We start from the raw sequence: 57489 nt of genomic DNA, 5'->3' as shown, positions 1-57489 counted from the left end.
AAGAGTGCATCGAGTTGGGAATCAAGAACATTCACGTCCACAAGGGTCCGACGATCCGTCCCCTCGACCGCGACGCGTTCGACGTCTCCGACATCGACAAGGTCGCCACCGACTACCTGGACCTGCGGTTCGTCGTCGAGCACGTGGGCCTGCCACGCCTCGAGGACTTCTGCTGGATCGCCACCCAGGAGTCGAACGTGTACGGCGGCCTGGCGGTTGCCCTTCCGTTCATCCACACCCGGCCCCGCTACTTCGCCCAGATCATCGGCGAGTTGCTCTACTGGATCGGCGAGGACAAGATCCTGTTCGGCAGCGACTATGCGCTGTGGACCCCGAAGTGGCTGATCGAGAAGTTCGTCGACTTCCAGATCCCCGAGGACATGCAGGGCGAGTACGCCCCGATCACCGCCCTGCAGAAAAAGAAGATCCTCGGCCTCAACGCGGCAGCGCTGTACGACATCGACGTTCCCGCGAACCTGCGACTGGCCGAGCCGGCCGGGCAGGAAGGTGTGGAGGTCGCTGCCGGGGCGCGGGAAACCGTGTCGTCATGACCGCCGCCGTCGTCTGCACCGAACAGGACGTCCTGATGGCCCTGTCGACGGTCACCGACCCGGAACTGGACGAGCCGATCACCGATCTCGGCTTCGTCCGGTCGGTCACCCTCGACGACGACGGGGTCACCGTGCACCTGCGGCTGCCCACCGCGTTCTGCTCGCCGAACTTCGCCTACCTCATGGCCTCCGACGCCCTCGACGCCCTGCGTCTGGTCGAGGACATCGGCGAGGTGCGGGTGCTGCTCGACGACCATCACGACAGCGACAAGATCAACGCCGGTCTCGCGGCGGACGCCGGATACGTCGGGACGTTCGGCTCCGAGGCGGAGGAGAGTCTGCACGAGCTGCGCCGAACGTTCCGGTCCAAGGCGCACGCCGCGGCGATGGAGCGGTGTGTCGAGGCGCACCTGAAGACCACCGATGTGGGTGTGAACGAGATCTACCGGCTCACCCTCAGCGACCTCGCTCCCGGGAAGGCCAAGGCCGCGCTGCTGCGTCGCCGGATCGGCATCGGGTTGAGCATCTGCCCGGCCAGCCGGGTGTTCGTCGACGACGACGGCAAGCGCATCGCCCCGGAATCGGTGCCGATGCGGCTGCGCTTCGCCAAGTCGGTGCGCATTTCGATGGAAGGCAACGCGCACTTCTGCCGCGGCCTGCTCGCCACCCGCTACGCCGACAGCGAATCCGTCGGCGCCACACCGCGAATCACCAATCTCAGAACCAGGAGCCCGCGATGAAGGCCGTGCAAGTGGTGGGATACCACACCAAACTGCAGCTCACCGACATTCCCGAACCCACGATCGAGGGCCCGCTCGATGTCATCGTGCGCATCGGCGGCGCGGGGGTGTGCCGCACCGACCTGCACATCCTCGAAGGGCAGTGGGAGGCGAAGACCGGTGTCGCGCTGCCGTACACGATCGGACACGAGAACGCCGGCTGGGTCCACGCCGTGGGCGACGCCGTCACCAATGTCGCGGTCGGCGACAAGGTGATTCTGCACCCGCTCATCACGTGCGGACTGTGCCGGGCGTGCCGATTCGGAGACGACGTCCACTGCCAGAACAGCACATTCCCCGGCATCGACGTCAACGGCGGCTACGCCGAATATCTGCGCACCACCGCCCGCAGCGTGGTCCGGATCGACGACTCGCTCGAACCGGCCGATGTCGCCGCCCTCGCCGACGCGGGCCTGACGGCGTACCACGCCGTTGCCAAGGCCGCGAAGACGACTCGGCCCGGAGACGTGTGCGTAGTGATCGGAGCCGGCGGACTCGGTCACATCGGCATCCAGGTCCTGAAGGCGATCTCCGGTGTCACCGTGGTCGTGCTCGACCGCAACCCCGCGGCCGTCGAACTCGCCGTGAAGATCGGCGCCGACCACGGCATCGTCGCCGACGGCACCCACATCCAGCAGGTGCTCGACCTGACCGGCGGTCACGGCGCCGAAGCCGTCGTCGACTTCGTCGGCGAGGGCGGCGCGACCGCAGAAGGGATCGCGATGCTGCGCCGCGCCGGGAACTACTACGTCGTCGGGTACGGCGAGAACATCGACGTCCCGACGATCGATGTGATCTCCACCGAGATCAACTTCATCGGAAATCTCGTCGGCTCCTACAACGACCTCCAGGAGCTCATGATCCTTGCCGCCCAGGGCAAGGTCACGTTGCACACCACCCGGTACCGGCTCGAGGATTTCCAGCAAGCACTCGACGATCTCGATGCCGGCCGGGTGCGCGGCCGCGCGATTCTCGTCCCGTAGCACGTCGCATCCTCCGCTCGAAGCACGAAAGGACATCAGCCATGGCAAAAGAGCTGCGGTACAACACGGACGCCCGGGCGCGGCTCGAGCACGGCGTCAACGCCCTCGCCGACGCGGTCAAGGTGACCCTCGGCCCCAAGGGGCGCAACGCGGTGCTCGAAAAGCTCACCGGACCACCGACGATCACCAACGACGGCGTGACCATCGCCCGCGAGATACAGCTCCGCGAACCCTTCGCCAACATGGGTGCCCAGCTGGTCAAGGAAGTGGCGATGAAAACCAATGGTGTGGTCGGCGACGGCACCACCACGGCAACCGTGCTCGCCCAGGCGATGGTCCGCGAGGGGCTGCGGTCCGTCGACGCCGGCGCCAACCCCATGCGGGTGCGCCGCGGCATCGAACGGGCCGTGTCCGTGGTCGTCGACTCCCTCCACGAGCAGGCCTCCCAAATCGGGGGGCAGAGCGATCTGCAGCGGATCGCGACCCTCGCCGCCAGCGACGACGAGGTGATCGGGCACGCCATCTCGAAGGCCGTCGACTACGTCGGCAAGTCCGGGGTCGTCACCACCGAGGAGAGCGACATCCTCGGGCTGTCGGTCGACATCGTCGACGGCATCGAGTTCGATCACGGCTACATCTCCGGCTACATGGTCACCGACCCGGAGCGGATGGAAGCGGTGCACACCAATCCGCTGATCCTGCTGACCAACAAGAAGATCACCCAGGTCCAAGACATCATGCCGAGCATCGAGGTGGCCAAGCGCGCCGACCGGCCCCTGGTGGTGCTGGCCGAGGAGGTCGACGGGCCGGCGCTGCAACTACTCGTCGGCGGCAACATGCACAAGACGATGCAGTCGGTGGTCGTCCGGGCCCCCGGTTTCGGGCACCGCCGGGTCGCCGAGCTCGAAGACCTCGCGGTGGCGCTGGGTGGGCACGTGATCGCCAAGGACACCGGCATCGAACTGTCCGAAATCAGTGTCGAGCATCTCGGTTCATGTGATCGCATCACCGTGACCGAGAACGAGACCACGATCGTCGGCGGGCACGGGGACCAGCGACTGCTCGACGCCCGCATCGCCCAGCTCGAGTCCCAGCACGAGCGCGCCAAGATCGAGGCGGACCAGGAGAGCCTCGAACTGCGCATCGCCCGGCTCACCGGTCGGGTTGCCGTCATCCGCGTCGGCGGCGCGACCAGCGTCGAGCTCAAGGAGCGGATGCTGCGCGTCGAGGACGCCCTGGCCGCCACTCGCGCCGCGGTGGAGGCGGGGATCGTCTCCGGTGGTGGCACCGCGCTGGCGCAGTCGCATCGGGCGTTGGCCGATCTCGACCTGACCGGCGACGAGGCCATCGGGTGTGACGTCGTGCGCCGCGCCCTCGCCGAACCGCTGCGCTGGATCGCGATCAACGCCGGGTTCGACGGCGACGAGGTCGTCGAGGTGGTCGCCGGTTTGCCGCTCGGGCACGGGTTCAACGCGCTCACCGGTGAATACGGGGACATGTTCGACGACGGGGTGATCGATCCGTTCAAGGTCACCCGCGCCGCACTCGAGAGCGCGGCCTCGATCGCGGCACTTCTGATCACCACGGAGACCGCTGTCGTGGAAGAGGTGCTGGGCAATCCCGGTGCCATCATGGCACCCGGTTTCGGCGATCTCGCCGAAGGCATGGTCCGCCCGTCGAACATCTACTAGTGCACGCAGTGGGTCACCGCCTCGACGGTCCTGCGAGGCGGTGACCCACTCCCCCGTTCCGGCGGTGAGGAATTCGTCCGAAAGAAAGTGAGTCATCGTGATTTTCATCGTGGTGAAGTTCAAGGTCCTCGACAAGTACCGGAACGACTGGTTACTCGTCACCAAGGAGTTCACCGACGCGACCCGATCCGAGCCGGGCAATCTCTGGTTCGAATGGCATCGCAGTGCAGACGATCCCGCCGAGTTCGTGCTGATCGAGGCGTTCCGGGACGGGCAGGCCGGGTCCGACCACGTCGCTGCCGACCACTTCCGGAAGGGATTGGACGCGATGCGCCCGGCACTGAGCGAGACACCGCGCATCCTCCACACCGACCTACCCGGCACCGACTGGTCCCGCATGGGCGAACTGGAGATCAATCGGTAACCCGGTGCGGTGCACAACCCGACGGAATACAACACTGTGGAAGGACAAGCATGACCGTGGTGACGACCGGTCCCGTCGCGGGTCTGCTCGCGGCGCTGGGCGATGCCGTGGTGACCGACAGCGACACCATGATCGCCTACACCCGCGACCAGTCGATGCTCTCCCCCTCCGGGCATCCGATCGCGGTGGTCCGCGCCCGGACCACCGACCACGTCGTGAGAACCCTGAAAACCGCCCACCGGTACGGCATTCCGGTCGTCACGAGAGGGGCGGGCACCGGACTCGCCGGCGGGGCCAACGCGATCGACGGCTGCATCGTGCTCAGCACCGAGAAACTCGACCGCATCCTCACCATCGACGAACAGTCCCGCACCGCGACGGTCGAGCCGGGAGTGATCAACGGTGATCTCGCTGCCGCGGCGGCGGAGCGCGGACTCTGGTACGTTCCCGACCCCGGCAGTCGCGCCGTCTCCACGATCGGGGGAAACCTCGCGACCAATGCCGGCGGAGCATGCTGCGCGAAATACGGGGTCACCGGCGACCACGTCGCCCGGATCAAGGCGGTGCTCGCCGACGGCCGGATCATCCACACCGGCGCCACCACCCGCAAAAATGTCGCCGGATTGAACCTGACCCAACTGCTGGTCGGGTCCGAGGGCACCCTGGCCGTCATCGTCGAGGCGACCATGCGGCTGCGTCGACCACCGGCACGCACGGCCACCGTCGTCGCCGCCTTCGCCGAGCCCGTCCGGGCGGTCGACGCGGTGATGGCGATTCAGGCGGTGGCCGACCCGAGCCTGGTGGAACTCATGGACCGCACCACTATCTCGGCCGTCAACGACATGACCCGCATGGGTCTCGACCAGACGGCCGGTGCGCTGCTGTTGATCCAGTGCGACGGCGACGCAGCCCCGGCGGAAGCGCAGCGCAGCGCGGACGCGTGCCGTGCCGCCGCGGCCACCGAGCTGTACATGAGCACCGACCCCGCCGAAGGCGACGCCCTCATGCAGGCCCGCAGTGTGGCGCTGACCGCCCTCGAGCGCCGCGGCAGCACTCTGCTCGACGACCTGGCCGTGCCGGTGCCCCGGCTACCGCACATGCTCGACGCCATTACCCGAATCGCCGACCACCACCGCCTCCTCATCGGCACCTTCGGGCACGCCGCCGACGGCAACCTCCACCCCACGATCGTGTTCGACGCCGCAGATCCGGACGCCGCCGAACGGGCCCACCAGGCCTTCGACGAGATGGTGGCGCAATGCTTGGCGCTGGGTGGATCCATCACGGGCGAGCACGGCGTCGGCGACCTCAAACGCCGCTACCTCGAACCCATGATCGGCTCGGTGGAGAGGTCCCTGATGGCAGAAGTCAAGGCAGCGTTCGACCCCACCGGAATTCTCAATCCGGGGCGTGCGATATGACACCCACGAAATCACGCATCCGATCGAAACGGGACGACGACCTCGTCCTGGAGTTCGGCAACCGGTGGGCAGTGTTCGGCGGCGGCAGCGCCGAAGACATCTTCGTCACGTTCGGGTGGACCGAGGCGCAGTACTTCGCGCGCCTGGAGGTCCTGGCCGGACGCCGTTTCCCGCCCCTCGACGACACCCTCCGGCACCGTCTTCTCGACGTGTGCGCCGAGCGGTTACAGCGAACCGATCATCCCCCTTCCTCTGCGGCGAAGGGCCACGTCGATGACAGTGCATCGCGGCCGACGGCGCGGCCGTCCCCGACCTGACCCCGGCCCTCCACCACCCCGTCTCATATTGAGACCCGTCTCACATCGAGACGACGTACTCTCAACTACGTGAGAGGTGGAGGATCGGGGCGTAAATACAGCATGACCAGCAAGGATCTACAGAAGGCGCGAGAGCTGTTCCTCGCCGACGACGACCTCGACAGCTCCGTTCGCCAGCCCATCTCGTACTCGTGGCAGCGATCGAAGTCGCTCAAGGTGCGCCCGGATCAGCTCGACCTCCCGTTCGTGCGAGAGCCGAATCTGGACTGCCCTCTCGTGGCGGCAGCCGAACCCGTCCTGCGGCAGCTCGCGGACGGACTGGTCGACGAACCGGTGAGCGTCATCCTGACCTCGGCTGACGGAGTGATCTTGACCAGGATCACCGCCAGCCGACGACTCGATCGCACACTCGACGACGTCCAACTGATACCCGGTTACAGCTACGCGGAAGAATTCGCCGGCACCAACGGCATCGGCACCACTCTCGAAACCCGTCAACCCACCCTGGTGACGGGCGCCGAGCACTACGCCGACTGTCTCGGGCAACTGGCGTGCGCCGGTGTCCCGATCACCCATCCGATGTCCGGCGCCCTCGTCGGCGCGCTCGATCTCACCGGCTGGGTAGAGGACGGGGGCCCGCTGTTGGCCACCCTCGCCAAATCCGCCACGGCTCAGATCGAAGGCCGCCTCCTCGCACAGGCCAGTGCGGACCAGACCGCATTACTCAACACCTATCTGAAGGCCTGTCGGCGGTCACCCCAAACGGGAGTGTTGGCGCTCGGAGACGATGTCGTTCTCGTCAACCGAAAACTACGCGTGGCACTGGATGCCCAGGATCAGGGTGCGTTGCTCGAACACGCCGTCGACCTGAGCGGCGCGCCCGCCACCCAACGACACATCGTCGCCCTGCCCAGCGGGCAGACGGCCCGGCTGTCATCGGTCGAGGACTTCGGGCTCGGCGCCCGGAGGCAGATGGCCTTGTTCTACGTGCATCTACTCGAGATCCCCACATCGGGATCCCCTGCGCTCGAGAGCATCCGCGTCTTGCCCGGAATCACCGGGAGCAGCGCGTCCTGGCGTCGCAGTTGCCAGCAAATCGCTCGCTGCGCGCGTGAACAACAGTGGGTCACCGTGTCCGGCGAAACCGGAAGCGGCCGCGGATCAGCTCTCAAAGCTGTTGCCATCGAACACATTCCCATCCGCACACGGATCTTCACGGTGGCCGAACTCGCGGGCGACAGCGCCGCCCTGTCGGCACTCGAACAGGAACTCGGGCAAGACCGATTCAGCGTCATCCTGCGCGACATCGACCTCCTCGGCGAGTCACAGCAGCGGATCGTCGCCGACCTCATTCAAGGACGCGAGCACGCCGGATGGATCGGTGCGACCATCGGCGGAACCGATCACAATACCGACCTCGACACACTGATCCTTCCCCACTTCAGCCATACCGTCACCATGCCCGCGCTGCGTCATCGCATCGACGATCTCCACAGCTTGGTACCGCATCTACTGAGGCAGCTCGGTCGCGGCGCGGACTTGTCGCTCTCGCCTGCGGCGATGCGCCAACTCTGCAAGTACAGCTGGCCCGGAAACGTCACCGAGCTCCGCCAGGTTCTGCACGATGTGGTCCAGCGTCAGCGCTCCGGTGTCGTCGAGGTCGAGCAGCTGCCCCCGATGTGCCACGCTCTGAGCCGCCACACACTCACACAGATCGAAGCCCTCGAACGCGACGCCATCGTGCGCAGCCTCGAAGAGAATCACGGCAACAAGAAGGCCGCCGCAACAGCTCTCGGCATCTCACGGGCCACCATCTACCGCAAGATCAAGGAATTCGGCATCGACATCTGACGTCGCCCGCATCAGTTGGTGTCAGGAAATGAGACACTCGTCACACCCTAGCCGGCGGATCATGAGGTCAGACAGAGAATCCCACGCGGATCAGCAACTCGTTGAGGGCCAGCCTCTTTCGAGTGCGGGAACGCGACCGGGACCGACGCGAGGACGACCCATGAATACGAACCCGCTTGGCGCGGATACCCACTCGGTATCCCCCGGCAGCACCACCTCCCGGGTGTGGTTGGTCGCCGCGCTGGCGCACACGTGCGAACCCACCGACCGTCCCGCGGTACGTGACGATCTGATGCGGACCTGGGTTCCGGAGCCGGGCAGCGGTTACCGCACCCGCGACGGCCGTCGCCGGGCCACCTGGGCGCAATTGCACTCCCGGTTCGATCTCGTCGAGGTGACTCCATGACAACCTCCTGCGCGATCCGGCCCGCACCGGCCCGCCACCACTCATCTGGGGTGAGACGGACCTGCGCGACCATGCTCAGTGATCAACTGGCCAGGGAAGACGCCGCTGAGGATGCACGAACCTTGTCCCCCGATGATCGGACGACGTGCCCGCTGCACCGACGGTGGATTCACCAATGCGTCGCGTCGCCGACACACGTCAACGCCGTCACGCGACACAGATGGTGCCGCCAGTGCGCCGTGCCGCTCACCGTCACCGTCGACGAAATCGCACGGACCGTCACGATGGTATGCCCGTCCTGCGGTGACGGCGGCAGCCCCGCCACCACCAGACTGGTGTCCGCGTGTTGCGCCAGCCTCGGCGAGGCGTCGAATCACACTTCGCGGACAGGCGCGTAGTGCTCCACGAGCGGGAAGGGATCGTAGAAGTGGTGCAGCAGGTCCTTCCACTCCTGGTACCGGCACGATTGCCGAAAGCCTTCGGTGTGGTCTTCGAGTTCTTCCCACTCGACCAGCAGGAGATAGACATTCGGTCGCTCGAGGCCGCGTGACAATCGCAGTCGCAGGAATCCCGGCATCGACGAAATGATCGCCTCGGCCTGCCCGAATGCAGATTCGAATTCCTCGACCCTCGCGGGTGTCACGGACAGCAGCGCATGTTCCAAGATCATCGGCACAGTATGCGACGTCGCAAGGTCATGGGTGCGAGCGACGTGATCGCCGCTCGAACGGGTGGCGCAAGTAGTGGCGATTCTCGGCCCTCACTACCCGGCGGCGGCCGGCTTCGAGAACAGCTCGCGGTGTGCGGCGACGTACTGCTCGACCGACTGCGCGGGCCGGCCGGTCACGTCCTCGACGTCGGTGGTCAACCGGTTGTAGCGATCGTCGCGGTGCAGTGTGGCAACGGTGAGGAGGTGTTGCACGGTGTGCGACGAGATGTCGGGAACGGCGCTCAACAACTCCACGAAGTCGTCGTGGGGCAGATCGGATCCCGTCACCGACTGTCCCACGCCACGCGTGTACTGCTCGGCGAGGCCGTCGATGTCCAGGACGGCGGGGCCGGTCAGCTCGAAAACCTGCCCGATTCGCCCTGCTGGATCCTGAAGAATGGCGGCGATCACTCGGGCCACGTCGGTCGCGGCGACGGGCGAGGTCCTGCCGGTACCGAACGGCAAGGCCAAGACGCCGCGTTCGGCGACGGAACGGCTCGCCACGACGGTGAACAGCGGATTGTCCAGGAAGACTGTGGGTCTGACGTGGACGACGGGCAGACCGGACCAGTTCATGATGCGCTCGGCGAGCCAGTGCAGCCGTTGGTGCCGAGACTCGTCGGTGCTGGTCGACGTCATCTGCGACACCGTCATCTGGGACATGTTCACCAACGCCTCGAGATCGCCCCGCTCGTCGGCGATCGCGCACACAACGGCGGCCGCCTCGAGATAGTCCGCGGACACACTCATGTTGAAGAACATCCGCGTCACGCCCGTCAGCGCCGCGGCGACGTCGCCGGGGCGGGTCAGATCGCCCACGACGATGTCCGCTCCCAGCTCCCGTAGTGCGTCGGCGCGGCCGTCATCGCGATGAACCATCGCCCGCACGGGCTCGCCACTGCGCAGCAGCTGCTCGGCGACCAGCCGGCTGATACTGCTGTAACCACCGCCCACACCGGTCATCAGGATCGGGGCCCCGTCACTCATGACCGAATCTCGCTGTCCGCGTCGCGTGAAGACGCCACGACAGCTCTACTGACAATGGAACGCGCACTGGAGCCATGGTGGACCTCCTGGATTTACGCTCTCCTGCGACATTACGACAGGACCGCGCGCGCCGGCCACCCACCGGAAAAGACACTTGGGATCACCGACTGCCGGATCCGTCGCGAACACCCCGACACCGGAACCGTGGGTGCGGGTTCCGGATCGGGGTGCTCGGGTGGATTCTCGCTAGTCGGTGACGCCTTCTGCACGAGCAGCGGCGGCGACTGCCTCCGCGACAGCGGGGGCGACGCGAGGATCGAGCGGGCTGGGAACGATCTTGTCTACAGCCAGCTCGTCACCGACGACCGAGAGGATTGCCTCGGCGGCGGCGAGCTTCATACCTTCGGTGATCCGGCGGGCACCGGCATCGAGCGCACCCCGGAACACCCCGGGGAAGGCCAGTACATTGTTGATCTGGTTCGGGAAATCCGAGCGTCCGGTGGCCACGATCGCCGCATGCTTGCGGGCGATGTCCGGGTGGATCTCCGGGTCCGGGTTCGACAACGCGAACACGATCGAATCCTGCGCCATCGTCGCGATCAGCTCCTCCGGCACGGTGCCCGCGGACACCCCGAGGAACACATCCGCCCCGTCGAGGGCTTCGACGATGCCGCCGCGGCGGCCGGCCGGGTTGGTGCGCGCGGCCAGATCGACCTTGACCGCGTTCAGGTCCTGGCGGTCGGCGGAGACGATGCCCTTCGAATCGAGGACCGTCACGTCGGCGATCCCCGCGGCGAGCAGGATGTTCGCGCAGGCGACACCGGCGGCGCCGGCACCGGAGATGACGACCCGCAGCTGGTGGAGGTCGCGGTCCTGGACCTTGACCGCACCCTCGAGGGCGGCCAGGACGACGATGGCGGTGCCGTGCTGGTCGTCGTGCATGACCGGGCAGTCCAGGGCCTCGATGACGCGCTTTTCGATCTCGAAGCAGCGCGGCGCGGAGATGTCCTCCAAATTGACCGCCCCGAAGCTCGGGCGCAGCCGGATCAGGGTCTCGACGATCTCGTCGGGGTCCTTGGTGTCGAGGACCAGCGGGATCGAGTTCAGGCCCGCGAAGTTCTTGAACAGGGCGGACTTGCCCTCCATCACGGGCAGGGAGGCCCGGGGGCCGATGTCCCCGAGACCGAGCACCGCGGAGCCGTCGGAGACGACGACCACCAGGCGGCTGGTCCAGGTGTACCGGTCGGCGAGGGTTTCGTCGGCGGCGATGGCGCGGGACACCTGCGCGACGCCGGGCGTGTAGGCGATGGACAGGGCGCGCTGCGTATCGAGGGCGGTCGTGGTCTCAACCGAGAGCTTCCCCCCGATGTGGCCGGCGAAGATCTCCTCGTCGGTCAGCTCGACCTTCTGCGGTGTGGTGGGTTCGGACACGATGGTCATTGTCTACTCATTTCTTGGCTATCGACGATCAGCGTGAGCGTGTCGTCGGAATTGATCATTGATTCGGCGCTCATTGCGCGTGGGTCATCTCTCGATCAGGGCGTCGCCGGGGTCGGCGGCGTGTCGGGGGGTGAGTGGTTCGAGGGGGTGGCCGACGGCGACCGCTCCGAGGGGTTGCCAGTCGGCGGGGAGGTCGAGGGTGCTGCGGACGATGTCGGCGGCGAAGATCGTCGACCCGATCCAGCAGCTGCCGATTCCCTTGGCGGCCAACGACACCAGCAGCCCCTGCACCGCGGCGCCGACCGCGACGGTGAACATCGTCGTCTCCGCCGCCTGCCGGCGCTTGTCGGGGTAGGTGTGGGCGCCGTCGGGGACGCAGAACGGGATGATCACCTCCGGTGCGTCGAACAAAATGTTGCCGCGGGCCACCCGCGCCGCCACCGCGTCCGCGCTCATCCCGTCGGATGTCAGGTCGGTGCGCCATTGCTCCCGCATCCGGGTCAGCAGGGCGTCTCGGACGGTGCGGGTGCGGACCCACACGAACCGGACCGGGCGGGTGTGGTGCGGTGCGGGCGCGGTCAGGGCGTCCGCGATCGACGCCCGCACCGCATCCGGGTCGACCGGGTCGGTCGAGAACTGGCGGACCGAGCGGCGCAGCAGCAACGCCTCCGCCCGCCCCAGCTCGACCGATTCGGCGGTGCCGAGCCAGAACAGGTCCTCCGCCCCGGGCCGGATGACGTCCTGCGCTCTCGATCCGTCGTCCTTCGGCCGGAGTCCTCGGATCACGGCGACGGGGACGCTGCCCAGCTTGCCCTTCACGAGATCGCCCGCTGCGGCGATCTCGTCCGCCATCGCCACCTCGGTGACGAACAGTCCATTGCCCCGACGTCCACGCCGTTGGTGCGGATGCGCTCGAATGGCTGGCGGGCGCGCTGAACACGAGTGGGCACGCCGCCGCCGACTTCTACGAGGCGGTCCGGTGACTACTTCGCGACGTGAGCACCTGGTCGTACACGCACTGCTCGGGAGTCATGGCACGACTGTCACCGCGCGCAGGCACGAGTTGACGATCGACGAAGCGCCGCGATACGGCGGGCACGATTCCGGCGCAAATCCGGTCGAGCACATGCTCGCCGGTCTTGCCGCTGCCTCGCTGGTAGTGCTTCGGCTGCTCGGCGAGGTCGCGTTGGCCGAGTCTGCCACGCTCACAGTGTCAGCGAGCGTGAACGTCGGCCGCGTCATGGGAACCGATGACGGCGCCGCCATCGAAATGATTCGTCTGGACTGGCACGTGGCGAACGCCGAACACGCCGAGCGCTTGCGTGCGGCACTTCCCCACCTTGCGAGGCGTCGACCGGGGCAAGCTCTGATTGATGCTGCGTCCATATCCACGGAAGGGGTGTCCATCCGCGAGTTGACGACTGCGGGCGAGTAGCCAGGTGGGCCCCCGTGGCTCTTCAGAGATCGAGAACGAGGTCGGTTTCGGGTTGCGAGCAGCACAGGAGAGCCGTGCCCGGCGTCGGTGGCTCCAGGGGGTCCGGTCGGTATCGAACGGTCCCGGAGTGGATCGGGGTCTGGCAGGTGTGGCACACGCCGGTGCGACACGACCAGCGGGTCGGAACGTCGCAGGCTTCGGCGAAATCGAGGACGGTGCTGTACCCGTCGCTCCATGGCGCGGTGAGTCCGCTGCGGGTGAAGGTGATCCGCGGCCCCATGCCGGCGGGGCCAGGGGGCTGGTGCGGCGGAGCGTGGGCGGCGTCGGTCAGTCCTGGGTTGATGGCCGGGAGTGCTCCGAACAACTCGGTGTGGATACGGTCGGAGCCCACCCCAACACGCGTGAGTGCTTCGCGGACGGCGGCCATGAACGGGATGGGACCGCACAGGTAGGCGGTCGCGTTGGTAGGCAGGGCCAGGACGCCGAGGGCTTCGCGGCCGAGGCGGCCGGAGACGGCCGGCGGATCCACGACCGCTGCCGGGCCAGGGGCTGTGTAGTAAACGTGTTCATGCCCCCGGTCGAGGCCGGCCAACAGCTTGTGCGCTTCGGCCGCGAAAGCGTGTTCGACGGCCGAATGAGCGGTGTGCAGCCACCAGATGTCGCGCTTGCTGTGGGCTGCGGCGAGTGCATGCAGCATCGCCAGAACGGGGGTCACCCCGACGCCGGCCGAGAGCAGAAGCACGGGCGTGGTGTCGTCGCGGTCTTCGGGAAGGACGAAATCGCCACGCGGAGAGGCGACGTCGACGGTGTCGCCGACACGCAACCGCGTGTGGAGATAGGTGCTGACGAGGCCATGGGTCTCGCGTTTGACGCTGATGCGGTACTCGTTGTCCGACGGGGTGGCGGACAGTGAATAGTTGCGCACCGGTGGAGGGTCGGCGGCGCCTGCGACGCGGAGGGTGAGGTACTGGCCGGGTTTCGGCCGGGTCAACGGGGCATCGTCGTGTGGTGCCAGGTAGATCGACGCAACGGTTGTGCTTTCGGCGACGATCCGTGAGACGCGCAGCGGCCGGAAGCCGGCCCAGGCGTTCGATTCGGCGCCGGCGGGCGGCTCGCCGGCGCGCGCCGGGTGCTCTGCGGCGTCGAGCAGATCACGAAACGATCGCTGCCAGCCGGGGCTGAGCGCGGGGATGTCCACTGCTTTGAGGAGTTGGCCGATGTCCCGGTCGGGTAGGTACAGCAGCGCGTCGACGGCGGCGACGCTCATGCGGTGCCGGCCGATCCGGGTGCGGACGATCTCGTCGCCGGCCTGCACCTGCCCTTCGGTGATGACCCGGAAGTAGAACCCGGGCCGATGGTGGGCGACGAGCAGCGCCGGCATCTCGGGTTCACCCAGGCGCATTCCGACCCGATAACAGGTGACGCGGGGCTGAGTGACCTCGAACTCGGCGTCGCCGATGCGATAACGGTCACCGATGTGCACCTCGTCGTCGGGTAGGCCGTCAACGGTGAAGTTCTCACCGAATTGGCCATATTCGAGATCGTCGCGATCGAGATGCCGCCGCCAGAAGTCGTAGGACTGACACTGGTAGACGAGCACGGCACGAATTTCGCCGCCGTGGCCCTCGAGGTCGCCTTGACCGTCGCCGTCGATGTCGAGCGTGCGGGCCATGCGTGGACCGTCGACGGGGTACTTGAAGATGCCCGTGTGGACGGTCCGGCCTTGCCAGGGCACGTCTTTCGGCATACCGACGTTGAGCGACTGCAGGCGTGCCATTGTGCGACCCCTTACTGTTTCGCGCGGAACAGGTTGCCGGAGGTGCCCATCGTTCGCGCCCCGGTCATCGCGATGAGCAGCTTCGTCATGTCGCAGAACATCCTATATCCAACTGTGATCTGCGCCACTCCTGACCGGTCCGATAGTCATGAACCAGCTTTCCGATCGACATCCGCGGCCGCGGAAGGACGCCGGGTCTGAGCGGATCGGTGGATCGGTGTGCGTTGCGGAACGAGCACGGTCAGGATGGCACCGACGGCGGCCGGCGCCGCGAAAGCCGCCAGTTCCCAGTTGGTTCCGGTCCCGATCGCGACGGGAACGCCACCGTAGGTGGGGCCGACGATCGCCCCGATCCGGCCCACACCTAGTCCTGTGGCACGGCTCCACGCAGGGTAGTGACCGCCGATGAACGTACTGAGAAGGATCTGGGTGCCGGTCGTGCCGACTCCGGCGAGCAACACCAACAAGTAGACGACTGCCAGTTTGATCCCGTATCGGTCAGCGAGTACGGCACCGCCGAGGGCACCGACGGCGCCTCCGAGGTTCCGGGTCAGGAGGAAGGACAGGGACGCGCCCAGAGGGTACCCGGCCGATCTCATCAGAGGCGTTTATCTGAACGACGAACGCACTCCTGGAGTGCGTGAACGCCGCGAAACCGGACCCGTTCGCCTCGTCGCGTACGTGGGTTGCCGGCGGGCCGAGGACCTCCTCTTGTGGGCGCTCACCTGACGACGGTGACGCGATGTGCACAGCCCCGTGACCTTCGCGACCAGCTCCGGATCGGTAGAGAACTTGAACGTCTCACTGCGCCAGGGCTTGACACCGCACTGCGGCTGGTACCCAGCGGATCATGTCGGGCGCGACGCGGTACACGGAGCGATGGCCAGGACCCGCAAAGGGCAAATCGCCAACTGCTGAGCCACCTGGTAATACCGTGCCCGTATCGTCTCGGGTGGCTCTGCGGCGGCGACAAGGCAAACGCCGGCTCGGCGGCCCTGCCAGCAGGCAGCAGGCAGCAGGCAGCAGGCAGCAGGCAGCAGGCAAGAGTCCCCTTGGAGTGATGTTAATGGTTGTGCATAGCGCTGTGATTGCGGTGACCTTATCTTCTAAGGGATTTCGGCGTGCCCGGCCGAGGAGGTCTACCCGTTTGCGCGCAGCCCCGCCATCGATTCCGCGGATAGTTTGCAGCGGTTGCCGACAGGCCAAGAGGCCTGTGAAGCTGGCGCATCCGGCCTTCCTGTTGGCGATAGCCACGGCACTCGGCCTCGGGCGCGAATCGCTACGCCATACACACAGCGACCTCGAAGAGCCCGGTTGCGCCCATCCCTCCGCCGACGCACATCGAGAGACGGCGCACCGGACTCTCCGTATCGGCGCGAGTATCCGGCGAGCTTTTCGACTACGACCGTCCTCATTTATCCACGGCGGCGAGCGTATGGTGTCTCACTCCCCCGTCGCGCGTGCGCGCTGCCGGTGATAGAACGCGAGGAGCGAACGCGAGTGGGGAAGTTCGAGAAGCCCTCTCCCGCAGAGAGAGTTTACCTACCATAGCAATGAGCGGCGCCCACTCGTGCACACCGATTCGTAGTCGATCAGACCGCCGGCTGGCCGATCTTCGAGGACCTATCCGAGTCTCGCGGGACGCGGGAGAGTTTGTCTCCGCGCCGCCAAATACCCGCGATCGAGAGAGTAGCTGTGATCTCCTCCGTGGGATCACCCTCGACCAGAAGTAGGTCAGCCTGAAGACCCGGTGCGATTCGGCCTCGGTCACTGAGACCGAACCGTCGGGCGGGCAATGACGTCGCCGCGCGCAGCGCCTGCACTGGCGACAGACCTGCTCGGACGAGAAGCTCGAGCTCGCCGTGCATGCTCACTCCGTGCGCCGTGCCGACCACACCAATGCCTGCCGCATCAGTGCCTGCCAAGATGTCCACTCCGGCTTCGTGCATCCGTCGTGTTGCTTCAATCGCATGGCCTATGGATCCCGGGGAGCCCAGCTGCCAGCATTGGCACAGATTCTCCCGCCACGAAGCCGGGATGAGTGGACGGGCTCTGTCGTCGTTGGCGAGGTGAGTCCCATCGATGTCACTCGCGAGGGAACCAACCGTGCTGAGTGTCGGCGTGATGAAGACTCCAGCATCGAGCGCCTTCGCAATGATCTCGTCTGTGGGCGGGCGATCGAAGAACATGTGCACAAGTCCATCGACACCGGCGCGAAGAGCCTGCTCCGCACCGGCCAGTGAAGTGACGTGCCCAACCGCCATCTTCCCGTGGTCATGTGCCGCGTTTGCGATGGCCCGCGCCACGTCCTCACCGAGGGTGGGGACATCGTGCCCGAGCGCAGTACCGTCATCGATGAGAAGTTTGATGTAGTCCGCGCCCTCCGCCACACGTGCGGCGACAAACGCGGAGGCATCATCGAGGGATTTCACCACCGGATACTGCTCAGCGAAGTAAGTTCCGATCATCATTGACGGATGCCCACCCAACACGGTGGCGCCGATGGATGCGGACCGCACATCGGCGAGGTCGTTGCGTTCCGCGGCGTCACGCCGCTGCCCGTCCATCCATTCCGGGCAGGAGAACATGTCGAGTTCCGTTGTCACGCCGAATAATAGGGCGTCTTTCAATGATGGCGGCTGCGCATGAGTGTGACTGTCGATCAGTCCGGGAAGCAGAGTCTTGCCCCGCCCGTCGACGACCTCGATCTCGTCAGTCGAGTCGAACTCTGCAGTGACCGCCTCGATCAACCCGCTCCTGACGTGGACCGTCGAGCGCTCGACAACCTTCTCTCCGTCAAAGACCCTTACATCCCTGATTACGAATTCTGTGCGAGTCATCGCCCCTGCCATCCTTGGTCGGTACATCTACATTGATGTAAGATATTGAACAAGGACGTAAACGATTGTGTCAAGGGCCACACCCGGGAATCGCGTCCTTTCGGATCCATCGCCCGGACGCGCGGTGCCCACACAGCCAGTGCAATCTCGCCGGCGGAGCCGCACCGGCCGCGCACAACTATCGCGAGGTCGCATTTCGGCATCTGGGCGATACCAGAACGCCACCCGAACAACCACATGCCACAACGAACACGAGCAGAAAGCAGGATGCGATGAACGGGAATCAACGAGCCGCAATCGTCACTGGCGGATCCGCAGGAATCGGGCTGGCGATCGCCGAAGCGCTCGCAGACGAGGGCTACAACCTGACAATCGTCGCGCGAGACCAGAGCAAGCTCACCGAGGCTGCGACCCACCTGCGCGGGCGTGGCGTCGAGGTCCTGCCGGTGTCCGGAAATCTGGCCCATAGCGCCGACTGTGAGGCCGCCGTGGCCTCGCACGTCCAGCAGTACGGCCGCACCGATGTCCTGATCAACAATGCCGGCCTGGGCCTGAGCGGAAATATTGCCGACTTGGCGACGCCGAAGCTTGACCTCCATTTGAATCTGAACCTTCGGTCCGCTTACCTGCTGATGCAGAGCTGCATTCCGACACTGCAAGTGGCGGGAGCCGAACACGGTAAGGCGTTGATCGTCAACGTGAGCTCGATCTTCGGCAAGCTGCCGCGGGCAGGAGTGGCCGCCTATTCGATGACCAAAGCGGCGATGATCGCCCTGAGCCAGTCGGCGCACGGCGAACTCAGCCGTCTCGGCATCCAGGTCACCGCCATCTGCCCGGGACTGGTCGAGACACCCGGATCCTCGTGGATGGAAAAGGACCCCAGTGCCATGCTGCCGCCCTCGGACGTGGCCGAAGCGGTGCGATTTCTTCTGCGCACCTCGCCGCGGTGCGCAGTTCCCGAAATCACGCTGACCACCCCCGGGCCCGACGTCCACTATGTCGACCTCCCGTGGACCTGACAGGCCCTAGCTGCCAGAAGGCTCCTGCACCGTCACCCCGGCTTCGGGGTGACGGTGCAGGAGCAAGATCCGCCGGGCGTGACATTCGAACTCGGCGTCGGCCTCATTTCCCGCACGTAGGGCAAAAGCCCTGCCGGATGGCGGGTTTCAGTTGAATTCGAAGAGTCCGGCTGCGCCCATCCCGCCCCCGACGCACATCGAGATCAGGACATACCGAGCGCCTCGGCGTTTACCTTCGATGAGGGCGTGGCCGACCAGGCGGGCGCCGGTCATCCCGTACGGATGACCGATCGAGATTGCGCCGCCGTTGACATTGAATCGGTCGGGGTCGATGCCGAGATGATCGCGGCAGTAGACGGCTTGGGAGGCGAATGCTTCGTTGAGTTCCCACAGACCGATGTCGTCGACAGCGAGGTTGTGCTGCTCGAGTAGTTTCGGGATCGCGAAGATCGGTCCGATTCCCATCTCGTCCGGTCCGCAGCCGGCCACGGTCATGCCGCGGTACACGCCGAGCGGTTCGAGACCGCGGCGTTCGGCCTCCTTCGCCTCCATCAGAACCGATGCCGAGGCACCATCCGAGAGCTGGGAGGCGTTGCCGGCCGTCACGCTCGACCTGTTCGTCACCTCGCCGTCGAGAAGGACCGGGCGCAGTGCGGCGAGCCCGGCCGCAGTGGTGGAGGGACGGTTCCCTTCGTCCCTGCCCAGCTGGACGGGTACGTTCCCATCCTCGGTGGTCTCGAGGCTGTCGAGGGGAACGATTTCGGCGTCGAAGCGGCCCGCGGCCTGCGCTGCGGCGGTTCGCTGCTGGGACAGCAGCGCGAACTCGTCCTGACGGTCTCTGCTGACCTTGTACCGTTCGGCCACGATTTCGGCCGTGTGCAGCATCGGCAGATAGGTGCTCGGGAGGTTCTCGACCAGCCAGGGGTCGGTGGCGCGGTATCGGTTCTGGTGTTCGTTCTGGACCAGGGAGATCGACTCGACGCCGCCGCCGATCGCGATCTGCATGCCGTCGCCGACGATCTGCTTGGCGGCAGTGGCGATGGCCATCAGCCCGGAGGAGCATTGCCGATCGATGGTCATGCCCGGCACAGAAGTGGGGAGCCCGGCGCGCAACGCGGCCTGGCGGGCGATGTTGGTTCCGGACGAGCCCTCCTGCATGGCGCAACCGAGGACGACGTCCTCGATCTCCTCGCCGTTGATTCCGGCTCTTTGCGCGGCGTGGGCGATCGCGTGTGCGGCGAGCTGCTGGGGCTGGGTGTTGTTGTAGGAGCCTCGATACGCCTTGCCGATCGGCGTGCGTGCGGTCGAGACGAGGACGGCTTCCCTCATGTGGTGCTCATTTCTGGACGAAGTCACACGGTGATGGTTGGTGTGACAGTTGGTGACGCCGGGCTCGCAGGGTCAACGGGCAACTGTGCCGGCTCGGGTGGCGGAGTCGACGAAGTGCTGAATCTGGGCGGTGGTGCTGTCGGTGCCCGACTGCACGCTCGAGTCGCTGATCTGCGGCCAGTGGCGGGCAACATCGTCGGGGGTTCTGGCATCGGCGGGGAGGAAGACGCCTTGGGATTCGAGCATGCGGCTGACCGCGAATGTTCCACCGCCTGCGCCGAGGATCGTCTTGGTCGGCGCGTCCGTGGACACCAGGAACAGTGCGCCGGGTGTGATCGACTCCGGGGTCAAGATTTCGGCGGCCGTGGCGTCGAAGATCGATTCGGTCATGTGGGTCGTCGCGAGCGGTGCCAGAGCATTGACGTGGATGCCCTTGGATCGGCCCTCGATGCCGAGCACGTTCATCAGCCCGACGAGCGCGGATTTTGCTGCAGCGTAGTTGGCCTGCCCGAAATTGCCGTAGATTCCGGAGGCGGAGGTAGTCATCAGGATTCGGCCGTAGTTCTGAGTGATCATGTGTTGCCACACGGCCTTGCTGCAGTTCACGGCGCCCATCACATGGACGTCCAGGACCGTGCGGAAGTCGTCGAGACCAGCGTTGCGGAAACTGGCATCGCGCAGGATCCCGGCATTGTTGATCAGGATGTCGATTCGTCCCCAGGCGGAGAGAGCGCGGTCGATCATCGCAGTGACCTGCGTGTAGTCGGTGACGTCGGCGTGGTCGGCGATCGCCGAGCCGCCGCGGGCGGTGATCTCGGCGACGACACGGCCCGCGGGGGTGTCCGGAGTGTCATCGGCGGAGCTGACCTCGGGGGATCCGCCGATGTCGTTGACGACGACATGGGCGCCGTGGGCCGCGAGGGCGAGGGCGTGAGCGCGGCCGAGTCCACCGCCGGCCCCGGTGACGATGGCGACCTGTCCGGCGAAATCGATGGTCATGACACAGCCTTCCGGTCGGCGGGCTCGGCCGCAGGGGTGAGGGTGGTGGTCGTATCGCCCGTGGCGCGGCGCGGTACCAGGAGGGTCACGACGGCTCCGACGACGGCTGGCAGCGCGAAGGCGAACAGCTGCCAGGTGGTATCGGCGCCGAGTGCAACGAAGAGTCCGCCGTACGTGGGGCCGATAATGGCACCGATCCGCCCGACTCCCAGTGCCATTCCGAGTCCGGTGGCCCGGCAGGATGCGGGGTAATAGGTACCGATGTAGGTGTTGAGCAGGATTTGGGTGCCCGTGGTGCCGAGCCCGGCCAGCATCACCAGCAGGTAGATCACCGCAAGTGGTGGGGCGGTCGCTATGGCCAGCAGCGACAGTGCGGCGCTGAGGAAGAAGGCGACTGTGACGGGTTTGATGCCGTACCGGTCGGCGAGCGTGGCACCGATGAGTGCTCCTGCCGCACCGCCGACGTTCAAGGCGAGCAGGAAGGACAGGGCCGCTCCCAGCGGGTAGCCGGCAGATTTCATGAGCGCGGGAAGCCAGGTCGCGACGCCGAACAACACGAGAAGGCAGACCAGGGTCATCGCCCAGAACAGCAATGTCGCGAGGGTGCGCTCGGTGCCGAGGAGTGCGCGCAGCCCACGTTCGGGTGTGGCAGTGGGGTCCGGCCCGGAGATGGAGTTGAGGTCGGCGGAGAGGCCGAGGTGATATCGGTGAGCGATCGCTGTGGCAGCGTCGTGCCGGCCCCGGGAGGCGAGATAGGCCGGTGATTCCGGGAGGTACCGGAGCATCACGGGCAGGAACATGACTGCAGGCACCATACCGGCCAGGAACATAGCCCGGAACCCGTACTCGGGCACGAGCCACAGCGAGAGCACCCCGGCAAGTATCCCGCCGATGCTGGTGCCGACGAACCCGAGCGCCACCGACCTGGCCCGGGCGCCCGGGGCGGCGAACTCGATCAACGTCGCTGCCGCGGTGGGCATGAGGACGCCGGCACCGAGACCCACGACAACCCGCCCGATTCCGAAGACCGCGGGGGTGGGCGCGATCGCACACACGCCCATCGCGGCGGAGAACACAACGACGGCGGCGAGAAGTGTGCGGCGGCGGCCCCATCGGTCGGCGACGGCTGCGGCGAGCAGAGCGCCGACCAGCATGCCGACGCCGACGAGTGAGCCGAGCATTCCCACGTCGGTTGCGTCCAGATTCCAGGGGGCGTAACTCAGCAGTGACGGAACCACAGTTCCGAACATCAGAAGGTCATAGCCCTCGAGGACCAGTGCCATGAGGCAGAGCCCGACGACGGGCGCTGAGGGAGGGATACGAACAGACATTGTTGTCTCCGCTCGGAGAGGGAGTGGCCCCGCCTGCGCCGCTGAATGTGGGCCAGGCGGGGCCACCGGGGGGGCTGGGGAATGTCTAGGCGAACCGGGTCGCCAACCAGGTACCGATGTCGGCGGCGGCCAGGCTGGCGCCGGTGGGGGCGCCGTCGTGGATCGGGCCGCCGAAGTGGGTGCCGGCGACGCGGACGTGGGTCTTGTCCGCCGATCCGAGGGCATCGACCATGGATGTGGCGTCCTCAGGGAAACAGGCCTGGTCGCCAGTGAGTTCGACGAACAGGGACGGCGCGGTGAGAGCAGGGGCGCAGCGGAGGAAGTCGGCGTTGCTGCTCAGTCCCGACCAGGTGGACAGCCAGGCGTCCGGGGTGACGAAGCGTCCGAAGCCGACGAGTCCGTAGTTGGTCAGGTCCGGCCTTCGGCCGAACAGTGACCCGTAGGGCCGCTCGTTCGGGCTCAGGGACAGGTCGGTGAACCGCAAATCCGCGTCGGTGCGGTACACGGTGAGGACGCGGGGTGCGAGCGCGGCGCGGTGATCCGCCGGGTCGGAAGTGCTCTTGTAGCGGCGACGCGCGTCGGCGGCTTCGTCGACGCGTCGCCGGGCGAGTGCGTCGATGCGGGCAATGCGCTCACGCTGCGCCGCCCGGTAGCGGGTGATGAACTCGGGCGAGTACGAGGAGCTGTGCGGCGGTTCGGCGAATCCGTTGGCGGGATCGAACGGGTTCAACCGCGGATCAACGGACAGGGGGTCGGCCTCGTCGACGACCGAGGGGTCGATCAACCGCTGCAACAGCGCACCCTGCCCTGGGTGCGGCGCCATGAATACTGCTGCATCGGGCAGCGGCATCTGCGCGCCCGCCAGGTCGATGGGCCGGCCGGCGGGGGTGCGGGTCAGCCGCTCCCCCGCCGGTAGTCCGGCCTGCTGGTGGTAGAACGCGAACAGCGTGCCGCCTCCGGAATGCCCCAGGGTGACGACGTGGTCGAAACCCCTCTCCCGCAGGAACACTTGCCCGGCCGCAGCATCGAGCAGGGCCTGCTCGTGCACCAGGGAGATGTCGTTGTTGACCGATCGGGTGCCCTGCGTCCACACCCCGAACCCGCGGGCGAGTAGTTCGGGCACCAGCACGTGGTGGGCCAGGTCCTGGCGCGGGTGCATCAGTGCGACGACGGTGCGGGCTCCGGGGACCACGCGCAGGACCCCGGAGATCTTCGCTCCGTCCGCGGTGGTGAGTTCGTGCACCGAAGTGACGGTTGTGTCGGGGGCTCGGGCGGCGTCGATGTACCGTCCCGCGCCGAGCCGCTGAGTTTGTTCGGTCATCGCGGCTCGATTCGCATGGCGTCCTTGTCCCACTGGGTTATTCGGGACCGGTGCAGTCCGGCGACGCTGCTGTACCACACCGCGTGGCGGGCTTTGGTCGCCCGTCGGTCGATCACGATGGGGGCGTCGGAGACGATTCGGTAGTACGGTCCGACGCGATCGATCATCACGGCCGGGTCTTGTCCCGCGACTGCGGCGATCGGAGTGTTCTCGGGGACATCGAGGACGAACAGCGTGGTCATCGGTTGCTCACCATTTCTTTCTCGTCCTGCTTCTGCTGCCAGGCCTCGGCGCGCTCGACGATCAGCTCTGCCTTGCGGGTGAGTAGTGCGGCCATGCTCGGTTCGGGGCCGGACACGACGTCGACGAGGGCGTCGATGGTGATGTTGGCGTCGAGGTCCTCCTGTGGGGTGACCGGGCGCAGCGCCCGGGTGATTTCGATCATGTAGCCGTTGGGGTCGTGGGTGTAGATCGACTCGATCGTCTCGTGCTGGATCTGCATCTCGACGGGCCATTCGCTGCCATCGAGGCGCCGCCGGTATTCCATCAGGTCGTCTTCACTGTCGACGTGGATGGCCAGGTGGCGGGAGCGGATGAAGAAGATGGGTACGTCCTCGGTGAAGCGAGAGTACGAGTCGCCCTGCGGGCCTCCGTCGAACGGTTCGAGGCCGAAGTAGTAGAAGAAGGCGAGCCGGTCGTCGTTGCCGATGTCGAAGAAGAAGTGGATGAAGTCGGGGTGCTTTTCCGGGCCCCAGCCGGCCGCGCAGATCGAGTGCACGACGGGGAACCCGAGAACGTCGCGGTAGAACTTGACGGTCGCGGCGGGGTCGAATGTGGGGTAGGCGACGTGGTCGACGCCTTTGACCGTGTGTTTCTGTTCGGACATGTTGAACTCCAATGGATTCAGGGCTACCGAAGGGCAGCGGCCGGAGCATCGGCACGCAGGAGACCACCGGCTCCCGGGATGTCGACCGGAAGGCCGAGGGCTCGCAGCAGGCTGTAGACGCCGGCGGTGGCGGCCGAGAGCACCGGCAGTTCGAACTCGTCTTCGGCGGCCTGGACGAGGTCGAGCGAGGGCATCTGGACGCACGCGGAGATCACCAGCGCGTCGACTCCGGCGCGGTCGAGTGATCGAGCGGCGTCCATGACCCGGTCACCGGGGATGCAGCCGACCTCGGCGTTGTCGGCGACCTCGAGGGCGCGCCAATCCGATACCTGAATTCCTTCGGCCTCGATGTAGGCGACGACCTGCTCGGCGAGGGGACGCATGTAGGGGGTGACCAGGACGATTCGCTTCGCGTCGATCGCGTGGAGTGCCTCGACGAGGGCGCCCGCGCTGGAGCGGACTACCGCGTCGGAACCGCCGGCCGCCAGTTGCTCGGCGACCAGGCCTTCCACGCGCTGGTGCTCCCCGGGACCCACTGACATCAGGGCGACCAGGCACGCATAGAGGATGGCGTCGACGCCCGCGTCACCGAGCTCGAGGATGCACCGCTCCCGTTGAGCGTTCATCGCCCGCAACTGTTCCGGCGACACGGCCTGCATCCGCATCCGGCTCGAGTGGAACGAGAACTGTTCGTCCGCATGCCGGTTGAGCAGTGTCGGCATTTCCGTCTCGACCGTCACATTCGAACTCGGCACGACGAGCCCGATGCGGTGAATGCCCATGAGGTAGCCCTTCTGATCTGGAATGCCCGGGCGGTGGTTGCGAGAACACCACCCCGACTGACGTAGATTTACGTTCACGACGAGTATTCGACGCTAATGATGATTCGTCAAGCCCCGCCGGACGGCGGACGCGATCTCGATGCCAGAACAACGTGCACACACCGTCGGCCGCCAGCATGAACGCGCGCGAGGAAGGATGATCCGATGACCACATGAGCGGGCATTCGCATGGGATGGGTGGGCGGCGGCCCCTGGTCCGCGCACATTCCGCGACGAGGTCCGGTCCTCCGGTTGCACGCCACCGTCTTCGTCGACGACACAGGACACCCGCAACCGGTCTGCACTCCGCCCGAAGATCGCCCCACCGCACACCTGAACCGACTGGTCAGTCCACTCACTTTCGTGTCGCTACTCACATTCGACACTTGACATGTCACCAGACACGTCGAATACTCGACATTGACGTAAGGAGTGTTCGAGGATGACCTCACCCCCCGTCGCATTCCCCCAGGACGAAGGAGCACAGCGGCAATGGCATATGTAATCGGAGTGGACGTCGGTGGCACGTTCACAGACGCGGTATTGGACGACAGTGCCGGCACTGTTCTCGCCGCCAAGGCTCCCTCGACCCCGCCCGACTACTCCCGCGGCGTCATCGATGTTCTCGAGGCACTCGCCGAACAACTGGGACGCCCCGTCGAGGAGATGCTGGCCGACACGCACCACATCGCGCACGGCACCACCTCGTCACTCAATGCCCTCGTCATGGGCAACGTGCCCCCAGTCGGCTTCCTCACCACAAAGGGGCACCGCGACTCGATCTACATCATGAACGTGGAGGGCCGGTATCTGGGAAGCTCACCGGAGCAGCTGCAAAATGTCATGGGGCAGAGCAAATCTCACGGTCTCATCCCGAAGAAGCACGCCCTCGAGGTGACCGAACGACTCGACCGTGACGGCAATGTCGTCGTCGCCCTCGACGAGGAGTCTGCCCGAGAGTCCATCCGTGTGCTCCTCGCCGAGGGAGTGTCGGGGATCGCGGTCTCACTGTTGTGGTCGTTCCGCAATCCCGCGCACGAACAGCGCATTCGCGAACTCGTCCACGAGATCGACCCGACGATGTTCGTCTCCCTGTCGAGCGAGGTGAGCCCCCGGATCCGCGAGTTCGCCCGCAACGCGACCACCATCATGAGCACCCAGATCGGCCCCGGGCTCCGGGACTACCTCGGCGAACTGGAATCGAAGCTGCGCGAGCGAAACCTCGCCGGACCGCTGCTGGTGATGCAAAGCAACGGCGGAGCGGTCGCCGCCGCGGAGGCACCGAAGAACGCGATCAGCACCGTCGGATCGGTGCTGACCGGTGGCGTGGTCGGGGCGGTATCCCTCGGCGGGCAACTCGGCCATCGCAATATCATCGCGACCGACGTCGGCGGCACCACCTTCCTCGTCGGCCTCGTCGTCGACGGCGATCCCGTCCGCTCCTCCAGCACGATCATCAACCACCATCCGATCAACGTGCCCACCCTCGAGGTACACGCCATCGGATCCGGGGGCGGCGCCATCGCCTGGATCGACGCCGGCGGCAACCTGCAAATCGGCCCCCACAGCGCCCAGGCCGTCCCCGGGCCCGCCTGCTACGGCCAGGGCGGCACCGAACCCACCAACGCCGACGCCAACCTGGTGCTCGGGATCCTGCCCGAACGGGGCCTGCTCGGCGGCCGCAAGCCGCTCGACAAGAACCTCGCGCGGGAGGCGATCCGCGCCCGAATCGCCGAACCCCTCGGACTGTCGATCGAGGACGCTGCCGCAGCCATCTACGCAGTCCAGAACGCCCAGACCGGCGACCTGTTGCGCAAGACCGTCGTCGAGGCCGGACATGACCCGCGTGACTTCGTCCTCTACGCCTTCGGCGGGTCCGGCCCCGCCCACTGCGCGGCCTACGCCGCCGAGGTCGGCGTCCGTGAGGTCATCGTCCCGCTCGGCCAGGTCGCCTCCGCGTTCTCGGCATACGGTCTCGCCTCGTCCAACATCGTCCTCGCCGCCGAATTGTCCGACCCGGCGGCCATGCCCCTCGATCCCACCCGCGCCGATCGAAACTTCACCCAGTTGGAGAACCAGGTGCTCGAACAACTGAACCGGCAGGGTTTGACCTTCACGCGCGTCGAGATCGAGCGTGAGATCGACATGCGCTACAGCATGCAGCTCGCCGAGGTCGCCACCCCGATTCCGGCCGGAAACCTCGACGCAGAGGAGATCGCGCGGGCGTCGGATCTGTTCGAGCAGCGGTACGCCGAACTCTATGGAGAGGACAGCGGATTCCGGGAGGCCGGCATCCAAGCGATCACCTACCGGGTGCGCGCCACCGGCATCCTGCCGTTCTCCCCCACCCTGCCGGAACTGAAGTCCGCGGACTCCGCTGATGCCTCCGCCGCGAGGATCAGCACCCGCAAGGTCTGCCTCGACGGCAAGCTCGGCTACGTCGACACCGACGTCTACGACTACAGCAAGCTACTCGCCGGACACGTCCTGCCCGGCCCGGCCATCGTCGAGGTCCCCACGACCACCGTCGTCGTCCCCCACGGCACCACCGGCACCGTCGACCGCCTCGGCAATCTCACCATCGTCGCCCAGTAGGAGCACCACTCATGACCGCACAGATTCCCGGCTCCGAAGTCTTCTCGAGCCGACCGATCGACCCCGACGCCCTCTCGCGATCACTTCCCCCGGCACTGGAAGTCCATACCGTCACCCAAGAGCAGATCGACGACCTCGACCCGTTGACCTACGAGGTCATCCGGCACCGGCTGTGGTCGGTCACCGACGAGATGGGTGAGGCACTCAAGCGGATGTCCGGTTCCCCCATCGTCACCGACGCCAACGACTTCGACTTCGCCATCAGTGACGAAATCGGCCAGGAAGTGCAGGTCGGCCTGTACAACACCATGCTCGTCGGTGCCGTCGACCTCGCCATCTACTGGACCCTCCAGCACCGCTCGACCAACCCGGGTATCACCGAGGGCGACATGTTCCTGTGCAACGACCCCTGGGTCGGCGGTGGACTGCACCAGAGCGACGTGATGGTCTACCAGCCAATCTTCCACGAGGGCGAGCTGTTCGGGTGGACCAGCGCCATCTGTCACGAACCCGACCTGGGCGGATCCGGGCTCGGCTCGTTCGACCCCTCCGCCCAGGACGTGTTCTCCGAGTCCCTGCCCACCCCACCGATCAAGGTCGTCCGCGACTACGAACTCCAGCGCGACGTCGCCGACGCCTGGGTGCGGCGCTCGCGCGTGCCGATGCTCGTCGGACTCGATCTGCGCGCGAAGATCGGCGCCAACACCGTGGGCCGCAACCGACTGCTCGCGGTGATCGAGCAGTACGGTGCCGACACCGTCAAGGCCGTGATGAAGCGGATGATGGCCGACGCCGAAGGGCGCCTGCGCGGCAAGCTCGCATCACTGCCGGACGGCACCTGGAAGGCCACCGGCTACCAGGACCAGTCGCAAGTCGGCGACCGCGGAATCCACAAGATCACCGTGGCCATGACCAAGACCGCCGATCACCTCACCTTCGACTTCACCGGCACCGACCCGCAGACCGGCGTCATCAACTGCACGTACGCCGGCATGCGAGGCGGTGTGATGCTCGCGATCCTGCCGATCCTCGCCGGCGACATCCCCTGGTCCGCAGGCGGATTGATGCGCTGCTTCGATCTGGTCGCCGAGGAGGGCACCATCAACAACGCGACGTTCCCGGCGGCGGTGAGCCGTGGCCCGATCGGACCGGCGTGGCTCACTGGCACCCTGATCGCCGAATGCCTGTCGCAGATGCTCGACCGGTCGGTCGATCTCGGCAAGAGCGTGCAGGCCGCGTGCTGCGGCACGTGGGATACCGCGGTGATCGCCGGACTCGACGAGCGACCCGAACAGTCGGTGCCGTTCCTCAACATCATGATGGAGCCGATGGCCGGCGGCTACGGGGCACGCCCCACCGCCGATGGCATGGACACCGGTGGCCTCTTCTGCATCCCGATGGGCCGCATCCCGGACACCGAGATGACCGAATTCCTCTACCCTCTGCTCACCCTGTGGCGCCGCGAGGAACCCGACTCCGGCGGACCCGGACGCCAGCGCGGCGGTGTCAGTGCCTCCATCGCCATCACCCCATACGGCACCAGCCTGCCGATGGGCCTGGTGCTGGCGTCGGCGGGCAAGGCCGTCGCCCAGAACAACGGTCTCGCGGGCGGATACCCGGGCAACACCGGCGTCGAGGTCCTCGCCCGCGGCACCGACATCGTCGAACAGTTCGCAGCCGGCCGTATCCCCGACGCGCTGGACGATCTCGGCGGTGGCCGCGAGTTGGGCGCCTGCTACGCGGAGAGCTACGTGGCACCCGGTGAGGTTCTGTACATGCACTGGCAGGGCGGCGGCGGCTACGGCGATCCGCTGCTGCGCGACCCGGCCGCCGTGGCAGCCGACTTCCGCGAAGGCAAGGTCACCGAACACGGTGCCGAGACCGTCTACGGCGTCATCCTCTCCGACGGAGACGCCGATGATATCCGGACTTCGGATCGGCGGGACGAGATGCGGTCTGAGCGCCGAGACCGCTCCGGGACCACTCGGTCCGATGCGCCCGTGCTCGACCTGGCCGGAGCTCGCAGGCTCGACGACAACCTGGCGGAGGTCACGGTCGGAGACACCCGCGCGATCGCCTGCGCCCAGTGTGGACGTCTCCTCGGCGACGACAAGAACAACACCACGCTCGATCTCGCCCGGTTCGAGGGCCCGTCGTCGACCGCCGGCCCACAGGTGACCTCCGACCCCGCCGAGTATGTCGACACCCCGGTGGTTTTCCGGCAGCTGTGCTGCCCCGGCTGCTGGACCGCCATCTACTCGGGCATCGTGCCGGCTGATCACCCCGACCACGCCCTCGACCTGGCGCGGCTTCTGCCCGCGGTGGCGGAGCGGTGATGTGCCGGACAATTGCGATCTGTACCAGAAGAGGAGGACAAAGGTGACATTCTCGGACTGGGGTGGGCGCCTCGTTCCGTTCCCCGAGGATCGCGCCCGCCGCTACCGCGACAGCGGTGAGTGGAGCACCGATCCCACCGGGCGGCGGCTACACCAGGTCGCCACCCGGTTCCCGGACCGACCGGCCGTGATCACCGCCGAAGGGCAGATGAGCTTCGCAGAACTCGATCGTCGCACGGACCAGATCGCGGCCGGGCTGATCCGGCTCGGCCTCCAGCGACTCGATCCCGTCATCTTCCAGCTCACCAACCGTCTGGAGACAGTCCTCGCGTGGTACGGCTGCATCAAGGCCGGGCTGGTCCCGGTGGCGACGCTGGCCGCGCACCGCATGCACGAGATCGGACACATCAGTCGCAAGGTCGGCGCCGTCGCGCACCTCGTCGAGGCGAATCTGCCCACCTTCGATCTCGTCGAGTTCGCCCGCGAACACGCCGACGGCCATCCCACCATGCGGCACATCATCACCGTCGGCGATGCGGAGACCAGCGACCGGGACGACGTGACTCGCCTTGAAGATCTCGGTCTCGAGATCGATCCCCACACAGCGCACGGCATCGTCGAGCAGGTCGCAACACACACCGACGCCTGCGACGTGGTTGCGTTCCAGCTCTCCGGTGGCACCACCGGAGTTCCCAAGGTCATCCCACGCATCCACGCCGAATACTGGAACAACGCGCTGCTGTATGCACAGCGACTCGGATGGGACGAGAACAGCCGGGTCGCACATCTGATCCCGATCATCCACAACGCCGGCATCTCGTGCGGGCTCCACGCCGCGCACTCGGTCGGCGCCTGCCTGGTCCTGGCCACCGCTGATGCTCCGACCGCCTTCCAGCTCATGGCGCGGACGAAAGCAACCGAGGTCCTCATCGGGCACGGCCACTACCAGGCCGTGCTGAGTCCGGACTTCGACCAGGCTGGAGCCTGGCTCGAACGCGTCATCCTCTCCGGCGCCAAGGTTCCGCACGAGCTGTTCGAGCGCGTCGACGACGGAACCGGACGCTGGGCCGGGCAGTTGTTCGGCATGGCCGAGGGCTTGTTCACGGTGACCCCACTCGACGCCCCCGCAGAAGCCCGACTGACAACAGTGGGTACGGCTATCTCGTCCGACGACGAGATACGCATCCTCGAACCCGGCACTGAGAACGAACTCGGCGACGGGGCGGTCGGAGAACTGTGCTGCCGAGGCCCCTACACGCTCCCCGGTTATTTCGACGCCCCGGACCACAACCGGGACGCCTTCACCTCCGACGGTTTCTACCGCACCGGGGACCTCGGCGCGATCACGGTGATCGACGGTGCACGTTATCTGTCGATCGAGGGTCGGATCAAGGATCTCATCAACCGGGGTGGTGAGAAGATCAACGCCGAAGAAGTCGAACTGCTTCTGCTCGAGCATCCCGATATCGCACACGCGGCGGTGGTCGCCATGCCCGACCCCAGGCTGGGAGAGAAGACCTGCGCATATCTGGTGTCGATTGACGGAGAAGCTTTGCCGCTACACGACATTCAGGAGCACTTGGCGCAGCTCGGGGTCGCCAAATTCAAGTGGCCCGAACGGCTCGAGTGGGTGACGACCTTGCCACACACGAACGTGAACAAGATCGACAAGAAGCGACTGCGCGCCGAGATCGCAGCGAAGGTGGCCGACGAGGCCGACTCACGTCGCGTGGGTGCATAGATCGGTAGTTCCACCGCACCTCAACACCTTCGGGGCATGCCTGACCGGGCATGCCCCGAAGTCCGTGAACGCGGCGGCCGATTCCCTGTCCCCTCACGGAGACAACCAAGTTGACCTTTCGACGTATACGTAGAATAATTGACAAATACGTCACAGAGAGTGGAGTTCGTCATGAATCTCGAGCGAGTAGCAGTACTGGGCGGTGGACCGGGCGGCCTCTATGCCGCAAGGCTGATCAAACGCAGCCATCCGAATGCCGAGGTGACCGTCTACGAACAGAGCCCCCCGGATCAGACATTCGGTTTCGGCGTCGGCCTGGCGTCTCGCACCCAGCGGAACCTGCGGGAAGCCGACCCGGCATCGCTCGAAGCCATTGTGGCGGCCGCGCACGCCCACGAAATGTCGATGCAGGTCGGCGATCAGATCGCCCGGCTGGCACACGGTGATCTCCTCGCTATCGCACGCACCACCTTGCTCGCGGTCCTCCAGCAACAAGCCCAGAACGCCGGGGTGCATATACATTTCGGCGAACGGCGTGAAGCACCAGAGCTCGATGCGGACCTGATCATCGCCGCCGACGGCATCAACAGCGCAACCCGCACGCAGATGTCCGATACCTTCGGGCCCCGCATTGACACCGGCGCCGGCCTCTACCTGTGGTGTGGAACCGACTTCGCGCTCCCCAGCGCCATCTTCGTTCCGGTCACCACCGAGCACGGCACCTTCGTCGCGCACGCCTACCCGTACGCCGCGGACCGCAGCACCTTCCTCATCGAAACCGACGAGGAAACATGGCGGCGGGCAGGATTCGATGTCTCCACCGACCGGACCGCCCCCACCGACAGCGACGGGTTCGCCCTCGAGTACCTGCAGGACGCGTTCGCCGACACCCTCCAACACCACCGGCTGATCGGAAACCGCACCCGGTGGACGCGCTTTCGCACCATTTCGTGCGAGCACTGGCACAGCGGCAACGTCGTACTCCTCGGCGACGCCGCCCACACCGCGCACTACTCCATCGGCTCAGGCACCAAGCTCGCCATGGAAGACGCCATCGCACTCGACCACGCCCTCACCGCCTCCCCGAACATCGACGACGCGCTCGCGGACTACGAACGGGCTCGCCGCCCCGCCGTCGAATACCTCCAGCGCATCGCGCACCGCAGCGAACTCTGGTGGGAGTCCTTCCCCCAGAGGATGGCACTTCCGGTCGAACAGCTGCTCATCGCCTACATGACCCGCGCCGGAAAGGTCAGCCTCAACCGATTCCACGACACCGCGCCCACGCTCGTGCGGAAGGGCCTGGCGAGCTACGCGGACGTGCCTGCCGACGCGATCCCCGACACGGACATCACGGACTGGACAATCGGGCAACCCCTCGACCACGGTGACTGCCGATTCGAGCATCGGATCGCACCGGCGGACCTGCGCGATGCCACCACCACCACAGTGCTCGACATCGACTTCGACTCCGCGTGGGGCCCGGAGGCCACCGCACTCGTCGAGACTGCACCAACCGCGCGAACTCTCTGGCTCACCGGCCCATCCACCCGCTCATCGCTGCTCAGCAGGCTCGATTTCGCCGAACGTCTCGGTCACCACACGGACGCAGTCGTCGTCGTCGAGGCCCCCACTTCCTGCCGCGCAGATGTCGCAGCAGGTTTGGCCAGCGTACGGATGCACCTCGCGTTCTTCCGTGATCCGGCGACGTCGGACGCTGATCCGGCGCTTTCCGGGTTGCGGGTCTCGACATGAGTACGCGACCGGTGACCGGCGCCGGTTATCCTTCGGACATGACAAGCGAGGAGGCCGCGAACGAGCGCCGACCCCGAGGCCGGGGCAAATCCCGTTCCACCGATCAGGCTGCGACCGAAAGCGCGGGCATCCGCAGCAACCCTCGCCGTGAGCTGGTGGAAAAGCAGATCATCGAGCAAGCCACTCGACTGTTTGCCGAACGAGGATTCGCGAGCACCACACTGCAGGACATCGCCGACGCAACCGGCCTGACACGGCCGGCGCTCTATCACTACGTGGCCAACAAGGACGAGCTCCTCTCCCGCCTGGTCAGCGAGAGCACTGAGACACCGGCCGCATTGCTGCATACCATCAACGAGCGCACCGATCTGGGTCCGACGGAAAAGCTCCGCGAGATGGCCACCGCCATCGCACTGCATCAGGCGCAGGCCCCAGATCGATTCCAGTTGATCGTCCGTTCGGAAGCCGAACTACCCGAAGACATCTCGCGCAACTACGAGCAGAGCCGTCGACACGTGCTGAAGGAATTCATCCAGGTCGTCGAAGACGGTATCCGCACCGGCGAGATGCGACCGGTCGACCCGCGAACCGCGGCCTTGGCCGTCATCGGCATGCTCAACTGGATCGCCTGGTGGCATCAGCCGGGAAACGCAGTCGACGACCGAGTCATCGCTACGCAACTTGCGGACATGGCAGTACGCTCGCTGGTCCACCAGGACCCGCAGTCGGCGACCCCGGAAGGTCCGGCGCGAGCGATCGCCATGCTCCGCCAGGACCTGAACTACCTCGAACGACTGCTCGACGAATCACGCCCCGACTGACCACGCTCGACAGCAACGTGCCCCGATCTGATGGAGGTCACCCGCGGCGCAGCGCCAGCACAGGGATCGTCCGGATGCCCGCGGTCTTCTCCGCGTACTCCGCAAAGCCGGGATACCGGCGCGCCTGCTCGGCGAAGATCCGATCCCGTTCGTCACCGGTCACCTCGACGACAGTCACCGGGAACTGCTCGGTGCCCCGTTCGACCTCTGCCTTGCCTGCGGTGACGAGGTTGTAGTACCAGTCGGGATTGGTCGGGGCACCGGCCTTGGAAGCGAAGACGTAGATAGTGTCCGGACCTTGCTCATCGGGTAGATACATCATCGGGCTCACGCGATCGCGCCCAGTCTTACGGCCCCGGTGGTGAACCAGCACCACCGGGGCGCCCTCGAATGGGCCACCCACTCGGCCCTGGTGTGCCCGGAATTCGGCAATGATGTTCGCGTTCCAGTCGTCGGGAGTGCTCATCCTGGGAATTGTCCTAGCCCGGCGCGGGAACAGGCGGCATTTCCGGTCGACGTTGTCGACTCGTGTCGCACTCATTCCTTTGCTGACCGCGATGGCGACCAGTGCGGCACCGACAGAATCAGTCCTGCTTGGGCACCCAGTGATCGGTGACGAGCTCGTAACTCTGTTTGAGCTCCCCGTACGCCGCTCGCTGGGCCTCCTCGCCCTCGCCGTACCGCCGAACGGCCATCTCATGGGCCGTCGCGAAGGCCGCCTGCACCTCCTTCGACGATCGCCGCAGTGTCTGTGGCAGCTCGGTTCGGTTCACCGCTCCACTCCTTCTCGGTCATGGCCGTGATGTACCCCTCGATTGTCCGCCCGGGACCCCCGCGGCGGTACCGGGTTGACCGGGTTTTCCGATGTCGGCAGCCGGGCGCAGGCACGACCTACGCACGGAACCCCGCACCGGCGATCACAGGCATTCAGGTGGGTCTCCGCAGTGACCTGCCAAGGGTGTAGACCGGCGAACACCTGGCACGGGGCACCGGTATGGGTAACAATGACCTCGGAAAACACACAGCAACGCCAAATTCATTCTCGCCGAAGGGAAGTCCACACCGGAGGAGACTCGATGCCCGTTTCGCCACACACTTTGTTACAGCACGTCCAGGATCGCACCACCGACCTACGCCGATGGTTGGATACCGGCGACAACACCACCGCCCTGACGGCGTATCTGCGCGACGAACCCGTCGACCACCGATGGCTCACCACCTACAAGCGACTCACGCACGACCTGCTGAGGGCGGTCGACCACGCTCGCTCGCCCAGGGCGCCGCACGAGACGCCAACCCCGGACCGTCGATGAACAACGACCAGCGCCGGGCGCTCGAACACGTACGCGACACCTGCGCCATGCTGGACAGCTTTCTGACCACCCACCCGAGCGACCGACCACCCGAACGGGTCCGATCGGCCACCTTCGAGCAGCTCACCGACGACCTCCTCGACGCCGTTACCGCAGCACAGAACGCCGGCGTACCGGAACAACGCATCTTCGACAGTATGTGACAACCATCGTCGCCGGTCGGCTGCTTTCTCCGCCGGGGCCCCGCCACTCAGCGGTTCGCGGAACCGTCTTCGCGGCGACCCGACACGGACGGCGGCATTCCGAACTCGCGGCTGAAGGCGAAGGAGAAAGCTGCCGGAGATGCGTAACCGAGGGTCGAGGCGACCCGAGTCACCGCCTGCGAGCGCAGCATCGGGATGGCGGCCAGCAACCGGGCCCGTAGGCGCCAAGCCGCCGGACTGATCCCCACCTCGCCTAGGAATCGCCGGGTGAAGGCGCGTTCGCTCATCGCCACTCGGCCTGCCCACTCGGCATTCGTCACGCCGACCTCCGGCTTGCCGAGATAGGAACGGCACAACGCGACCAGGTCGGCCGACGTGGGCAGCGTCAGGTGCAGGGGCAGCGACCTGAGAGTTGCCAGCTCGAACAGCAGCAGTGCCGCGATGGCACCCTCCCGACCGTCGCGGTCGTACTCGGCGGGTAGATCGGCGGCGACGAGCAGCAATTCGCGGAGCAGCGATGACACTTCGACCACGACGCACACCGTGGGCCACCACGGCACCGCAGCTGGTTCGATGTAGAGACTGCTTGTACTCACGCCGAGCATCCGCACCCGATGCCCTGTGGCGGGAGGAATCATGACACCCTGCGCGGTGGGGACCGTCCAGGTGCCGTTGTCTGTCTCGACAACCATTGTTCCTGTAGCTCCGTACAGGAATTGCGCACGACGGTGTTCGTGCCAGTCCAGCACGACGCCGGCCGGATAGTCGGTCGCGATCGGGAGCACGTCCCGCTCGATACGGTCGACGTCGCCGAGCGGGACATTTCTCACGACACCCAACCTACCGGCTGATTCTCGAAAGAAATCGACTGATATTCGATTGTCGCCGCTACACCGATACGGTGAACTGGACCGAGTGGATATGTTCGTTCTCGTTCTCATCGGCCTCGTGACCGGGTTGACCACCGTCCTGTTCGGTTTCGGCGGCGGGTTCGTGACCGTCCCGGTCGTCCTGTGGGCAGAAGCAGGGCTCGGCGACTCGGCCGCCCGGGTCGCAGTCGCAACATCCGCAGCGGTGATGGTGGTGAATGCCGCCGTCGCCACGTCCGCAACCTCCGGCGCGGTGCTGCGTCACTTGCGTGACTCTCGTCGCCTGCTTGCACTTCTCGGTCTCGGAGGCGTGGTAGGTGCGTTGCTTGCCCGGCTCGTACCCGGCGCAATCATCCAGTGGGGATTCGTCACCTATCTCGTCGGGACGATCGTTGATGTCCTGGTACGACCGGGCTTCTTCCGACCGACGGCGCAGCACAACACCGACTCTCGGCGACGGTTCGCCATACCGACCTCGCTCGGGTTACCGATCGGCGCGAGCGCAGCATTTCTCGGCGTCGGCGGCAGTGTCATGACGGTGCCTCTCCTGCGCCGCTCCGGACTGGGGATGGGTGTCGCCACCGCACTCGCAAACCCACTGACCCTCGCCATCAGCCTGCCGGCGGCCCTGATCTTTCTCATCGGCCACGGTCCCGGATCGCCTGCCGGGGCCGCCCTGGTCGGCTCCGTCGACCTGGCCGCGGCCCTGGCGCTCCTCCTCGGCACACTCCCGGTGATCGTCACGCTCAGGCGGCGCCCACCCCGTCTGCCCGACCGTGTGCACGCAATCAGTTACATACTGCTCCTCGTCGCGGTCACCATGACCACTGCGCTTGCTACGCTTCGGTAACCGCAAGAACGTCGTACCATTCAGCATGTTCAAGGCCACGCGCATAGTCATGGCGGTACCCGCTTGCGTGACTGGGACTCGCGTCTCGGTATAGGGGACCGACAGCGTTGGCCCCACCGCCGCCGAAACGGCCGTCCCGCTCGACCCCGCCGGATAGGATTCTGCGCCGAGGAGGGATCCATGATGGTCCGGGAAGCGCGCAGCACCCATCGCGAGGTTTCGCCACTCGAAGGACCGCCGAGGCCCAAGGGGCGGACCCTGCGTACATCCCGTACGTTCCGGAGCAGCCGGACGAAAACACCCCGCGCGACCTGGTCGAGGCGCACGACTACTACCTCACGCCGCGGGCGCAGCACCCGAACGCGAAGAACAAGCAGCTGTTCGCCAAGAGTATCTCGCGGATCTTCACGTTCGACGCGTTCCATCTGGTCGAGGACCTGTTCACCGCACCGCTGCTGATCGTCGCGGGCAGCGAAGCCGGTTCACTGTGGATGTCCACCGAACTGCACGGCCGGGTCCGCAGCCCAAAGAAGCTGGTGGTCGTCGAGGGGGGCGCCCACATGGACTTCTACGACGTGCCGAAGTACGTCGACCACGCCGTGGCGGAAGCTACCCCGTTTTTCCGGGAGAACCTGGGGGCTCACTGCGAAGGGAACTGACCAGCCCGATGCGGTCCTCCCGGGCCTCTGGAATCCCCAGTGGCCCGGGAGGTCTCGGCATCGCCACTCCAGCTTCCGAGTTGCCTCAATGATTCCTCTACCACGTCGCGGCCCGTCCCACCCGTGACTTCTCGATGACCGAGAACCCGGCATCGAGTCGAATCAATTTTATACATTATGTGCTATTTTGCGAACATGACCGCGTCAGCCGATATCACCACCGCCCCGACGGACGAGGCCACCGTCCTGGAGCATCTTCTGGCCACCCGATGGAGTTGCCGCGCCTACCAGGACCGTCCGGTTCCCGAAGAAACGATCGATCGCCTACTCACCATCGCGCAACGATCGGCATCGTGGTGCAATACGCAGCCATGGCAGGTCATCGTGACCAGCGGGGAGGCCACGGAACGCTTCCGCGAGGCAATGACGAACAGCGCACGAAACAACCAGCCCAAGTTCGACTTCGATGCCCCAGCCGAGTACCGCGGCGTCTACCGTGAGCGGCGACGCGCCAGCGGTTGGCAGCTGTATCAGGCCGTCGGCGTGGAGCGCGGCGACCGCGAAGCGTCCGCCCGCCAGGCATTCGAGAACTTTCGCTTCTTCGGCGCGCCGCACGTCGCGATCATCACCACAGACGCGGTGCACGGGACATACGGGGCTGTCGACACCGGCCTGTACGTGGGCACGTTCCTACTCGCGGCACGGAGCCTCGGGCTCGGAGCAATCCCCCAGGCCGCGCTCGCCAGCCATTCCCCCCTCATCCGCGAGCACTTCGACATCCCGGCGGATCGAAAGATCCTGGTCGGCATCTCGTTCGGCTTCGCCGACACCGACCACCCGGCCAACAACTACCGCACTGCGCGGGCACCGCTGAACGAAGTCGTGACGCGGGTCCGCGAATAAGCATCGCGGCAACAACGGAGGCGATGTCGCGCTGACCCTCCGCTTCGAATGATAGATTCTCCGCATGCGGAGTGAACGCTCCGCTTTGTTGGGAGTATTCATGAAAACCGCTTCGCTGCGGACGCACTATCAGCTGACATTTGCGGTTCTCACTATTGGTGTCGGTGCCTTTGCCCTGCTGCAGTCACTGTTGATGCCGGTGTTGCCCACCCTCGAGTCTGCGCTGGGCACGACACAGGCCGACGTCACGTGGGTGCTAACTGCCTACCTGCTGTCGGCATCGATCTTCACCCCGGTCATGGGACGCCTCGGTGACATGCACGGCAAGAAGCGACTGTTCGTCGTTGCACTCGTCGCCCTGGCGGCGGGGTCGCTGCTCGCAGCCCTCGCCACGTCGCTGCCGGTGATGATCGCCGCGCGGGTGATCCAGGGAATCGGCGGCGGTGTGCTGCCCTTGGCGTTCGGGATCATCCGCGACGAGTTCCCGCAGGAGAAGGTGGTGGGAGCGGTTGGCGTCATCGCCGCGCTCACCGCTGTCGGCGCAGGTCTCGGAATCGTCCTTGCCGGTCCCATCGTGACCGTGCTGAGTTACCACTGGCTCTTCTGGATTCCGCTGACCATGGTCGTGCTGGCGGGGTTGGCCGCGCAGATCCTGGTCCCCGAGTCTCCCGTTCGAACTGCCGGGAGGATCAACTGGCTCACCGCACTGTTGCTGTCCGGGTGGCTGGTCGCGTTGTTGCTCGGTGTCAGTCAGGCACCGACCTGGGGCTGGGGCTCTCCGATCGTCATCGGACTGCTGGTGACCGCCGCGGCCATCTTGGTGACGTGGGTAGTGGTTGAATCGCGATCCGCCAACCCGCTGATCGACATGAAGATGATGCGAATCCGCAGCGTCTGGGCCGCCAACCTGTTGGCGCTGCTGATGGGGGTCGGCATGTACGCCGCGTTCGGCTTCCTGCCGCAATTTCTGCAGACGCCCGCGTCGGCCGGATACGGCTTTGGTTCGTCGGTCACCGAGTCGGGTCTGATGCTGCTGCCCGTGAGCGTGGGAATGTTCCTGCTCGGACTCGCCTCAGGCCGCCTGGCAGCTCGACTGGGTTCGAAAAACCTGCTGATCGCAGGGTCGATCGTGAGTGCGATCGGTTACTTCGTGGTGGCTCTTCTGCATGACACCGAGATGGACATCTACCTCGCCACGTCATTGGTCGGGATCGGTTTCGGCCTGGCCTTCTCGGCGATGTCGAACGTTGTCGTCGCCGCGGTGCCACCCGAACAAACCGGTGTCGCGAGCGGTATGAACGCCAACATCCGCACGATCGGGGGCTCGCTGGGCGCTGCGTGCATGGCCAGCGTCGTCACCGCCGGGGCGTCCTCCGCGGGGGTTCCGCAGGAATCCGGCTACACCAACGGCTTCGTCATGCTGGGCGTGGCAGTTGGCCTCGGCGCCGTTGCGGCCCTGTTCATCCCGGCAGTGAAGCGGGACAAGACCACGAACCTCGAAGGGTCGCCCGAGCTGCGACACCCGGAACTCGCGATGGTTGCGGGAGGCACGCTGGTGGGCGGCGAATCCGAATGACGTCCGATGTGAGCGTTCAGGGAAGCGAAAAGTCGCTGCGCCGCGACGCCGCGGAGAATCGGCAACGACTACTCGATGCGGCAGCGACCGTGTTCAGTGCGCGCGGCCTGGATGTGGGCGTCGACGAGATCGCCCGGGTCGCCGGCGTCGGCATCGGCACCCTCTACCGCCGGTTCCCCACCAAAGATGCGCTGATCAGTGAACTGGTTCGCCAGGTGCTCGAAGACTTCCTCGCCCTGGCCCGTGATGCCGCGTCCGCGCCGGAGGGCGCGGGGCTGGAGCAGGTGCTCTACGGCAGCGGAGCCATCCTGGCGTCGAACCGCGGATGCCTGTCTCGCATGTGGAACGACGATCAGACCACAGTTCTGAGGAATGAATATCGACGCATCCTGTTCGAGTTGCTGACGCAAGCCAAGCAGCACGGCCGCATCCGCGAGGACGCCACCGACGCCGACCTGGACCTGATCTTCTGGTCCCTCCGCGGCGTCGTCGCGACGACACGCGGCGTCACCGACACCGGCTGGCGCAGAATCCTCGCGGTCATGATCGCGGGATTGCGGCCCGGCGCGGAAAGACTCGATGCGGCACCGATGAACGCACAGGACGTCGCACACATCATGGAAAATCTGTGGCCTCGATAAGGTGCGGCGGGTGGCGAGGGAACACTACCCCGTCAGGTGTTCGTCGTCGGTGACGTGCTCGAGCCAGGTCGTGGTGGTGGCCGGGTCGTCGGCGTTGTCGAGCATGGCGAGGTGTTCATGAACGAGTCGGTGCTTGCTCCGTGCCAATGTTGTTCGTTCGGTGGGCAGTAGAGGGTTTGACCGGCGTGTGCTTCGACCTTCTGTCCGCCGTGGGACTGTACCAGGCAGTTCCTTCGGTGATGTGCAGGGTCTGACCGTGGGCGTGCGAATGCCACGCGGTGCGGGCGGCGGGCGCAAAACGCACTTTCGCCACTACCATTCGCTGACCGGGGTCGCTCTCCGTACTCCTCAGGCTTCGGGGATTTCGAGGCCGAATGTCTCACGGGTGATGTCCTCAGGTTCCGGGCCGCCGCGCACACCCGTGTCGAGAGCATCGATCGCGGCGAGTTGATCGGCGGTGAGCTCGAAGTCGAAGACGTCGAAGTTTTCGGTGATACGCGACGGGGTGACCGATTTCGGGATCACCTGGCGGCCCTGCTGCAGGTGCCATCTCAGCATCGTCTGCGCCGGTGTCTTGCCGTGCGCCGCTGCGATGTTCCCGATGGTGGGATCGTCGAGTGTGGAGTCGTGGGAGCCGCCGCGGTAGAAGGTGATCCCACCGATCGGGGACCATGCCTGGGACAGGATCCCGTGTTCGGCGTTGGCGGTGAGCACTTCGGATTGACGGAAGTACGGGTGTACCTCGATTTGGTTGACCGCCGGCACCACCGATGTTTCGTCCCGCAGTCGCGTGAGGTGGTCGGACATGAAGTTGCTGACACCGATGGCGCGGACGCGACCGTTCCCGAGCAGCGTCTCGAGCGCTGTGTAGGCCTCGACGGTGAGGGTGAACTCGCCGGGCAGTGCCTGGTGCAGAATCAGCAGGTCGATCTGATCGATTCCGAGTTTGCGCGCGCTCTTGTCGAAGGCGTGCAGCGTCGCGTCGTAGCCGTAGTCGGTGATCCAGATCTTGGTCTCGACGAAGATGTCCGAGCGATCGATGCCCGAACGACGTATGGCTTCGCCCACCTCGCGTTCGTTCTGATAAGCAGCGGCGGTGTCGATGTGCCGGTATCCGGCCTCCAAGGCCGCCTCGACCGCTGCAACGGTGTCATCGGGCGGCGTCTGGTACACACCGAAACCCACTGCCGGCATCGTGATTTCGTTGTTCAAGGTCAATTGGGGGATGGTCATGTTTCAACCTTAGGTTCGGTCAGCGCGCGCTGGGAGTGCCTGTCGAACCAGGTACCGGCAGTACCTGGTTCGACCAGCGGATTTCATGCGGCGGGTCGGTGCAGAGCCGAACCCGAACCGCGGTGCCGTGCGGCGGGCACGATCACCGTGAGGACGACGACCAGCGCGACGACGAGCAGTACGGTGCCGCCGGTGAGCGCGGTGCCGACGTGGTCGGTCACCGCCGCCGGTCCGTCGAGGTTGCTGCCTGTGTTTGCCGAGAGTGCGACGAGGACGCCCAACCCGAGTGCCATTCCGAGTTGGTGCGCTGTGTTGACCAGTCCGGATGCCGCGCCGGCGTCCGCCGAATCGACACCGGCGATTCCTGCGTTCGTCAGCGGCCCGAACGCCAAGCCTTGCCCGGCGCCCACCAGGATCATCGGGAGTGCAACGTCCACGAGATACGTATCGAGTGTGTCGATGCGACTCAGCCATGCCATGCCGGCCAGAGTCAGCGCCGTCCCGGTAGCGAGGAGAGTCTCGTTCGACAGCCGGGCGCTCAGCCGGGGAACCATGAGCGCGACGACGAAGTTGACGAGGGTCATCGGCAGGAAGCCGAGTCCAGCTTGCAGTGGGGAGAAGCCGAACCCGTCCTGGAGCAGTTGGGTGGTGAAGTAGAAGAACCCGATCATCGCCCCGAGGTACAGCAGCCGAGCGGTATAGGCGCCGCTGCGTTCGCGACTGCGGAACAACCGCAGCGGCAGGATCGGCTGCTGCACCCGGCCCTCGTGAACGACCAACCCAATCAACAGGACGGCCCCGAGTGCCAGAGCGATCTGTACCCGTGCCGATCCCCAACCGGTCTCGGCGGATTCGATGATCCCGAAGATCACGGCACCCATGCCGAGTGTCGCACCGACAGCACCGATTACGTCGAACCGTCCGGTTCGACGTGGGGTTTCCACGAGCACTGTGCGGGACCAGGCGATCAAGGCTACCGCGATCGGGACGTTGACCAGGAACGCCGCTCGCCAGGATATCCACTCGGTGAGCGCACCTCCGACCAGAAGGCCGAGGCTGGCGCCGATTCCGGCCGTTGCGGCGTACCAGGCAATGGCCTTGTTGCGGGCCTCGCCGTCGAAGTAGGTCGTGATCAACGCCAACGAGGTCGGTGCGACGATCGCAGCACCGATTCCCTGCACCGCGCGGGCGGCGATCATCCACCATCCCGCCGGCGCCAGCCCGATGAGCAAGGACGCGGTACCGAAAATCGCGAGACCGATCCTGAACAGTCGGCGCCGCCCCACGATGTCCCCCGCGCGGGAGGCCAACAGGAGCAGGCCACCGAAGACCAGAGTGTAAGCGTCCTGAACCCACGACAGCGCCGCCGGTGACAGTTCGAGCCCGGATCGGATTCTCGGCAACCCGGTGAAAATCACCGAGTTGTCCAGCAGCACCATGAAATAGCTCGCCAGGATGATTCCCAGTACCGCGGCCGGGGTGGCCGTGGCGCGACCGGAAACAGCTGTGGTCACGGCCGGACCGCGACCTTGAGCGCGTCGCGGGAATCCATCGCGGCGTAGCCCTCCGGCGTCTGACCGAGGCCGACGGTCCGGTCGAATACCTTCCCCGGCTGGACGGTGCCGTCCAGGACTGCCGGAAGCAGCTGCTCGATGTAGGCGCGCACCGGCGCCGGACCACCGGTCAGGGTGATGTTCGGCCCGAACAGGCTCCCGAACCCGACGGGCGCGTCCTCGTACTGGGGCACACCCACGCGACTGATCACTCCGCTCGCGCGGACGACGCCAACGGCCTGATCGTAAGCGGGCCGGTGACCGACCGCCTCGAGGACGACCGCGCTGCCCAGTCCGCCGGTCAGCTCACGAACCTTCGCGATCCCTTCCTCGCCGCGCTCGGCAACCACATCGGTCGCACCGAACTCACGGCCGAGATCGGTGCGCACCTGGTGCCGCCCCATCAACACGATCTGCTCGGCACCGAGCCGGCGGGCCGACAGCACCGCCAACAATCCCACCGCCCCGTCACCGATCACCGTCACGACACTGCCCTCGCCGACACCGCCGCGGACCGCAGCATGCCAGCCGGTGCCGTACACATCCGACAACGTCAGCAAGGAGTCGAGCAGCGCATCGTCGGCATCCTCGCCCACCGGCACCTTCACGAGCGTGCCGTCGGCCAGCGGCACCCGGACCGCCTCGGCCTGACCACCCGCCGTGCCCAACGAGGTGTCATTCCAGAACCCGCCGCGCACACACGAGGTTTGCAGACCCGCGGCGCAGAACACGCACGTGCCACACGACACCGCGAACGGTGCGATGACGAAGTCACCGACCCGCAACGTCCTCACATCCGAACCGATCGCTTCGACGACACCGATGAACTCGTGGCCCATCGATCTGCCGTCGGGATCGACGTCCATGGAGTGATAGGGATGCAGGTCGCTGCCACATACGCAGGCCCGCACGATCCGTACCAGAGCGTCGGTCGAGGACTGGATGGTGTGATCAGGAACATCGATGACGCGGACATCGCCCGCGCCGAACATGTACGTCGCTTTCATGCCATCCAGTTGACCCCCATTCCGGCAGCCCGGGAAGTCACGGACGTTCCGGGTACTGCCAGTACCTCCCACATCCGGCGGCCACTGCCTACCGTGGACTCATGAGTTCGATCGACCTGCGCACCGAAATCCGCGAGTTCCTCGGCACCCGGCGCGCACGCATCACCCCGGAGCAGAGCGGACTACCCGTGTACGGCGGCAACCGCCGTGTCAAAGGCCTGCGCCGCGAAGAGGTCGCCATGCTCGCCGGTGTCTCGGTCGACTACTACGTCCGCATGGAACGCGGCAACCTCGCCGGCGCCTCCGACAGCGTCCTCGACGCCCTGGTCGTCGCCCTGCAACTCGACGACGCCGAACGCGACCACCTCTTCGCCCTCGCCCGCCAATCGCAAGCAAGCACCACCCGCCGCCCCCGCACCCCGGCGGTGACCGTTCGCCCCGCCATCCAGCAAGTACTCGACGCCATCACCGACGCGCCGGCCTGGATCCGCAACGGCCGCCACGACATCCTCGCCATGAACGACCTCGCCCGCGCCCTCTACTCCCCCGTGCTCGCCGACCCTCGCCGCCCCGCCAACACCACCCGCTTCGTCTACCTCCACCCCCAGGCGGCCGAAGAATTCTTCGTCGACTACGACACCATTGCCAGGGACGCCGCCGCCATGCTCCGACTCGAAGCAGGCCGCAACCCCCACGACAAAGCACTCATCGCACTGGTCGGGGAACTGTCCACCCAAAGCGAACTCTTCCGCCAGCGCTGGGCGTCACAAGACGTCCGCTTCCACCGCAGCGGGCGAAAACGCCTGCGCCACCCCGCCGTCGGACAACTCGACCTCGACTTCGAAGCACTCGAACTTCCCTCCGAACCCGGCCTACAACTGAACATCTACACCGCAGCCGCCGGCACACCGACCGCCGATGCCCTCAAACTCCTCGCATCCTGGGCCGCCAGCCAGGAACAACTCGGCACCGAAGACACCGCTCCCAGCAGACCACAGTGATCCCTGTGCACAGCGGATCGGAATGCCGCCATCCTTGCGACAACGGCAGGGGCACACAGGATCATGATCACATTCAGGAGAGTCCGAGTTGGAGGCCGGCGTGCCGGTTGGTGTCTTTGTAGAGCAGATAGCGGAATCGACTCGGCCCGCCCGCGTAGCACGCCTGGGGGCAGAAGGCACGCAACCACAGGAAGTCGCCCGCTTGTACTTCGACCCAATCCTTGTTGAGCAGATACACCGCCTTGCCCTCGAGTATGTACAGACCGTGTTCCATGACGTGCGTCTCGGGGAACGGGATCGCACCTCCCGGTTCGAAGGACACGATGTTGACGTGCATGTCGTGACGGATGTCGGTCGGATCGACGAACCGCTGGGTCTTCCATGCCCCATTCGTGTCGGGCATCTCGACGCCGTCGACATCTTGCTCCCGGGTCACGAAAGACTCGGGCACCTCGATGCCGTCGACCTGCTGATAGGTCTTGCGGATCCAGTGGAACGTCGCGGTGGCTGGACCGTGGTTGTGCAAGGTCCACCGGGCGCCGGGAGCGAGGAAGGCGTAGCCCCCCGCATCCAGCACATGCTCGACCCCGTCGAGTATGAGGGTCAGCGCACCGTCGACAACGAACACGACCGCCTCGGCGCCCGGATCGGCATCGGGACGATCACTGCCGCCATCAGACGCCACCTCGACGATGTACTGAGAGAAGGTCTCCGCGAATCCGGACAACGGCCGCGCCAGCACCCACGCCCGGGTCCCATTCCAGTGCGGCAGCAGACTGGCGGTGATATCGCTCATCGTGCGACGCGGCAGGACCGCGTAAGACTCCGTGAAGACCGCGCGGTCGGTGGTCAGGTCGGTTTGCGGCGGCAGGCCGCCTCGCGGAACGTAGTAGTTCATGCTTTCCTAATCGGTTTGTCGGGACAGTGGCGTGCCACCGGTGGTGTCGATCTTCCGCCTGTGGATCTCACACGAGAATATTCGTGGGAAGGGTGCCGGCTGCACCCGAGTCCGGGCGTCAGTGCGCAAGAACCCACAGTCCACTGAGGCTCAGCACGACGATGCTCACGGCCAGGAGAGCTCCGGCGCCGAGTGCCGGTGTTGCGGACTCTGTCGCACATCGCGTCATTCGGTGGGACCGTGACCGATGCTCGTGAACCGTGACTCCGGAAACGAGTGCGCCCACGATCACCGGTCCGACCAGCGCTATGGAGTTGCCGGGCGGAAGCCAACGCAGGCAGGCCACTACCGATCCGAGTATCGACACACTCGTCCGCGCGAAGGACAGCGAGGTGCGCTCGGGCTGAAGCCCGGCGTCGGTCGACTGAGTCGCGACCATTCAGAACCTCAGAACTTCGACGACCAAGACGGATGCGCAGACGACGAGCACCACACCGACGACCGGTGCCATTACCGGAACCGGCAGCGTGCGGCCCGTCCGCAGTGCTCGCTCGGCACTGATCCACTGGACGAAAGACGCGACCGCGACGACGGCACCCGAAATGAGGAGCAGTGCGGCCAGCCCCGTACGAACGGCAGGCGGGAGCAGACTGCCACCGAAGGCCTCGACCCCGAGCCCGGAGGCGACGAATGCCGTGGCCGTGCGCATCCAGGCCAGGTAGGTGCGTTCGTTCGCGAGCGTGAAGCGTGGGTCGGGGTCCTTTCCGGAACGAAACGGCGTCCAGTTCGGCATTAGGTGCCAGGTCCTTTCCGAGTGCGGTGTCTGTTCATTTCCCCTTCGGTCTGTTCCGTCAGGGCGGCCTCGAGAAGCGACACGCCTGCTTCCTCCAGTTCGGCGATCCGGGCGTTGCGCCGTGCCAGGTCCGCGTGGCTCTGGACGGCGAAGCTCCGTGCGGCGGGGGTCAGGGCCCCGGGGCGGTGCACGATGCCGAACGGCGTCCGGATCTCCGGATCGGTTTCGACGACGACCGCGCCCAATCGGTGAGCGGCCGTCGCCATCCGCAGCGGCAGCAATGCGCTGACGGCACCGTTGAGGACCAGCGTCATCTGCGCGTGCCGGTTCGGCATCTGCGCCCGGACCAATGGAATCACCGACTCTCGTCGCAGCATCGAGGCGACGATGTCATTCTCGCGTAGCGCCGAGTTACTCACCACGAGCGGCACACCCTCGAGCCGCCGCAGCTCGAACGGCGCGTCCGGGGTGGCGGTCCCGGGCGGCATCACGAGCAACAGCCTCTGGTCCCCCAGTTCCACTCGCTCGAGGTTCTCCGTCGGAACGGGAAAGGTGGTGAAGCCGAGCTCGCAGTGCCCGGCAAGCACCTCGTCGCAGAGTTCCCTGGCGCCGGGGAACTCCAACAGTTCGATCCGGATCTCGGGGTAGAGACTCGTGAACGAGGAACTCCACGCGGCGACCGCCTCGCTGGACATCTCCGGCATCGTGCCGATCGTGACAGACCCGACCTGCAGTTCACGAGCCCCGCGCATGATGTCCTGCGCAGCGACGAGGTCGCCGAGCACTTTGCGGGCAGGCTCCACCAGCAGCTGGCCCGCGGGGTTGAGCACGAGATTTCGGCCGGTCCGGTGGAACAGGCTCAGCTTCAGCTCACGTTCGAGTTGACGGATGCCCTGTGAGAGCGATGCCTGCGCGACGTGCAGGTGTTGAGCCGCCCGGTTCACACCCTGGTGCTCGACAACGGCTAGGAAGTACTCGAGTTGTCGGATGTCCATGGCCTCATCCTTCCCTCCGCCCCGGCGGACCGGCACTCCTTCCGTGTCAGGCGCGGTAGGAGTCGGGCAGTGTCCCGTCGACGCCGACTTGTCTGATCATGGCCTTGGCGAGGTTCCGCTCGTGGATCGGCGAGGATCCCTCGTAGATGCGGAGCGCACGAACGTCACGCCACATCCGCGGCACGGGGTGTGAACCGACGATGCCCTCACCGCCCAGAAGCTGAACGCAACGGTCGGCGACCCGGCTCGCCATCTCGGAGCTGTACAGCTTGGCGGCGGCGATGCGGTGGCGTGGGATGTCACCCTCGTCGAAGGCTCGCGCACTCTCCACTGTCAGTGCACGTCCGGCCTCGAGTTCGGCGAAGCCGGCTCCGAGCGTCGCCTGAACCGCGCCGAGATCCGCCAGCGGAGCACCGAACTGTCTGCGGCCGTTGACATGTGAAGTCGCCTCTTCCAACATGCGAGTCGCCTGACCGACACAGGTCGCGGCGACATGCAGACGCGCGTGATTGATGCCGCGCAGTGCCATCGTCAGCCCCGCGCCTTCGATGCCCCCGAGAAGGTTCGCCGCAGGCACCTCGACACCGTCGAAGTAGATCTCGCCGACCGGCGCCTCGGCGTGCCCGTTCATGATCGTGGGCAGGACCGTCCGCACGCCGGGCGAGTCGGCGTCCACGATGAGGGCAGACACCCCGCCGGCGCCCTCGTCCGATTCGTCGGTCCGCGCGAAGACGATGAACGCGTCCGCCCAGGCGGCGTTCGTGATGTAGCGCTTGCTCCCGTCGAGCAGGTACACGTCGCCTCGACGCACGGCGGTGGTGCGCAGGTGGGCCGCATCCGAGCCTGCCGCTTCCTCGGTGAGGGCGAATGCCGTGACCAACTCGCCTGCGGCCATGGCGGGAAGCATCCGCAGGCGCTGTTCCTCGGTGCCGTGATCGAGGATCGCCTGCGAGCACAGTCCGATCACGGTCGAGAAGCGTGAGCGGTAGACGCACGATGCACGGGTGAATTCGAAGGTGAGCCGTACCTGCTGCTCCATCGACCATTCGAGGCCGCCGTACGTGCGCGGTATGGAGATGCCGAACAGGCCGAGTGCCGCCATCCGGTCGAGGATTCGGGCGGGAACCGCACCCGCCTCGACCATCTCGTTCTCGGCTGGGACGAGTTCGTTTTCGGTGAAGTCGGCGATCACCTTCAGGTAGGTGGGGAAGTCGTTGTCCAAGACCTCTGGGTCGATCATGTAGGGAACCTTTCGAAATGGGTGTCAGTTGAGTGCGGAGTCGCCGACAACGCAGCTGTCGAACAGTCCGGCCACTTCCTCGTCCGTGTAGCCGAGTTCGTGCAGGACGGCCGAGGTGTGCTGACCGGTGGCCGGTGCGGCGACCGATGTGGTGCGGCGACGGCCGTCGAGCGTGAATGCCAGCCCGGGACTGGTGAACGACGTGCCGTCGGCTCCGGCGACGTCGACGAGAACCCCGGACGCCACGACGTCCTTGTCTTCGGCCAGGTCGTCGAAGGATCGTATTGCGCCGCATACTATCTGGGCGGACAGTAACCGCTCGACGGCCTGATCGCGCGTCATCGTGCCGAACGCTTCGGACAGAGTCGCCAAGAGTGCGTGCCGGTGCGCGACGCGCGCCGGGTTGTCGACGAACCGCGGATCGTCGATCATGTCCGGGCGATCGATGAGATGACACAGAGCAGACCACTTTTCGTCCGTGTAGGCCGAGAGCACGATCTTTCCGTCCGTCAGGCTGACGACGTCTGCAGCCGGAGCGGCGTGTGCCTGGCCGTTGCCCTTGCGCCGCGGTGCCTGCCCGGTGATCGTGTACTCCCCCCAGTTCGCCGCCTGCATCGCCAGTGTCGCCTCCATCAGCGATGTCTGAACGTGCGCGCCTCGACCGGTCGAAGTTCGCCGGTACAGCGCGGCGAGGATGCCGGTGGCGAGCGCATTGGCCGCGGTGACGTCGGCGGCGGGCAGCCCCAGCCGTTGCGGCTCCCCGTCCGCTTCCCCGGTGGCATGCATCAGCCCGAACTCCGCCTGCGCTGCGATGTCGAGTCCCGGACGGGCGCTCGAGGGCCCGTTGACCCCGAATCCGGTCACGCTTCCGTGCACGAGCCGGGGGTAACGGCGGCTCAGTTCGTCCGCTCCGATTCCCAGACGTTCGGCGGAGCCGTTGCGGAAATTCTGAACCAGCACATCGGCTTCGGCCAGCAACCGGTGGAGAATCACCCGGGCTTCCTCTCGGCTCAAATCGAGGGCGATGCTGCGTTTGTCCCGGTTGTAGGCATGCACCATCGCTTCGCCGAACGTACCGATACTCCGAGCCTGATCGCCGCGCAAGCTCTCGACTTTCAGGACGTCCGCGCCGAGATCCGCGAGGGTCTGACAGGCACTGGGTCCGGCGATGTATTGGCCGAGGTCGAGTACCCGGATGCCGGTGAGAGGTCCACGCATGGTGCTCACCGTGCCTCTCGCGCCGCGTATTCGGCGGTCAGATTCTCGAGCCTGGCCTTGGCCCTCTCGGGGTTGAGCATCACGCCACCGACGACACCGAGCACGCACACCGTGATGCCGACGAACATGAAACCAGTCGAGTAGCCCTGCGCCGCGCTGGGTGCATGCTCGACGATCAGTCCGAGGGCGTACGGGGCAACGATGCCCGCGACGCTGTAGGCGGCGATGATGCAGCCGAAGAACGCCACCCGCTGCCGGGCCGGCAGGAAGTCGGACGCACCGGCAAAGGCGACGGAGAACGCGACACTGTTGACCGCAAACGCGGCAATCACGAATATCAGCTGCAACGGTCCCGGCGCGAGCTGGGTGAAGATCACCATCGAGATGCCTCCGACCAGCAGATACGCCCCGGTGAGGTAGCCGCGCGCGACCCGTGCGCTGTAGCCCCTCCGGAGCAGCCGGCCGGACAGCAGCCCCGCCGAGAGCAGGACCGCAACCGCAACGATGTACGGCAATGTCACCAGCGTGCCGACGGTGCTCGCCGAGTACCCGAGCCCCTCGTTCATGTACGCCGGCAGCCACGCCACCTTGAGCGAGGAGATCAGGTAACCGGCGAACGAGAGGAGGACCAGGCCCCAGAAACTCTGCAACATCAGCAGGCGGCGGAAGGGAACCACGATGTGGCCGTTGGGGTCGTCGATCTTCGCGACGCCCTCGACCGCAGCCTCGGTCCGCTTGAGCGGCAGCTTCTCGGTGTACCAGAACCACCCGATCACCCACAGCACACCCAGGGCAACGAGGACAGCGAACGCGGCGTGCCAGGACCAGGTCAGGATCACCCAGGTCAGCACGGGGGCGGCCACCAGCGGGCCCACCGAGGAGCCGGCGTTGACGAGGGCGCCGGCCGTCGCCCTCTTGTCCGGCGCAAAGCGGTCGGCGACGATCGACTGACACAGCGCGTGCGCGGGACCTTCGAAGAAGCCCAACGCAATTCGGCACGCGAGGAGCACACCGAACGACGTCTGAACGGTCAGGGGCAACATGCTGACAATCCAGGTCACCATCAGCAGTCCGGCACCCCAGGTGTACGAGATCTTGCGGAGTACCGCGGTGAGGGTGACCGCACCGACCGCGAACAGCCAGAAGAAGGCACTGCTGAGCAACCCATACTGACCTGCGGTGATTCCGAGGTTGTCACGGATCTGGTGGCTCGCCAGTCCGATCGCGGCTTTGTCGGCAAAGTTCAGCGTGAAGAACAGGAACAGCAGAACGACAATGCCCCACGCACGACGGCTCGCCGGGCGCGGCCGCCGCTGTCCGGTGTCGCCCGGACTGGTTTCGATCGTCACCATGAATATCCTCCGGAAGTGTGAGCGCTCAGGCAGTGGATGGCCCCGACGGCAGATGCGATGGGTCCCGGGAGCGGTACCAACAGCACAGCCGAGTCGCGGCGCAGCATCAACCGGCAATCCGCGGTCGGACCATACGGTTTTGCCTATAGGTTCTGGTCAGGTACGTCCTGCGAGCCGGAACCGGGGCCACAACGACGGGCAGACTGGGGCACTGCGGACGCGTGCCCCAGTGGGTCACGTTGCCAGCATGGACGTGCGGCAGATGGAGTATTTTCCTGCAGTCGTGGACAACGGCGGCATCAACAGAGCGGCCGAGGCCTTGCACGTCGCCCAGCCGTCGTTTCGCGTCTTCGGCTGCCAAGCCAGGTGACGCAGCGGCTGTACCTGATGCCGCAACCGACCATCGCCGCCATCAACGGCGGCTGCGCAGACTCCAGTCTGTCGATGGCAGCAGCAGCCGACTTCCGAATCGCATCGGACAGTATCGTTTTCAACACCGACTTCCCGACCGCCGGCTTTCCCGGCGACCTCGCCGGCATCTGATTCCCTGACGCGCTGCGCGCCGATTGCCGTGCGGGTCGAACCCGAACCGCGCGTCTTACATGAGGAACGGGTGCCCCGTGCCCGAATGTGGCACTGCCTCACGCTAGAGGTCCTCCAGGAATCCTCGAGCCGTTCGGTAGTCGCCTTGTCCAACGCCGCCATCGGGTCGAGGGCGGCGAAGGGACGGGCCGGGGTGCACGTACGCGGCCGGCGGGTGGTTCTGGCCGGCCTACCCGACGTCGTCGAACCTGTGACTTTCTTTACAACACAACGTCATTGAACGGAGCGTGCGGAGGGGACGCGTCAACGCGGGGTTCCGCCGGCGACCAGATAGGTGTCGATGGCCTGTTGAAGGCGGTCCAGGGCCGCGCCGTAGGCGGTGAAGTCGCCGGTGCGTTGCGCCTCGCGCAGGTTGGCCAGGGCGTCGTTGAGTTCGAGGACCGCGGCGGTCAGCTGGTCCGATGCCGCCGGCGGCGGGGCGCCCGGTGGAGGCGGCGGCGGCGGTTGCCCGCCGGTAGGTGGTGGTGTGGTGGCGTCGCCGCCGGGTGCGGTGGCGACGGCGCCGGTGCCGGTGCCGAAGACCTGGTCGAGGGCCTCGGCGAGAGTGGGGGCGTAGCCGATCCGCACTCCGCCCGTGCCCGGTTCGCGGTAGCTGACCAGCACCCGGGCCAGCTGCGGGAAGGTGGAACCGTTGGGCGTGCTGGTCAAACGTTCGGTGAAAACCGGTTCGACGTAGAGGATGCCGCCGTCGGCGATCGGCAGCGTCAGCAGGTTGGCGTAGTAGATCCGATTGGACCGCTCGAGCAGGGTGCGCTCGGACGCGACGCGAGTGTCGGAGATCATCGAGTTCTGGGTCTGCCGCGGGCCCTGGGTCTGGGTATCCGTCGGCAACCGCAGAATATCGATCCTGCCGTAGTTTTCGGGGTCGGAGTGCACCGAGAGGTAGGCGGAGAGGAATTCGCGGTTGAAGCCGACCATGGCGCTGGTGAGCCGGAAGGACGGGGCCGCGGTCTCGGCGTCGCCGACCAGGACGTAGTACGGCGGCTGCTCCCCACCGGTGTCTGCGGTCGGATCGCTGGGCACCGACCAGAACGCGTTGGTAGTGAAGAACTCCCGCGGATCATCGACGTGATACTTCGCCAGCAGGTCCCGCTGCAGGCGGAACAAATCCTCGGGGTAGCGGAAGTGCGCGCGCAGCTCGGTCGGGATTGCCTTCGGCGGCTGCACGGTGCCGGGGAACACGCTCATCCACGCCCGCAGGACCGGGTCGTTCTCGTCGATCTGGTAGAGGGTGACGGTGCCGTCGTAGGCGTCGACGGTGGCCTTCACCGAGTTCCGCACATAGGACACGTGCTCGGGGGGCGAGGTGCGGCCGGTGTCGGTGACGACCGGCGCGGTGAGTGAACCGACCTGCGAGTACGGGTAGTGCGCGGCGGTGGTGTAGCCGTCGACGATCCACACGATCCGGCCGCCGACCACCGCCGGATACGGGTTGGAGTCGGTGGTCAGCCACGGAGCGACGTGTTCGACGCGGGTGGCCGGGTCCCGGTTGAAGATGATCTTCGACTCGGGCCCGATGGCGCCGGAGAACAGAATGTTGCGTTCGGCGTACCGGGCGGCGAACGCCAACCGGTTGACCCAATTACCCACCGGCACCCCACCGGTGCCGGTGTAGGTGTACTGGGCGGTGTCGGTGTCGTACTCGCGCGGCGGCGCACCCTCCGGGCCGCCGACGATGGCGTAGTCCGGGTCCGCCTGCGCGATCACCTCACCGAAGTAGATGCGCGGTTGCTCGACCGGGATCACCTGGTCGCCGCCCGCCTGGGAGGCGATGTCGCTGACCGCGTATATCGGGTACCCGCTGTCGCTGCTCGCGCTCTGCCCGGCGACATCGCGGACGGCGGCGTTGACCCTGTTGGCGGGGGCGGCGATGAACCCGTTGCCGTGGGTGTAGACGGTGTGCCGGTTGATCCACTGGGTCTGGTTGCCGCTGAGGCTGTTCGGGGAGAGCTCGCGGGCGGCGACGATGTAGTCGGCGAGTTGTCCGTCGATGGTGTAGCGGTCGATGTTGAGGTGCTCGGGGAAGCCGTAGAAATTCTTCAGCTGTTGCTGCTGGGTGAAGGTGCGCGAGAGCACGGTCGGGTCCAGCAGGCGGGCGTTGGCGATGGTGGTGACGTCGGCGGGAATGTCCCGGGGCGGCCGGGTGCCCACCCCGGGGTAGTCGAGGTAGTCGACCCGGTCCGGGCCGAGTCCGTAGGCCTGCCGGGTCGCGGCGATGTTGCGTTCGATGTAGGGGCTCTCCCGGTCGGCGGCGTTCGGGCGGACCGAGAACTGCTCGATCAGCGCCGGATAGATTCCGCCGACCAGGATCGCCGAGAGCACCAGCAGTGCCGTGGCCATCGCCGGGATCCGCAGGTCCCGCACCGCGATCGCGACGAAGAACGCCACCGCGCACAGCACCGCGATCGCGACCATGATCAACCGGGCCGGCAGCACCGCGTTGATGTCGGTGTATCCGGCCCCAGTGAAGGTGGGCTCCTTCCGGCCGCTCCACAACAAGGAGTACCGGTCGAACCAGTACGAGGCCGCCTTCAGCGCGATGAACGTGCCCGCGAGCACTGCGAGCTGGATGCGCGCCGGCCGGGACACCTCGATGACGTGGTCCTTGCTCGGTGTCAGCCGGACGCCGCCGAACAGGTAGTGGGTTCCCAGGCCGATCAGCAACGCCAGGAACACCGCGATGAACAGCCACGTCAGGATCAAGCGGTAGAACGGCAGGTCGAAGACGTAGAAGCCGATGTCGTACCCGAACTCCGCGTCCACGGTGCCGAAGCCGCCGCCGTGCAAGAACAGTTGCACCGTCTCCCAACTCGCCTGCGCGTGCAGCCCGAACGGCAGCGCCAGCAGCAGCGCGATCGCCACCGTGAACGACCGGGGGCGGCGCAGCACCTCCGTCCGATACCGCTCGAGCGGATCCTTCGCCTCGGCCGCGGCCGAGTCCTCGACCGCGAACAGTGGGCGGGACCGGTACGCCCACACCATGGCCGCGAAGATCATCGCACCCACCAGCAGCGTCACCGCCGTGAACAGGATCAGCCGGGTGACCAGCACGGTCCCCCACACGCGGCGGTAGCCGACCTCACCGAACCACAGCCAATCGGTATACACCAAGACCAGACGCGGCCCGATCACCAGCAACGCAACGAGAGCCACCGTCACCATGATCGTGACCCGGGCCCGCCGCGGCAGCGCCCGCATCCGGTCGGACGGTTGCATGGCCACCTCCCACGGGTCGGGCTCGCAAGGAGTCCAGCCGTCGCGGACCACCCCGCCCGATGCAGCGAAGGCGTCCGTATCACCCCATTCTAGGCGGCGCCGGGCTCGTCCTGGCCGGCGCGCACTCGGCACCGGAACGAGTGCCGCCGGGTTCGATGGCGCAGCTCGTCGCCGGTGCCTCCTCGTCCGGTGACACACTGCGCCCTCAGGTCATCGCGGTGACCTGATCGGCGGAACAGCGGAAACGACCGTCAAGGGCACCCTGGCACCCGCCGACCGGCACACCCCGTCGATGCTTGTCGGCCGGCTGCAGCGAGAGCATCGGTGCGGGGAGGCTGTTCGCCGGCCGAGGTGATGGTCCGTGCCGCGCAGCGTTCGCGCGGTGCAAAATTCTTCGAAGGTCGTCGAGGCCGATCGTCCGCAGCCGCTGCCGATCGGTTCTACGGGCCAGCAGGTCGCGGTCGGTCATGGTGGCGATCGCCTGGCCGCAGCCAGGCCAGGTCCGCGTCGCTCGGCTTGACCATGTCGCTGCGGAGGTCATCTCGTCGATTCGGGCGATAGCGGTGTCCAGGCGAGAACCAGGCCGAGCCGAACACGACAAGCGGCGAAGAATCAACGGCCTAAGGTGCCCGGTCGGACGGAACACTCCGTGATTCGAAGCGGGGAGCCCCCGCCGCGGTCACGCACAGCCGGTAAGGGGCTTTCACGTCGACCGCCGAGAGACGCATATGCACCGGCATCTCTTGTTCGGCGGCAACCACGATGCGGCGTCGGAATCGGACTTCTGCGAATTATTGGGGG

Annotated in this window: 53 protein-coding genes and 2 pseudogenes (1 of these 55 running past the window's edge); 26 read left to right on the top strand and 29 right to left on the bottom strand. The window is 66.2% G+C overall.

Annotated features, from left to right (window positions below; genetic code table 11):
* From QM806_RS25485 to QM806_RS25445, 9 genes are all read left to right on the top strand, one after another.
* A protein-coding gene (locus QM806_RS25485) for an amidohydrolase family protein (RefSeq protein WP_054247792.1) crosses the window boundary here: on the top strand, window positions 1-551 show its 3' portion. 496 nt of this gene lie to the left of the window's left edge; the window shows 551 of its 1047 coding nt (coding positions 497-1047); its start codon lies off the left edge, out of view; the stop codon is at window positions 549-551.
* The gene (locus QM806_RS25480; RefSeq protein ID WP_005264694.1) at window positions 548-1291 is read left to right on the top strand and encodes an iron-sulfur cluster assembly protein; all 744 of its coding nucleotides are present in this window, start codon (window positions 548-550) and stop codon (window positions 1289-1291) included. The genes QM806_RS25485 and QM806_RS25480 overlap by 4 nt, the downstream gene beginning before the upstream one ends.
* A complete protein-coding gene (locus tag QM806_RS25475; RefSeq protein ID WP_054247793.1) occupies window positions 1288-2313 on the top strand; it encodes an NAD(P)-dependent alcohol dehydrogenase in 1026 nt (341 codons plus the stop codon). Before QM806_RS25480 ends, QM806_RS25475 begins: the two co-directional genes overlap by 4 nt.
* A 41-nt stretch (window positions 2314-2354) precedes the next feature.
* The gene (gene groL / locus QM806_RS25470; protein WP_065491335.1) at window positions 2355-4004 is read left to right on the top strand and encodes a chaperonin GroEL; all 1650 of its coding nucleotides are present in this window, start codon (window positions 2355-2357) and stop codon (window positions 4002-4004) included.
* A gap of 97 nt (window positions 4005-4101) precedes the next feature.
* Window positions 4102-4428, top strand: a complete 327-nt coding sequence (locus QM806_RS25465) for a putative quinol monooxygenase (RefSeq protein WP_005571675.1) — start codon at window positions 4102-4104, stop codon at window positions 4426-4428.
* A gap of 50 nt (window positions 4429-4478) precedes the next feature.
* A complete protein-coding gene (locus QM806_RS25460; RefSeq protein WP_005571676.1) occupies window positions 4479-5849 on the top strand; it encodes an FAD-binding oxidoreductase in 1371 nt (456 codons plus the stop codon).
* The gene (locus QM806_RS25455) at window positions 5846-6166 is read left to right on the top strand and encodes a hypothetical protein (RefSeq protein ID WP_210460776.1); all 321 of its coding nucleotides are present in this window, start codon (window positions 5846-5848) and stop codon (window positions 6164-6166) included. The genes QM806_RS25460 and QM806_RS25455 overlap by 4 nt, the downstream gene beginning before the upstream one ends.
* A gap of 102 nt (window positions 6167-6268) precedes the next feature.
* On the top strand, window positions 6269-8017 hold the full coding sequence (locus QM806_RS25450) for a sigma-54-dependent Fis family transcriptional regulator (protein ID WP_054247797.1): 1749 nt from the start codon (window positions 6269-6271) through the stop codon (window positions 8015-8017).
* A 160-nt stretch (window positions 8018-8177) separates the two neighbouring features.
* Window positions 8178-8423: a hypothetical protein gene (locus QM806_RS25445; protein ID WP_005571679.1), complete on the top strand. Its 246-nt coding sequence runs from the start codon at window positions 8178-8180 to the stop codon at window positions 8421-8423.
* A gap of 373 nt (window positions 8424-8796) precedes the next feature.
* Here QM806_RS25445 and QM806_RS25440 read toward each other — a convergent pair whose 3' ends face one another.
* The 4 genes and pseudogenes from QM806_RS25440 to QM806_RS25425 all read right to left on the bottom strand — a co-directional run.
* Window positions 8797-9093, bottom strand: coding sequence for an antibiotic biosynthesis monooxygenase family protein (locus QM806_RS25440; RefSeq protein WP_005571680.1), 297 nt, complete (start codon window positions 9091-9093; stop codon window positions 8797-8799).
* Window positions 9094-9186: 93 nt separating this feature from the next.
* The gene (locus QM806_RS25435) at window positions 9187-10119 is read right to left on the bottom strand and encodes an NAD(P)H-binding protein (RefSeq protein WP_054247798.1); all 933 of its coding nucleotides are present in this window, start codon (window positions 10117-10119) and stop codon (window positions 9187-9189) included.
* A 246-nt stretch (window positions 10120-10365) separates the two neighbouring features.
* Window positions 10366-11559, bottom strand: a complete 1194-nt coding sequence (locus QM806_RS25430; RefSeq protein ID WP_283293192.1) for an NAD(P)-dependent malic enzyme — start codon at window positions 11557-11559, stop codon at window positions 10366-10368.
* An 84-nt stretch (window positions 11560-11643) separates the two neighbouring features.
* Window positions 11644-12444, bottom strand: a pseudogene (locus QM806_RS25425) (coenzyme F420-0:L-glutamate ligase); the annotation flags it as partial.
* 178 nt (window positions 12445-12622) lie between these two features.
* Here QM806_RS25425 and QM806_RS25420 point away from each other — a divergent pair.
* A complete protein-coding gene (locus tag QM806_RS25420) occupies window positions 12623-12994 on the top strand; it encodes an OsmC family protein (RefSeq protein WP_240482879.1) in 372 nt (123 codons plus the stop codon).
* Window positions 12995-13016: 22 nt separating this feature from the next.
* On the opposite strand, the gene QM806_RS25415 is transcribed toward QM806_RS25420, so the two are convergent.
* The 3 genes from QM806_RS25415 to QM806_RS25405 form a co-directional block, all read right to left on the bottom strand.
* Window positions 13017-14771, bottom strand: coding sequence for an MOSC and FAD-binding oxidoreductase domain-containing protein (locus QM806_RS25415; RefSeq protein WP_283293191.1), 1755 nt, complete (start codon window positions 14769-14771; stop codon window positions 13017-13019).
* Between the two features lie 146 nt (window positions 14772-14917).
* On the bottom strand, window positions 14918-15370 hold the full coding sequence (locus QM806_RS25410) for an MFS transporter (protein WP_283293190.1): 453 nt from the start codon (window positions 15368-15370) through the stop codon (window positions 14918-14920).
* 993 nt (window positions 15371-16363) lie between these two features.
* Window positions 16364-17611, bottom strand: coding sequence for an amidohydrolase family protein (locus QM806_RS25405; RefSeq protein WP_283293189.1), 1248 nt, complete (start codon window positions 17609-17611; stop codon window positions 16364-16366).
* 272 nt (window positions 17612-17883) lie between these two features.
* Between QM806_RS25405 and QM806_RS25400 the strand changes: the two genes are divergently transcribed.
* Entirely contained in the window at window positions 17884-18630 is a 747-nt protein-coding gene (locus QM806_RS25400) for an SDR family oxidoreductase (protein ID WP_005563307.1), read from the top strand.
* A gap of 147 nt (window positions 18631-18777) precedes the next feature.
* Here QM806_RS25400 and QM806_RS25395 read toward each other — a convergent pair whose 3' ends face one another.
* The 7 genes from QM806_RS25395 to QM806_RS25365 all read right to left on the bottom strand — a co-directional run bounded on the left by QM806_RS25395 (window position 18778) and on the right by QM806_RS25365 (window position 25278).
* Window positions 18778-19959 carry an acetyl-CoA C-acyltransferase gene (locus QM806_RS25395; RefSeq protein WP_283293188.1) on the bottom strand — a complete coding sequence of 394 codons (1182 nt, stop codon included), beginning with the start codon at window positions 19957-19959 and terminating at the stop codon, window positions 18778-18780.
* Between the two features lie 72 nt (window positions 19960-20031).
* Window positions 20032-20958 (bottom strand): SDR family NAD(P)-dependent oxidoreductase, encoded by a 927-nt coding sequence (locus tag QM806_RS25390; RefSeq protein ID WP_167119571.1) that lies wholly within the window; start codon window positions 20956-20958, stop codon window positions 20032-20034.
* Window positions 20955-22289, bottom strand: a complete 1335-nt coding sequence (locus QM806_RS25385; protein ID WP_283293187.1) for an MFS transporter — start codon at window positions 22287-22289, stop codon at window positions 20955-20957. The genes QM806_RS25390 and QM806_RS25385 overlap by 4 nt, the downstream gene beginning before the upstream one ends.
* An 85-nt stretch (window positions 22290-22374) precedes the next feature.
* Window positions 22375-23610 carry an alpha/beta hydrolase gene (locus QM806_RS25380; protein ID WP_283293186.1) on the bottom strand — a complete coding sequence of 412 codons (1236 nt, stop codon included), beginning with the start codon at window positions 23608-23610 and terminating at the stop codon, window positions 22375-22377.
* Window positions 23607-23852, bottom strand: coding sequence for a hypothetical protein (locus QM806_RS25375; RefSeq protein ID WP_005261901.1), 246 nt, complete (start codon window positions 23850-23852; stop codon window positions 23607-23609). The genes QM806_RS25380 and QM806_RS25375 overlap by 4 nt, the downstream gene beginning before the upstream one ends.
* A complete protein-coding gene (locus QM806_RS25370) occupies window positions 23849-24496 on the bottom strand; it encodes a VOC family protein (protein WP_005261903.1) in 648 nt (215 codons plus the stop codon). The genes QM806_RS25375 and QM806_RS25370 overlap by 4 nt, the downstream gene beginning before the upstream one ends.
* A 23-nt stretch (window positions 24497-24519) precedes the next feature.
* Window positions 24520-25278, bottom strand: a complete 759-nt coding sequence (locus tag QM806_RS25365; RefSeq protein ID WP_283293185.1) for a maleate cis-trans isomerase family protein — start codon at window positions 25276-25278, stop codon at window positions 24520-24522.
* A 531-nt stretch (window positions 25279-25809) separates the two neighbouring features.
* Between QM806_RS25365 and QM806_RS25360 the strand changes: the two genes are divergently transcribed.
* The 5 genes from QM806_RS25360 (at window position 25810) to QM806_RS25340 (ending at window position 34565) form a co-directional block, all read left to right on the top strand.
* Entirely contained in the window at window positions 25810-27912 is a 2103-nt protein-coding gene (locus QM806_RS25360) for a hydantoinase/oxoprolinase family protein (RefSeq protein WP_269592698.1), read from the top strand.
* 11 nt (window positions 27913-27923) lie between these two features.
* Window positions 27924-30248, top strand: coding sequence for a hydantoinase B/oxoprolinase family protein (locus QM806_RS25355; RefSeq protein ID WP_283293184.1), 2325 nt, complete (start codon window positions 27924-27926; stop codon window positions 30246-30248).
* 43 nt (window positions 30249-30291) lie between these two features.
* Window positions 30292-31989 carry a (2,3-dihydroxybenzoyl)adenylate synthase gene (locus QM806_RS25350; protein ID WP_133984016.1) on the top strand — a complete coding sequence of 566 codons (1698 nt, stop codon included), beginning with the start codon at window positions 30292-30294 and terminating at the stop codon, window positions 31987-31989.
* A gap of 171 nt (window positions 31990-32160) precedes the next feature.
* Window positions 32161-33744, top strand: a complete 1584-nt coding sequence (locus QM806_RS25345; protein ID WP_167119567.1) for an FAD-dependent monooxygenase — start codon at window positions 32161-32163, stop codon at window positions 33742-33744.
* Complete coding sequence (locus QM806_RS25340) at window positions 33741-34565, top strand: TetR/AcrR family transcriptional regulator (RefSeq protein WP_043790933.1); 825 nt, start codon at window positions 33741-33743, stop codon at window positions 34563-34565. Before QM806_RS25345 ends, QM806_RS25340 begins: the two co-directional genes overlap by 4 nt.
* A 37-nt stretch (window positions 34566-34602) precedes the next feature.
* Here the strand turns inward: QM806_RS25340 and QM806_RS25335 are convergent, their stop codons facing one another.
* Complete coding sequence (locus QM806_RS25335; RefSeq protein WP_005569020.1) at window positions 34603-35031, bottom strand: nitroreductase family deazaflavin-dependent oxidoreductase; 429 nt, start codon at window positions 35029-35031, stop codon at window positions 34603-34605.
* Window positions 35032-35149: 118 nt separating this feature from the next.
* Window positions 35150-35338, bottom strand: a complete 189-nt coding sequence (locus QM806_RS25330) for a ChaB family protein (RefSeq protein WP_005261915.1) — start codon at window positions 35336-35338, stop codon at window positions 35150-35152.
* 303 nt (window positions 35339-35641) lie between these two features.
* On the opposite strand from QM806_RS25330, the gene QM806_RS25325 reads away from it, so the two are divergent.
* Both QM806_RS25325 and QM806_RS25320 read left to right on the top strand, forming a co-directional pair.
* Entirely contained in the window at window positions 35642-35878 is a 237-nt protein-coding gene (locus QM806_RS25325; protein WP_005261916.1) for a hypothetical protein, read from the top strand.
* The gene (locus QM806_RS25320; protein ID WP_005261917.1) at window positions 35875-36081 is read left to right on the top strand and encodes a hypothetical protein; all 207 of its coding nucleotides are present in this window, start codon (window positions 35875-35877) and stop codon (window positions 36079-36081) included. The genes QM806_RS25325 and QM806_RS25320 overlap by 4 nt, the downstream gene beginning before the upstream one ends.
* Window positions 36082-36128: 47 nt before the next feature.
* On the opposite strand, the gene QM806_RS25315 is transcribed toward QM806_RS25320, so the two are convergent.
* Window positions 36129-36911 (bottom strand): AraC family transcriptional regulator, encoded by a 783-nt coding sequence (locus QM806_RS25315; RefSeq protein ID WP_043790935.1) that lies wholly within the window; start codon window positions 36909-36911, stop codon window positions 36129-36131.
* A gap of 91 nt (window positions 36912-37002) precedes the next feature.
* Here QM806_RS25315 and QM806_RS25310 point away from each other — a divergent pair, with 91 nt between their 5' ends.
* The 5 genes from QM806_RS25310 (at window position 37003) to QM806_RS25290 (ending at window position 41579) form a co-directional block, all read left to right on the top strand.
* Window positions 37003-37800, top strand: a complete 798-nt coding sequence (locus tag QM806_RS25310) for a sulfite exporter TauE/SafE family protein (RefSeq protein WP_005569027.1) — start codon at window positions 37003-37005, stop codon at window positions 37798-37800.
* A 107-nt stretch (window positions 37801-37907) separates the two neighbouring features.
* A complete protein-coding gene (locus QM806_RS25305) occupies window positions 37908-38459 on the top strand; it encodes an alpha/beta hydrolase family protein (RefSeq protein ID WP_005569030.1) in 552 nt (183 codons plus the stop codon).
* Window positions 38460-38654: 195 nt separating this feature from the next.
* Window positions 38655-39362, top strand: coding sequence for a nitroreductase (locus QM806_RS25300; protein ID WP_133986707.1), 708 nt, complete (start codon window positions 38655-38657; stop codon window positions 39360-39362).
* 100 nt (window positions 39363-39462) lie between these two features.
* Window positions 39463-40938, top strand: coding sequence for an MFS transporter (locus tag QM806_RS25295; protein WP_054246926.1), 1476 nt, complete (start codon window positions 39463-39465; stop codon window positions 40936-40938).
* On the top strand, window positions 40935-41579 hold the full coding sequence (locus QM806_RS25290) for a TetR/AcrR family transcriptional regulator (protein WP_133984022.1): 645 nt from the start codon (window positions 40935-40937) through the stop codon (window positions 41577-41579). Before QM806_RS25295 ends, QM806_RS25290 begins: the two co-directional genes overlap by 4 nt.
* Before the next feature lie 24 nt (window positions 41580-41603).
* Here QM806_RS25290 and QM806_RS41770 read toward each other — a convergent pair whose 3' ends face one another.
* The 4 genes from QM806_RS41770 to QM806_RS25270 all read right to left on the bottom strand — a co-directional run bounded on the left by QM806_RS41770 (window position 41604) and on the right by QM806_RS25270 (window position 45372).
* On the bottom strand, window positions 41604-41726 hold the full coding sequence (locus QM806_RS41770) for a hypothetical protein (RefSeq protein ID WP_005569037.1): 123 nt from the start codon (window positions 41724-41726) through the stop codon (window positions 41604-41606).
* Window positions 41727-41927: 201 nt separating this feature from the next.
* A complete protein-coding gene (locus QM806_RS25280; protein WP_283293183.1) occupies window positions 41928-42812 on the bottom strand; it encodes an aldo/keto reductase in 885 nt (294 codons plus the stop codon).
* Between the two features lie 83 nt (window positions 42813-42895).
* The gene (locus QM806_RS25275) at window positions 42896-44326 is read right to left on the bottom strand and encodes an MFS transporter (RefSeq protein ID WP_283293182.1); all 1431 of its coding nucleotides are present in this window, start codon (window positions 44324-44326) and stop codon (window positions 42896-42898) included.
* On the bottom strand, window positions 44323-45372 hold the full coding sequence (locus tag QM806_RS25270; protein ID WP_120661058.1) for an alcohol dehydrogenase catalytic domain-containing protein: 1050 nt from the start codon (window positions 45370-45372) through the stop codon (window positions 44323-44325). Before QM806_RS25270 ends, QM806_RS25275 begins: the two co-directional genes overlap by 4 nt.
* A gap of 101 nt (window positions 45373-45473) precedes the next feature.
* On the opposite strand from QM806_RS25270, the gene QM806_RS25265 reads away from it, so the two are divergent.
* The gene (locus tag QM806_RS25265; RefSeq protein ID WP_283293181.1) at window positions 45474-46373 is read left to right on the top strand and encodes a helix-turn-helix transcriptional regulator; all 900 of its coding nucleotides are present in this window, start codon (window positions 45474-45476) and stop codon (window positions 46371-46373) included.
* Between the two features lie 73 nt (window positions 46374-46446).
* On the opposite strand, the gene QM806_RS25260 is transcribed toward QM806_RS25265, so the two are convergent.
* The 7 genes from QM806_RS25260 to QM806_RS25230 all read right to left on the bottom strand — a co-directional run bounded on the left by QM806_RS25260 (window position 46447) and on the right by QM806_RS25230 (window position 52869).
* Window positions 46447-47271, bottom strand: a complete 825-nt coding sequence (locus tag QM806_RS25260; protein ID WP_283293180.1) for a bifunctional allantoicase/(S)-ureidoglycine aminohydrolase — start codon at window positions 47269-47271, stop codon at window positions 46447-46449.
* A 118-nt stretch (window positions 47272-47389) separates the two neighbouring features.
* Window positions 47390-47710 carry a DUF202 domain-containing protein gene (locus QM806_RS25255; RefSeq protein WP_005569046.1) on the bottom strand — a complete coding sequence of 107 codons (321 nt, stop codon included), beginning with the start codon at window positions 47708-47710 and terminating at the stop codon, window positions 47390-47392.
* Window positions 47711-48064: a YidH family protein gene (locus QM806_RS25250; RefSeq protein WP_005261932.1), complete on the bottom strand. Its 354-nt coding sequence runs from the start codon at window positions 48062-48064 to the stop codon at window positions 47711-47713.
* Window positions 48064-49059, bottom strand: a complete 996-nt coding sequence (locus QM806_RS25245) for a LysR family transcriptional regulator (RefSeq protein WP_283293179.1) — start codon at window positions 49057-49059, stop codon at window positions 48064-48066. Before QM806_RS25245 ends, QM806_RS25250 begins: the two co-directional genes overlap by 1 nt.
* A 46-nt stretch (window positions 49060-49105) precedes the next feature.
* Window positions 49106-50299: an acyl-CoA dehydrogenase family protein gene (locus tag QM806_RS25240; protein ID WP_167117789.1), complete on the bottom strand. Its 1194-nt coding sequence runs from the start codon at window positions 50297-50299 to the stop codon at window positions 49106-49108.
* A 24-nt stretch (window positions 50300-50323) separates the two neighbouring features.
* Complete coding sequence (locus QM806_RS25235) at window positions 50324-51517, bottom strand: CaiB/BaiF CoA transferase family protein (protein WP_283293178.1); 1194 nt, start codon at window positions 51515-51517, stop codon at window positions 50324-50326.
* Between the two features lie 5 nt (window positions 51518-51522).
* Window positions 51523-52869: an MFS transporter gene (locus QM806_RS25230; protein ID WP_005569055.1), complete on the bottom strand. Its 1347-nt coding sequence runs from the start codon at window positions 52867-52869 to the stop codon at window positions 51523-51525.
* Window positions 52870-53116: 247 nt separating this feature from the next.
* On the opposite strand from QM806_RS25230, the pseudogene QM806_RS25225 reads away from it, so the two are divergent.
* Window positions 53117-53209, top strand: a pseudogene (locus QM806_RS25225) (LysR family transcriptional regulator); the annotation flags it as partial.
* Window positions 53210-53235: 26 nt separating this feature from the next.
* Entirely contained in the window at window positions 53236-53412 is a 177-nt protein-coding gene (locus tag QM806_RS25220; protein ID WP_054246910.1) for an enoyl-CoA hydratase-related protein, read from the top strand.
* A 303-nt stretch (window positions 53413-53715) separates the two neighbouring features.
* Here the strand turns inward: QM806_RS25220 and QM806_RS25215 are convergent, their stop codons facing one another.
* Window positions 53716-56688 (bottom strand): UPF0182 family protein, encoded by a 2973-nt coding sequence (locus QM806_RS25215; RefSeq protein ID WP_265146039.1) that lies wholly within the window; start codon window positions 56686-56688, stop codon window positions 53716-53718.
* Window positions 56689-57489: the final 801 nt, after the last annotated feature.

It is taken from the genome of Rhodococcus sp. IEGM 1351, from assembly GCF_030056875.1.
In the GTDB taxonomy this organism is placed as follows: Bacteria; Actinomycetota; Actinomycetes; order Mycobacteriales; family Mycobacteriaceae; genus Rhodococcus_F; species Rhodococcus_F opacus.
The sequence above is the reverse complement of the archived record's forward strand: the minus strand, read 5'-3'. Positions and strand labels throughout refer to the sequence as shown.

Bases quoted from the DNA above. Each gene is read 5' to 3' on its own strand.
- QM806_RS25480 (WP_005264694.1), top strand. From the start codon at position 548: ATGACCGCCGCCGTCGTCTGCACCGAACAGGACGTCCTGATGGCCCTG.
- QM806_RS25475 (WP_054247793.1), top strand. From the start codon at position 1,288: ATGAAGGCCGTGCAAGTGGTGGGATACCACACCAAACTGCAGCTCACC.
- groL (WP_065491335.1), top strand. From the start codon at position 2,355: ATGGCAAAAGAGCTGCGGTACAACACGGACGCCCGGGCGCGGCTCGAG.
- QM806_RS25460 (WP_005571676.1), top strand. From the start codon at position 4,479: ATGACCGTGGTGACGACCGGTCCCGTCGCGGGTCTGCTCGCGGCGCTG.
- QM806_RS25455 (WP_210460776.1), top strand. From the start codon at position 5,846: ATGACACCCACGAAATCACGCATCCGATCGAAACGGGACGACGACCTC.
- QM806_RS25450 (WP_054247797.1), top strand. From the start codon at position 6,269: ATGACCAGCAAGGATCTACAGAAGGCGCGAGAGCTGTTCCTCGCCGAC.
- QM806_RS25445 (WP_005571679.1), top strand. From the start codon at position 8,178: ATGAATACGAACCCGCTTGGCGCGGATACCCACTCGGTATCCCCCGGC.
- QM806_RS25440 (WP_005571680.1), bottom strand. From the start codon at position 9,093: ATGATCTTGGAACATGCGCTGCTGTCCGTGACACCCGCGAGGGTCGAG.
- QM806_RS25435 (WP_054247798.1), bottom strand. From the start codon at position 10,119: ATGAGTGACGGGGCCCCGATCCTGATGACCGGTGTGGGCGGTGGTTAC.
- QM806_RS25430 (WP_283293192.1), bottom strand. From the start codon at position 11,559: ATGACCATCGTGTCCGAACCCACCACACCGCAGAAGGTCGAGCTGACC.
- QM806_RS25415 (WP_283293191.1), bottom strand. From the start codon at position 14,771: ATGGCACGCCTGCAGTCGCTCAACGTCGGTATGCCGAAAGACGTGCCC.
- QM806_RS25410 (WP_283293190.1), bottom strand. From the start codon at position 15,370: ATGAGATCGGCCGGGTACCCTCTGGGCGCGTCCCTGTCCTTCCTCCTG.
- QM806_RS25405 (WP_283293189.1), bottom strand. From the start codon at position 17,611: ATGACTCGCACAGAATTCGTAATCAGGGATGTAAGGGTCTTTGACGGA.
- QM806_RS25400 (WP_005563307.1), top strand. From the start codon at position 17,884: ATGAACGGGAATCAACGAGCCGCAATCGTCACTGGCGGATCCGCAGGA.
- QM806_RS25395 (WP_283293188.1), bottom strand. From the start codon at position 19,959: ATGAGGGAAGCCGTCCTCGTCTCGACCGCACGCACGCCGATCGGCAAG.
- QM806_RS25390 (WP_167119571.1), bottom strand. From the start codon at position 20,958: ATGACCATCGATTTCGCCGGACAGGTCGCCATCGTCACCGGGGCCGGC.
- QM806_RS25385 (WP_283293187.1), bottom strand. From the start codon at position 22,289: ATGTCTGTTCGTATCCCTCCCTCAGCGCCCGTCGTCGGGCTCTGCCTC.
- QM806_RS25380 (WP_283293186.1), bottom strand. From the start codon at position 23,610: ATGACCGAACAAACTCAGCGGCTCGGCGCGGGACGGTACATCGACGCC.
- QM806_RS25375 (WP_005261901.1), bottom strand. From the start codon at position 23,852: ATGACCACGCTGTTCGTCCTCGATGTCCCCGAGAACACTCCGATCGCC.
- QM806_RS25370 (WP_005261903.1), bottom strand. From the start codon at position 24,496: ATGTCCGAACAGAAACACACGGTCAAAGGCGTCGACCACGTCGCCTAC.
- QM806_RS25365 (WP_283293185.1), bottom strand. From the start codon at position 25,278: ATGGGCATTCACCGCATCGGGCTCGTCGTGCCGAGTTCGAATGTGACG.
- QM806_RS25360 (WP_269592698.1), top strand. From the start codon at position 25,810: ATGGCATATGTAATCGGAGTGGACGTCGGTGGCACGTTCACAGACGCG.
- QM806_RS25355 (WP_283293184.1), top strand. From the start codon at position 27,924: ATGACCGCACAGATTCCCGGCTCCGAAGTCTTCTCGAGCCGACCGATC.
- QM806_RS25345 (WP_167119567.1), top strand. From the start codon at position 32,161: ATGAATCTCGAGCGAGTAGCAGTACTGGGCGGTGGACCGGGCGGCCTC.
- QM806_RS25340 (WP_043790933.1), top strand. From the start codon at position 33,741: ATGAGTACGCGACCGGTGACCGGCGCCGGTTATCCTTCGGACATGACA.
- QM806_RS25335 (WP_005569020.1), bottom strand. From the start codon at position 35,031: ATGAGCACTCCCGACGACTGGAACGCGAACATCATTGCCGAATTCCGG.
- QM806_RS25325 (WP_005261916.1), top strand. From the start codon at position 35,642: ATGCCCGTTTCGCCACACACTTTGTTACAGCACGTCCAGGATCGCACC.
- QM806_RS25320 (WP_005261917.1), top strand. From the start codon at position 35,875: ATGAACAACGACCAGCGCCGGGCGCTCGAACACGTACGCGACACCTGC.
- QM806_RS25310 (WP_005569027.1), top strand. From the start codon at position 37,003: ATGTTCGTTCTCGTTCTCATCGGCCTCGTGACCGGGTTGACCACCGTC.
- QM806_RS25300 (WP_133986707.1), top strand. From the start codon at position 38,655: ATGACCGCGTCAGCCGATATCACCACCGCCCCGACGGACGAGGCCACC.
- QM806_RS25295 (WP_054246926.1), top strand. From the start codon at position 39,463: ATGAAAACCGCTTCGCTGCGGACGCACTATCAGCTGACATTTGCGGTT.
- QM806_RS25290 (WP_133984022.1), top strand. From the start codon at position 40,935: ATGACGTCCGATGTGAGCGTTCAGGGAAGCGAAAAGTCGCTGCGCCGC.
- QM806_RS25280 (WP_283293183.1), bottom strand. From the start codon at position 42,812: ATGACCATCCCCCAATTGACCTTGAACAACGAAATCACGATGCCGGCA.
- QM806_RS25270 (WP_120661058.1), bottom strand. From the start codon at position 45,372: ATGAAAGCGACGTACATGTTCGGCGCGGGCGATGTCCGCGTCATCGAT.
- QM806_RS25265 (WP_283293181.1), top strand. From the start codon at position 45,474: ATGAGTTCGATCGACCTGCGCACCGAAATCCGCGAGTTCCTCGGCACC.
- QM806_RS25260 (WP_283293180.1), bottom strand. From the start codon at position 47,271: ATGAACTACTACGTTCCGCGAGGCGGCCTGCCGCCGCAAACCGACCTG.
- QM806_RS25255 (WP_005569046.1), bottom strand. From the start codon at position 47,710: ATGGTCGCGACTCAGTCGACCGACGCCGGGCTTCAGCCCGAGCGCACC.
- QM806_RS25250 (WP_005261932.1), bottom strand. From the start codon at position 48,064: ATGCCGAACTGGACGCCGTTTCGTTCCGGAAAGGACCCCGACCCACGC.
- QM806_RS25245 (WP_283293179.1), bottom strand. From the start codon at position 49,059: ATGGACATCCGACAACTCGAGTACTTCCTAGCCGTTGTCGAGCACCAG.
- QM806_RS25240 (WP_167117789.1), bottom strand. From the start codon at position 50,299: ATGATCGACCCAGAGGTCTTGGACAACGACTTCCCCACCTACCTGAAG.
- QM806_RS25235 (WP_283293178.1), bottom strand. From the start codon at position 51,517: ATGCGTGGACCTCTCACCGGCATCCGGGTACTCGACCTCGGCCAATAC.
- QM806_RS25230 (WP_005569055.1), bottom strand. From the start codon at position 52,869: ATGGTGACGATCGAAACCAGTCCGGGCGACACCGGACAGCGGCGGCCG.
- QM806_RS25215 (WP_265146039.1), bottom strand. From the start codon at position 56,688: ATGCAACCGTCCGACCGGATGCGGGCGCTGCCGCGGCGGGCCCGGGTC.